The organism is Psychrobacter sp. TB67 (genome assembly GCF_000511065.1).
GTDB classification, from domain to species: Bacteria; Pseudomonadota; Gammaproteobacteria; order Pseudomonadales; family Moraxellaceae; genus Psychrobacter; species Psychrobacter okhotskensis.
In genome coordinates this window covers 173,014-230,684 of sequence record NZ_AYYA01000055.1, presented here as the reverse complement: position 1 = coordinate 230,684, position 57,671 = coordinate 173,014, and the positions used below count along the sequence as shown (strand labels likewise).

Here is a 57,671-nt window from a genome sequence, read left to right as displayed (position 1 = left end):
CCTTGACGCACTTCAGTCTCATTAGCCCCTGTCTTCGCGGCCACTTGCTGAATCTCGTTTTCATCAAATAATTGGTTAATCTCGTTGGGGTCTAAATTGTCGTTATCTTCATTATTACTCATCCAAGAGCGCACTTGATTGTCGTGACCCATACCTGTGATTTTCGATAGAGCAGCGCTTAAGCCACCATTACGTTGAATCCAGCTCAATACCATGGGCATGAGGGCAGCAACCAGCATGCCTTTACCACCGCCAAAGCCGCTTCTATTACTCTTACCACCCAATACGCTGCCCAGGATATCACCCAAGCCGCCAGCACCAGAGCTCATACCACCGCGCTGATTGCCACCGGTGAGACTGCCCATAATATCGTCCAGACCAAATCCATTATCCGCCTGACGATTATACTGCTGTGGATTATAACCACCAGATTGACCACCGCCCAATACGCTACCTAAAATATCACCCAGACCACCCGTACGACGTGATGTCGACCCTTGGTTCACAGGATTACGCTGTGCATCATCTGGCGCCATGGCACTACGCGCTACTTGACTCACTAAATTCCCTAATAAGCTCATAACCTCATCCTTTTTTGTCGTTTTGTTTATTATCTTCAGCTGCTATGTTATTTGACTATAACCAGCAGATAACGTAAACGCTGAATATATTTTAATATAGCAAATCTATCTTAACATCGAGATAGGTGTTTTGTTATTGACCATATTGGCTTATGAAGGCTCATCTAAACCTAATATAACTCTATATAAACCACACCACGCTGTATCAATTAGTCGTTACAGCGCTCACATTTGCTAAAACATTTAATTCGCGCCATTGCTCAAGGCTCACTTGATCGCGAAATACGGTCAATGACATGGAACGCTGATAAGGCTCTTTAATCATAAAATCAAAGCTCATTGCCCAATGATAATGATGGACAGCAAGCAGTTGTGCTTGCCATAGCCCATCGCCTTGGCTCGTCCGTATCCTAAGTTGCCAATGTTGATCGATACGCTTATCAATTGGCGGCTGTGTGAGATGCAACAAAATTGGCCGTGACAGTGCCAGATAGCTGACGACGGCTGCCGTTACTATCAATATGAGTACATACTGCCATAACGCCAACGCAGCCAGCCATGCCAAACCAAGCATGACTAACGCCAAACCAAGATATAGTAAAGTACGCAAATAGCTGGCGGGCTTGATAGCAGTATCAATCCTTAGGGAGGTAATCATCGTCATATATGCAAATCCGCCATATGGGGAAAGCCGTTATAACTATCAGACTTTATCAGCTATCAATATAGACTTAACGACGCAAAAGAAACCTAAAAATATGAATGATTTTAAAATTGTTAAATTATCAAATTATTAATGTCAATGCTATGACACGTCTTTAGCATGACGCCATGTCTTAATTTTATTTACTAGTGCCCATATGCGGTCATCTTCTGGACGGTTTTGATTGGTAAAATAATCGAGTAAATCAGGATCTTCGTGAGTCAGCATTTGGGCAAAGGTCTCTTGTTCAGTAGGTTCTGCGGTTAAGTAAATCTCTTTGACATAAAGGTCAATGTAGAAGTCTAACTCTTTTAAGCCACGACGCGCTTGATAAATGATACGGCGCTGTTCATTGGTTGGCTCAGGCTGGGTCGTAGTGGTCATAGAAATGCTCTCATTATTTTAATAGGTGTTCAGATTAATATTAAGTGTTAATCATTGGCGCTAACTATCAAATATGCATATAGTGCAATAGCAGTGATTAGAGCTATTCTAGCATTGATTTTTTAGTGTTAATTTTTTAGTGTTAATTTTTTAGTGTTAATTTTTTAGTGTTAATTTTTTAGTGTTAATTTTTTAGTGTTGATTGTAGGCAGATAACTGCTGCCATAACGCCACAGCTTGCTGCATCATCGCGACATTATGAGTACGGATAATACTAGCGCCTTGTTGCAAGGCAAAGATACCCGCAGCAACTCCGACTGTATCACGTTCTATTGCCTCAGTTGTAGCCACTGCTTCGATACCGCTTTTAGTTAATACTTCTGCTAAAAAACGCTTGCGAGAAATACCAAACATCATAGGGAAACCAAGACTTTGTAATTCTCCTAGCTGCGACAATAACGCGCAATGATGCTCGTAGTTTTTGGCAAAACCAAAGCCTGGGTCGATAATGATTTTCTCACGCTTGACACCAATGCTGACTACCTCATCGATACGGGCTATTAACTCTGCGCTAACGTCAGCGATCACGTCGTCATAGAGCGCCAGATTATTCATCGTCGTTGGCTCACCGCGCATGTGCATCAACATAACTGGTATATCAAGCTCAGCCGCTAGCGCTGCAGCACCCTCGCATTTGAGCGCTCGTACATCATTCCAAATATCAGCACCCGCCTCAACAGCTGCCCGCATAACGGTAGGATTACTGGTATCGATAGACAACCAAACTACATCGCCAAGTTGCTGTCTAATCGCTTTGACGACCGGTACAACACGCTGCAATTCCTCACTAGTCGCGACAATAGCAGCATTTGGCCGCGTAGATTCGCCGCCAATATCAATAATGGTCGCACCCGCCGCTATCATCTCTTTAGCATGAGCAAGCGCGCTATCAATAGCGTTAAATTGTCCACCGTCCGAAAATGAATCAGGTGTAACGTTAAGAATACCCATGATCTGAGGTCGCGATAGATCTAACATTTTTTCGCGACTAGAGACCGTATAAATAGGTAAAGGCTGAAATAATGACATAACCAATCCGTTGCAAATTAAGTTGATAAACACTGGGTCAGCACTTTATTTTTATCTCATGATATCAGTAAATCTGCTGCTGTTCTAAATGCTTCGTAAAATGATGACAATAAAAAAGCCCTCTATTAAAAAGGGCTTCTTATATTGGCTACTAATGCGCGATAAACTACATCGCTGGTAATGGTGGCGGTGTTGAACCCGTCGTTTTCACATTATCTTTAGCCAAATTAACTTCATTGTGCTGATATACTCTAGGCGGACGTGGATCTTCACCGGCTAAGATATCTTGCAGTTGATCACGGTCAATGGTCTCCCATTTCATCAAGGCATCAACCATCGCATGCATTTTTTCTTGATTACCTTCAATCAATTCGCGCGCGATATCGTATTGCTCTTCTAACATGCGGCGAACTTCGTCGTCAACTTTTTGCTGCGTTGCTTCAGAAATCGTACGACCACCGCCACCAAAGTAACCTTGTGAGTTGTCATCATCTTCATAGACCATGATACCTAAGGCATCAGACATGCCGTATTTGGTTACCATCGCCCGTGCCATTTTGGTTGCCCGTTCAAAGTCGTTTGAGGCACCCGTCGACATTTGATTGATAAAGACTTCTTCAGCGATACGACCACCAAATAAAATCGCAATATCACTGAGCATTTTTGATTTATACATGCTGGTTTGATCATGCTCAGGCAGCTGCCAAGTGACACCCAAAGCAAAACCACGCGGCATAATCGTCACTTTATGCACCGGATCGGTACCCGGTAGTAGCTCAGCCACTAGCGCATGACCTGCTTCATGATAAGCAGTGGCACGGCGCTCTTCTTCACGGATGACCATTGATTTGCGCTCAGGACCCATGTAAAGCTTATCTTTCGCATCTTCAAAGTCATTCATGTCAACGCTACGCTTGTTACGACGCGCAGCAAACAGAGCGGCTTCGTTCACAAGGTTGGCCAATTGCGCGCCACTAAAACCGGGCGTACCACGTGCCAAAGAGTTGGCATCAACACTAACGGTATTCGGCAGTTTTCTTAAATGTACTTTTAATATTTGTTCACGGCCTTTGATATCTGGCAAGCCGACTTGTACCTGACGGTCAAAACGACCCGGACGTAATAATGCCTTGTCAAGTACGTCAGCACGGTTAGTAGCAGCAATGACGATAACGCCTTCATTGCCCTCAAAACCATCCATTTCGACCAACAGTTGGTTCAGCGTTTGCTCGCGCTCATCGTTACCGCCGCCCATACCAGAGCCACGATGACGACCAACTGCATCGATCTCATCGATAAAGATAATACAAGGCGCGCTTTTCTTCGCTTGCTCAAACATATCACGCACACGCGAGGCACCGACACCAACGAACATCTCAACAAAATCAGAACCTGAAATTGAGAAGAACGGTACTTTGGCTTCACCAGCAATTGCTCTTGCTAGCAACGTCTTACCAGTACCTGGAGGACCTACCATCAAGATACCACGGGGGATCGTCGCCCCAAGCTTGGTAAATTTATCTGGATCACGCAAGAACTCGACCACTTCGACCACTTCTTCTTTGGCTTCTTCACAACCTGCCACATCTTCGAAGTTGACCTTGATTTGGTCTTCAGTCAGCATCTTGGCTTTTGACTTGCCAAAGCTCATTGGGCCGCCACCTTTACCGCCTGCACCGCCCTGCATATTACGCATAAAGAATAAGAACAGACCAATAATCAATAGGATTGGGAAACTGGCTATCAGTAACTGCATCAACACACTTTGACGTTTCGGTGCTGTGCCCTGAACCTCAACTTGGTTCTCGCGCAGTAATGGCATTAGTTGCTCATCAGCCACAGCTGGTCGAATGGTCTCAAATGATGAGCCATTTTTCTTTTCGCCGGTGATCTGTTCGCCATCAATTTCAACACTGGCTACCTGACTTTCTGACACAGCGGTCACAAACTCAGAGTAGTTAAGGCTATCCGGCTCAGACGATTGGTCAAAGCCGCTAAACACCAGCACCAAAACGCCGATTACCACCAGCCACAATAAGGTATTTTTTACCATGTCGCTCACTAGTTATTCCCATCCCTTACTTATTGGTGTGTCAACTTGACACGTGACGTCTATAAACGCATTGCTCATTAGTTCAATAACTGCCAAATACGAAACTTATCCTCATCAATGACATATAAATCTATCGTAAATGAGCCAGTAAAGCGCTTATTCTCAGACGACTTTGCTTAAAACATATGCTAGAAACAAAGTTAATATACCATGATATGTGGTGTTATCCTGCATAATTCAAGCAGGTTTTCCTTTTATTCAGTTAACGATTGTAGCGTGTTAAATCTTACATGAAGCTAGCTATATTGTGATGACTTATTCCAAATACAACGAAAGCAACTCATTGAAAGTAAAACTATTTAATGGCAATCCAAAACATCTCTTTCGAGCGTGGTCGTGAAGCGCCAGGCTTGATACTACGAATCTTACTAAAATCAAGCTGCATCTGCTTGCGTAATTCTTGTGTACCCTCGCCTTGAAACACTTTCATAATAAGCGCGCCACCTTCTGGTAAGGTTGCAAGTGCAAAGTCCACTGCCAGCTCGCACAAGTACATCATACGCGGCTGATCAATGGCGCTATTGCCAGCAGTATTGGGTGCCATGTCAGACAATACTACGTCAACCTGCCTGTCACCGACTTCTGCCATAATGGCATCAAAAACCTCAGCTTCACGGAAATCACCTTGGATAAAGGTAACATCAGGCAAAGTATCCATCGCTAAAATATCAGAGGCAATCAAGATACCTTGTTCCCCTACCAATTGGCCAGCAACTTGTGACCAACTGCCCGGCGCACTACCCAAATCAACGACCGTCATGCCTTTTTTGATAAGGTTGGTCTTTTCATTTATTTCTAATAACTTATAAGCAGCACGAGCACGATAGCCATCTTTTTGCGCTTTTTGGACATAATGGTCGTCAATATGCTCTTTCATCCAAGCACTGCTGCTTTTCGACAGTTTTTTGTTCTCAATACGCGTGGCCAAGATACCTGCTCCTATTACTCTTACTTTGCAAAGCTGCAATAAGCATCCAATCAACAGCCATTACGCTTATAAAACAGACTTAATATCAAGCCAATCAGGTTTAATACTCTGTTGATTGAGCGATTCATACATTTTTAGTCGTAAACTGCCTTAATTCTATTGGTTTAAACACTGCTTTATCAGACAGTAGCGTTTATAATGTGTTTATACATTCAGTTTAACATTTTCATCACGTAAAATCGTGCAAAATCCTGCTGATCTCATGCAAAATGGGCACAGATTATCTATAATGATCATTAACTGTTTTTGATAGTACACTCTTTTATTTTTACCAACACCTAGGAATTCTATGGAACTCGATAACGCTACAATTAAACGTCTAAAGGGCATCGGTCATGAGCTCAAGCCTATTGTCATGATTGGCAATAAAGGCATTACACCGACCATCACTGAAGAGATTGATCGTGCCTTATCGGATCATGAGCTGATTAAGGTAAAATTACCTGCAGGCACAAAAGAAGAACGCGATGTCATCGGTGCTGAATTGGCAGCAGCAGCCAATGCCTCTTTGGTTCATTCTATTGGGCGTATGGCACTATTACTACGCAAAAACCCAAATGCCAACCCTAAGCTATCAAACCTTGCCCGTCATGCGCAGTAGTATGTCATGCTCAGCTTGGTTTAAATAACTGGCTACCGTTTCACCAAAATAGCAGCTGAGCTATGATGATACAGCCTAAAAGCCGCGATGCAATCTGCTCGCGGCTTTTTTTATTGATATTCTTGAAAGCTAAATTAAAAGCTGACTTGAAATCAGCCTCGTAATACCTTTATTTGAACGTGCTTTATCATATGGTAGTATCAAAGACCTTTTATCTCGTACCAACTTTTTGAGTCATAGAAAATTATGAGCCAGACCTTTAACCTTTGTATCGCCACTGAAACCCTAGCCAATGATGCGCAGCAGCTTAGCGTAAGTACGGACACCCTACATGATATTCGAGTGGTCGTGCACGCGACCATCGTACAGCAGCCAACGTTGCAACTACAGTTAGCCTATCAAATTACCCTACCCACTCAGTCTTTAGCCGATCAATTACATTGGCCGACTTGGGAGGAAACACGCGTTGGCTTTACTGATTATTTGTGGGAGGAGAGCTGCCTTGAGTGTTTTATTGCTGGTAGCGCTTTGGATCAGGATAGTGCTGATAGTAGCAGTACAGCGGCTTATATTGAGGTCAATGCCAGCCCAGATGGTCGTTATGCGCTTTATCAGTTCGAAAGCTATCGAAATCCTGCGACGCTACCGCCACCCCCTTTATTACTAGCAAATGGGCGTACATGCGCAAAGATTGACTGGATTGATCACCCAGATTTACAGATGCCGTCAGTCGGCGTTAACCGCGCTCATAATTCATCAGCAGCGCACACATTATATAATTACAAGCGAACCTTTAGTGTACCGATAAAAGAACGGTCTAGCCAAAATTTTGCTATTAGCAATATGGTCGTTGAGCACATACATCCCTGCGTCATTTTATGGTTTGGTGAGACTGCTTTATATTTCGCACCCAGTCATGCTTCTCCGCCTGACTTTCACAATCGTCGCTACTGGACTAGGTTTGATTCTAAAGCAGCCTTACTTAACCAGCTAGCGTCATCGATAGCAACTGAACGACAATGCTTATCTAGGGCGTGTCCTCATTTTAAAAATGGTGATAAAAACGAGGTAAATTGCAGTCAAGCAAGGAAAAGAGTGCAGATAATATCGAGATATTACCAAGCTGTTTGACGATATTTTGGTAAGACTTAACCATTTTTAGCTCATTTAGAGCCCTATCAGTTAAATTGAGGACAAGCCCTAATCCCATTTTTGAACAAAAAAAACCCAGTAATGTCATTAAGAGCATTACTGGATCTGGAGAAAACGATTTACTTAAAACTCGATGTACTTGACGCTTGTAGTCGATAAGATAATTCGGGTATCAGGAAGGCGCATAAAAATATTACAAATAGTAGCCTAAACAAGCCTGATACCGTCTCTCATTTATACAGGATTGACTATATTAGTCAGCCATCGCAAGGTAGATACCACGGTCTGATGCATCATCAACGTATTGCGAATCACGCCATGTCGTATAGTTATAGACGCCGCTGTATGGGCTGATGCTGCTTTGACGGAAATCAGAAACCCAGTCAGAACCATCAAATATTTGAATATGACCATGCGGATGCTTTGAGCTGCGATCATATACTACAACATCGCCAACTTGGGGTGGCATGTTGTTGCTGATTTTGCTAAAGCCTGCACTGCTGAGTGTGCCACGGCTAGCATACTGATACGCTGAAGGATTCGGGGTGAATTCATAACCGGCTGATTGTAAAGCCTTACGCACATAACGAGCACAGTAACCAGAGCTTCTTGATAGTGCCACGCTTGAAGCACGTGCCGCTGCGATAGCAGGAGCAGAATAGCGATCTGGAATTTTACTCGCTTGCTGCTGGCGCTGCTCATAAGACAAGCGACTGGTTAGCGAGGCAAGCTGATATTCTTTTTGCTTGGCATGGGCGCTTAAATTGTCAATGGCTTGACTGATCTCGTCATTGCTAGAGACATAAGCACCGCTATTGGTGCTATAGATGTTGCGACTAGAACCGTAGTTCGCAGAAGCAGAGATATTGGTGATGGTATGACTCAAGGTATTATTTGGTTGAAAGGTGGTTTCGGCAGCACCACTCGTTTGTGCTATGCCCATTCCTAGTACTGACAAAATTAATAAAGCTTGTTTCATAAATTTACTACCTATTTGTTAATACAAGACTGCTCGTCATCCGTAACGAAGCATCAATTAGTTTAGAGGACATAATCATCAAATAAACATGATAAAATCCTTAATACAACAGCTCACTCTTCTTTCTACAGTCACTAACGCTGGTTTCTTTGGCAGCGCGGTCATCTGCTTTATAAATCGTTTGCTATCCATCCCATATATACTGTGTTTAATATGAATATCGATTTTGTCACCTACTAGATGAGTCATTACGATGTCAAAAAAACAGCCTAATCGGCTTGCCCAGCTTATTGATCATCAAGCTTTTGCTGGTAGCGCACTACCTCAAACCCTTGCTGACAATATGCGTCTATATATTCAGGCGACCGCTGAGATAAAAGAGCTGCTAGTAGATTGTCTACCAGAGGAAATTCTTAATACCTGTTGGGTCGTTGGCTTAACTGCTGAGCAATTAACACTCAGTGTGGGCTCAATTACTGCTGCTAATCATATTCGCTATTTACAGAACGCTTATTTGCAAGTATTAACAGAGCAGTCAATTACATTTAAACAACTCAAGCAAATTCGCGTCATTGTAGCGAGAATATCTGCGGATAGTCCTTCTTCTAAAAAACTATCTGCGTTATCAGCAACCTCATCAAAGTCTCGCAAAGCCAATGAAAATCAGGCTCTTAGCCAAAACACAAAGCGGACTATATCACAGGCTGCAGAGCATGTCACCACTGATGAAAAGCTCAAAAAAGCACTTTTACGTCTGGCCAATCATTAAAAATCTTGAGTTCTACCTGTAAAGTTATGTAACTATTTTCGGAAAACAGCGCCCTTACGCTAGGTTTTTGTAATGACGTAAACAAAAAAAATCATCTATTAGTCGCATTCACGTTGTGAAGGTAACTAACAGATGATTTTTTTTGATTATCTACAACGTCGGTATTATCTACGCTAACGTTATATTATTTAAAAATACTAACTTATATATTCATTTATAAGAATATAAATTAACTATCCTTATAATCATTTTATGTAATATTGCGTAAATGTTTCGATACTTCGTGTATATTCCTGTATTCATCCTTCAACCGCTAGGCCTTTTAGGGGTAAATATTCGATAGGACAGGTTACATTGTCATCAAAAGTTACAATTTCAAAGCTGTCAGGATTGGATAATATTTCACGTATCAACAAATTGTTTAAGGCATGACCAGATTTATAGGCATTAAAACGACCCAGAATTGGATAACCAATCAGATATAAATCGCCTAACGCATCCAAAATCTTATGGCGCACGAACTCGTCATTGAAACGTAAACCTTCTTCGTTAAGGATATTGGCTTCATCGATGACAATCGCATTTTCCATACTACCGCCCAACGCCAAGTTGTTTTGACGCAGAGCTTCTATATCGCGTAAAAACCCAAAAGTACGGGCTGAGCTCAGCTCTTCTATGAAGTTTTGCGTAGAGAACTGCAGCTGGGCATGTTGAAAATTCTTGTCGATAGCAGGATGATCAAAATCAATTTCAAAGTTTAATTCAAAGCCTTCATAAGGACGTAACTCTGCCCATTTATCCTCTACTTTTACTCTGATTGGTCTCAAAATCTTAAGGAATTTCTTTAAGCCTTCTTGCTCACAGAAACCCGCTTGCATTAGTAATGCGACAAACGGTGCAGCGCTCCCATCCATAATCGGTATCTCTGAGGCGGAAACACGAATCAATAGGTTATCAATGCCAAGTCCGGCAATCGCACTTAATAAATGCTCTACCGTACCTACCCGTGCCCCTCCAAATACTAGATTGGATGACATCATGGTGTCCTGCACTAAGAAAGCACTGGCTGGAATCGGTTGACTACCTTCGATATCTGAGCGCTCGAAAACAATACCAGTATCGACTGGCTGTGGATGAAACTCTAAATCAACAGGCTGACCACTATGGAGACCGGTACCTGTAACGGCTATCGCTGCTTTTATAGTTCGTTGGTTCATGGCTGTTTTCCCACATATTTTGTTACAATTGACCTAGTGTACCATTACCCGTACCCAATTCGCCATAGTTAAAAAGCGTTAATTTGCTTATGTCTCTGATTGATAACTCTTATCGTAACTTTGTTATTCAAGCAAATTATATTTAATAAACCTATAAATAACTATAGGAAACAGTCTGTTAAGAATAAATTTTGCTTCACTGCACCTTGTTCGAGACATATTATCAATAAGGGCTTTAGTATTAGTAGCTAATGTTCATAAAACCCCTACCACATGCACATCTCGATTTCGTAAAAAACATATAGCCAGTCAAAAGTAATATCGAACCATCACGCACTGCTGATATCGTCGCGTTTTTAGGATATTTTGACTATACCTTATAAACAAGCACAAAAAAGCCAGCGACATAGCACTGGCTTTTTATAATCACTAGAAGTAAACAACAACTATTTGTTTTGTTGACGCTTTAGATAGTCTTGGATACTGTTGGTCTTGGTTTTAGGCTGCTCTTGTGTCGGATTTGCGCGAGCCAGACTATCTTGATGCAGTTGGGCTTGCGATTGCTTTTGACTGTTTAACGCGCTGGTATGCAAGTTAGGATCAACAGGCTGCGTGCTATTCACCGAAGGTACAGGCTGCTCAACAACTTCAGGCTCTTCACCCGCGTGTTCATCTAAGGTCAAGCCCGTTGCGATGACAGTGACATGCAAATCATCACCCATTTTTTCATCGATAACAGAGCCGTAGAAAATATGAGCATCATCGATATCAGTAATTTCTTCGACGATTGCACTGATTTTGCTCATTTCATCCAATGACAAAGACTCAGATGAAATCACGTTAACCAGTAGACCTTTGGCATTCTCTAAACGTAAATCATCAAGTAACGGTGATCTGATGGCTTTTTCAGTCGCTTGACGCGCACGATCGTCACCGCTGGCACGGCCAATACCCATCATCGCATGACCTTTGGCAGTCATTGCGGTGCGAATATCGTTAAAGTCAATATTGATCATACCTTCGCTGGCGATGGTTTCAGCGATACCTTGCACGGCGTGTAATAACACATCGTCCGCTTTTTTGAACGCATCTTGCATAGAGATATTGCCATAAACGCTCATCAACTTATCATTAGGAATGGTAATGATAGAGTCAACGAAGTTGGTCAACTGCTCAATACCTGCTTTGGCCGCCTTGATACGTTTACCGCCTTCGAATTTGAAAGGTGTGGTCACAACAGCGACCGTCAATACTTCCATCTCTTTAGCAATACGAGCCACGACTGGTGCTGCGCCCGTACCCGTACCACCGCCCATTCCAGCGGTAATAAAGACCATGTCAGAATGTTCGAGTAACGCGCGGATCGCTTCTTCTTCGCTCTCTGCTGCTTCACGTCCGACTTCTGGATTGGCACCAGCGCCTAGACCACGGTTCGTTTTTGCGCCCAGTTGTAACTTATGCGGTGCTGTCAAACGATCAAGTGCTTGTTTATCCGTATTCGCACAGACGAACGTCACACCTCTAATCCCTTGTTGTACCATATGTTCAACAGCATTACCGCCACCACCACCCACACCGAATACTGTGAAGCTTGCTTGGCCGTTATTTTGAAGCTGGTTATCATCTGGCATGGTGTATTTTGACATAAAAAAGATTCTCCAGTTGCAGATAGCGTGATGGTCGATACATGCTAACGCACTCATATGACGCGCTATCGACTTACTATATATAAATGTATTTAAATAAAACAGGGCTATGGCTTAAATCGTTAAGCTGGGACAAAAATATGTCGTCATTGCTCAGGGTATTACTTTCAATGTTACTTTTAATACTACTTTATGCATTTAATTTCGGTATATCTTTCAGAAAATCAACGCTTATTGTATAGCCATTCTTTGTATAAACACGTTTTTATATAAACGTCTTCATACAAACGTGTTTGATAGCTAAACTATAGTATCTTTTTGAGCACACTAGCAAAACGTTGCCCTGCGCTTTGAAAGACGCCAGTCACTCTATTTTTTTGAAGCGCTTCCGGCTCGCTTTTTTCACTGTGGCGAAACTGCTCGCTTTGACTATATAGTAATGTACCAAATGCTGTTTGATAAGCGCGATCATTGACCTGAATATTCAGCTGCTTAAAGGACTCGTCATTATCAAAATGATTATAAGCACTGATCGCCGGATGAGTATTGGTCATCACCACTGGCATTTTTAGCAACTTCTTAGCAAAGGGTATCATACCTTTGATAGCACTACCGCCGCCTGTCAGCACGATACCTTTGTCGATATAGCTAATCAAATCCGCTTCATGCAGTTGACGCGCCACTTCAGTAAAAATCTGCACATAACGCGCTTCAATAATACGGGCTAAATTATAAATACCGATATTAATCTCGTCGCTGGTCCCTTGCGGTTTAAAAATAAAGAACGAGCTAGGATCGACACTATTGACATCAACCGTACCATGCGATTTTTTAAGTTTTTCAGCTTCTATCATTGATATGCCAACATCTGCTGAAATATCCATCGTCACTTCATGGCTGCCTGTGGCGATACAATGTGTAAAGATCAGCTTGTTTTCTTTGTAGACACAAATACTGGTCGTACTCGCGCCAATATCGACCAAGCACACACCCTGCTGACGCTCGTCGCTCATCAGGCTATATTCTGCACTGGTCACTGCATCGAAGACAATATGATCGATACCAACATCACAGCTCTGTAATAATTTTTGGATATTTTGACGGCTGGCGACTGGCATCATCATCATGTGATACATCACGCTGATATTATGCGCCACCGTTTCGATCGCATCGTCGACCATAAAGTCTTGTTCATCGACATAGATACCTTGCTGACAACAATGCATCAAATAATAGTCTGAAGATAAGTCGCGTGATTTGGCATTGGATAAAGCCTGTACCATGTCTTTGGCACGGACGACTTCGTCCTCTACTCTCACTTCGCCAGCACTGTTTTTGCTAAGTAGCTCAGGCGTCGCTAGGGTCAACCACACACTATGCACCCGGCAATTAGCAGTATCTTCTGCTTCTTGAATGGCTTGTTTGATAGCGCCTTGCAAGCGTTCACGATGTTTTATTTGACCTTGATAAAAGTCACTATTTTTAACTTGCCCCACACCCATGATACGAATGTCTTTTGCAGAGACAACGCTGCCAATAACGACATAAACTGCCGTGGCACTTAGATGGACAACAACCAGATTTTCAGTATTTTTCATGGTACCAGACAAATTATCGCTAAACAGGAGACCAAATGACGTCCCCATTAAATCATTAAAAAAGCGCTATTACTACGCTGTTATATCCTACTGTACGTTCAATTTTGATGCTTATACAATACTTCTGCTTACTTATTATTGACTGTGTTTTCTGACTGTCAATTATTTTGCTGCTTCGGCTTCGGGTTGTGCCATATTCCAAGCAATGGTAAAACCGTTTTTGTAACGTAAATCGACCGACTGTATCTCTTTTCGGCGGTTACTTAACTGATTACCTAATAATTGACTTAGATTCAGCAGTTTTTGTGCGGTGTTTTCATTGTCAACAATGACGCGCTGACCATTATCAAAACGAATGAGCCACGTCATTCTTGGTGACAGAATAATATCAGCGACTTGCATATCAAGTGGCGCATACCAATCATTGATTTGCTGCATTTGTTGCATGATAACCGGTGCTTGCGTTATCTCACCTTGTAACGTAGCAAATTGCGCTTGTGTCAAATCTCTACTGTCAGCGGGAACAAAAACAGCCCCTTTTGCATCAACCAAACGCTCGGTACCAAAATTAGCAACTGCTTGCTTGGGGAGTGCTGTGACGACGATACCACGTTGCCAATCCCGAGACACACTCACTTGGTCAACCCAAGCAAGGCCAGTAGTGATGTCCCTTAGTGCTTGTAAATCAGACGTAAAAAAACTGCTGACTTTCTGTTGGTTCATCACTTGCTGTAGTGCTCGATACTGAGCGACTGTCAAACCTTGATTGCTGACATGAATAGCTGCTGGAGGTGCATCGCGTAGGGCTTTGCCACCCATAATCAATATAAGCACTAATAAACCCAACACCAATACCATAAAAAAATATCTGACCGAAGTCGGTACTTGGAAGTTAGATTTTGGGCGACGGGTTTTATCACTCATCAAGTCAGTTACGTCGTTGACAGTTTGAGCCATAATGACCTTTGTCCCTATTTTGCATAAAACTATTTGCATAAAGCCAATAGTGCGTTCTATTAAAAGTTAATCTGCATCACGGACGCAGAGAATGACGGATTGAATATGTTAGCAAAATATTTGGCGAAAATGAGTGATATAACCCTGTTATCTGATTTCAAACGTAACATTTTTCTCATTTTATGAAGAACTTATAACATATACTCATAAAACAACATAAATATCACTAAAACGATTCAATAATTACAATATTAACGTATTTTGCGGTCAAACAATAGCCTAACCCTTACTACTAACAACGAATTTACACAAGTTTACACGAAGCTGTGGTATAGCAGGGCTAGCGATACATTCATTTCTGCTTATATTCATAAATATTCAATAATGTCAGTATCTATTTGACGCTTATTTCTACCCATTAATAATCACTTTTCAAACTTCTATAGTATCAATAGCGATTATCACAAACTGCGTTATGAATATTAAGCCAGACAAGAACATTTAAGCTGAATCTACCAATTGTTTATAATGTTTGCGTAAGGATGTGCCAGCACAGCGTATCGAAATCCATACCACGCGCCTTAGCTGCCATCGGTACCAAACTATGACTGGTCATGCCCGGGACGGTATTAATCTCAAGCAACCAAAAGTTACCTGCTTCGTCCTGCATAGCATCGATACGCCCCCACCCTTTGGCATCAACAGCACGGAATGCAGCAAGGCTCAAATCTTGTAAATGCTTTTCATCAGCGTCACTTAAGCCGCACGGAATATAGTAGCTGGTATCGTTACGATTGTATTTGGCTTCAAAATCATAGAAGTTGGTAATATCAGCAGGCTCAAGACGAATAACCGGATAGGCTTCGTCATCAATAATAACAATCGTAAACTCGCGACCAGTAATCCAGCGCTCAGCCATCACCGCATCACCGCACTGTACGGCTGTTGCATAAGCAGCAGGCAACTCGTCAAGGTTATTAACCTTGGTCATGCCAATACTCGAACCTTCATGAACGGGCTTGATAATGAGTGGTAGACCTAGCATATTGACCACTTGCTGCCAGTCGGTATCGGCCGTCAATAGTGAAAATGGTGCCGTCGCTAAGCCGCAGCCTTGCCACAATTGCTTGGTACGAACCTTGTCCATGCCCAGCGCTGATGCCAAAATGCCTGAACCTGTCTGCGGAATATCAAACCATTGCAACACGCCTTGTAGCAAGCCATCTTCACCGCCGCGACCATGCAACACATTAAACACGCGATCATAATCACGCAGCTCAGTAATGTCCTGATGCTTAGGATCAAAATGAGTGGCATCAACGCCTTGGTTTTGTAGCGCTTGCAAGACAGCGGCGCCACTGTCTAACGACACGCTGCGCTCATTGCTACTGCCACCATAAATAACGGCTACTTTACCAAACTGGCCAGCATCTTTTACTTCGCTGTTGTTATTGCTTAGTTCTGCCCTATCATTAGCGACTTTATCACTTGCAAGCTTGTCTTGCTCCGCTTGAGCCGCCGCCGCTAGTGCTGTCTCTGGGTTGGTAATCGTTGCTTTACCTTGAACATTATCGCTGGCTTTATGAAGGTCGTTTGCATTTTTTTGGTGATTATTGCTTGTCATAAGGATAGTTCCTAGAATTCTTTTTAGCTTATTAGATATAAAGGTTATTGGCGGCCAAATCGACTGCTATCTGGCTCACATTACCCGCACCTTGGGTAATTAGCATATCATTGGCTTTTAGTAAACGCTGCATGACCGGTGCTAAATTGTCCTTGTCAATAATCGTCGGTTCAACTTCACCGCGCAGCCGAATGCTACGTGCCAATGACTTGGTATCAGCACCAGTAATCGGGCTTTCACCTGCTGAATATACGTCTAATAATAATAGCTCATCTACGCTGGAGAGTACTTCGACAAAATCATCAAAACAATCGCGGGTACGGCTATAACGGTGCGGCTGAAACATCATTACCAAACGACGCTCAGGGAAGCTTTGACGCGCCGCTTTAATCGTCGCGTCGACTTCTTTTGGATGATGACCATAATCGTCAATCAACAACACGTCACCATCATCGATACTGACAGAGGCATGCTGCTCAAAACGACGACCCACGCCTTCGAATTTTTGCAAGGCGCGTTTGATGGCCTCGTCATCGACACCTTCATCTGTCGCCATGGTAATAGCGGCAAGCGCATTGTAGACGTTATGAGTACCAGGAATATTAAGGGTCAAACGTAAAGGCTCGCGGTCACGGCGCAATACGGTAAAGTGAGTTTTTGTGCCCTCTGTCACCAAGTCAACGGCCTGTACATCGTTAAAAGGCTCAAGCCCAAAGGTCAATACGGGACGACCAATATCATCAATCATCGCATATAATTCTGGGTCATCACCGCACACGACGGCCAAACCATAAAACGGCATATTTTGTAAAAACTGAATATAAGCAGCTTTTAATTTGTCAAAACTATTTTCATACGTTTCCATATGGTCTTGATCGATGTTGGTCACAATTGCAGCCATCGGATGCAAAGACAAAAACGAGGCATCAGACTCATCGGCTTCTGCTACTAAGAAACGGCTGCTACCCAGTGCGGCATTTTTGCCAGAAGCGTTCAGCTTACCACCAATCACGTAGGTAGGATCGAGCTGCCCTTCTGCCATCATCGTAGTGAGCAAACTGGTCGTTGTGGTCTTGCCATGCGCGCCGGCCACGGCAATGCCATGACGATAACGCATTAATTCACCCAACATATCGGCGCGGCGTACCACTGGCAGACGCGCTTCAAGCGCTGCTTTTACTTCAGGATTGCTGCGATCAATCGCTGACGATACAACGATGACATCCGCATTGGCAATATTTTTGGAATCGTGACCTATCGATATCTCAATACCAATCTGCTGTAGACGGCGAGTCACCAGGCTATCAGCAATATCAGAACCGCTGACTTGATAGCCCTGATTCTTCATCACTTCTGCGATACCGCACATCCCCGAGCCGCCAATACCGACAAAATGCAAGTGCTGAATACGGCGCATCTCTGGTATTTCGATCAAACGCTTAGGTAAGGCTTTCGCAGAAATAGACATAGGGTTTTCTCTTTATGTAAGGCTAATGAAATTTGCTAAAGTAAAAAATCGCTGACAAAATTAATGCTAAGACCGACGCTTATAATGCTTGCCAGATAATATCAGCGACTTGCTGGCTGGCGCGGCGATTGGCGAGCGCATGGCCTTTTTTGGCCATCGTCAAGCAGGTTTGTCGATCCAGTACAGCAAGCTCATCACTTAAACGCTTCGCTGTCAGCTCAGACTGCGGTAATAAAATCGCTGCCTCGTGTGATGTCAAGGTACGCGCATTCGCTGTTTGATGGTCATCAACGGCATGCGGTAGCGGCACAAAAATCGCAGCGATACCGACGTTTTGGATTTCGGTAACGGTCAATGCGCCTGCGCGGCAAACAATCATATCCGCCCAATTATAAGCCGCTGCCATGTCATCGATAAAGGGCTGTACGGTAAAGTGATGCGCACTTAAATTCTCACTATCATAAGCCGTTTGCGTGGCTGCGTCGTTATTACGACCACACTGATGACGCACTTCAAAAGGACGGTCTATTAATGCCAGCGCTTTTGGTACGATTTCGTTTAAAACTTGCGCACCAAGTGAGCCGCCTACGACCAACAACTTAAGTGGTGAGCTATCAGTGACATCATAACGCTCAGTCGGTTCGGCAACCCCCGTAATGGCGTTACGCACTGGATTGCCAACCGTTTCAAGCTTAGCATCAAGCTGACTATTCGCAAAGGTATTCTCAAATGCTTGTAATACTTTAGTGGCCATCTTAGCCAAATAACGATTACTCATACCAGCAATGGCATTTTGCTCGTGAATAATCAGCGGTGTTTTGGTCAGACGCGCCGCAATCCCGCCGGGTGCAGTCACATAACCGCCAAAGCCAACGACAATATCAATCTGATTGTTGCGAATGACTTTGATGGCGGCCATGGTAGCTGAGAGTAAGGTAACCGGCAATTTTAGTAAGCGCCCTAGCCCTTTACCGCGCAGACCCTGCATATCGATAGCATGAAACTGATACCCAGTCGGCGCAACCAAGCCATTCTCCATACCGTTTGGCGTCCCTAACCAATGGATAATAGCACCGCGCTCGGTTAGTGCTTCGGCCACGGCAAGCGCTGGAAATACGTGCCCACCTGTGCCAGCAGCCATCATCAATATATGCGGTGTTTTCATGAACGTCTGCCTATCTTTTCTTTATTTATATGAAGGGTTTGTCAGCCTGCAGTCATATCGATCGTTAGAGAATACTGACACTGTAAAAGCCCGCATAGTATAGAGGAAATCAATGTCTTATATACAGTAATTTCTGGTTTACCAATAACAAAAATCCAAGCCGTGAGCAATCGCGACTTGGCTTTGTTGATGACTTAGATTGAAGGGTAAAATGCCAATGCTTAACGGCGTTTTAAAATACGAGTTTTACCCAGTAATGAGATGCCTTTATAGCCACGTAGCTTCAGCGTATCGCCTTGTAATTCTGCTTTTCCAGAAAAGGTTCTGCCAGTCTCTGGCTCAATACCGCTACCATTGACATATTTATTAGGATCGTTAGCATCTGGCTCTAAATCCCACAGCACCGTCGCTCCCGTCAAAGGCTTGTTTTTAAATTTACCTTTACATTCATCACAGACTTTTTTATTTTTGGCACGAGGGTCCAAAATCTCAACAATTTTGGCCGAAAGCTTACCGTTGCTTTCAGAAAACCTTAACACCGCATCAGGCTTGCCACTATCGTTGTAAGTGGTCCACTTGGTATTGTTGAGTTGGTCTGCTGCACTGGCACTAAAACCCAATGCTAGGCCTGCGGTAAGTAAGAGTGATTTTGCAAATGTATTCATAGTACGTCCTTGTGTTATGAAAGAGTTGATACAGTGCTTGGTATCATCTTATAGCTCGATAATACTGTCCTATCATATAAAATTATGATAAATAATCAAGATATCTTAGCATAATTATTAGGTTTTTTATGAACATAAGTTTCTTTTCAATCACTCTTTTCTTACTACTAAAGCTTGATAGCTTTACAGTTTAATAATTATAAAGGTTAATGACTATTTAGCTCAAATAACTGTTTATTTGAAATAGCTATTGAACTTAGACAGCCAAGACAGCCAATTTATTTTCAATCGCTACGATAAAGTCTGTACCAATATCGGTGCCACATTGGTCATCAATCTCACGTACGCAAGTTGGACTAGTGACGTTAATCTCCGTAATACGGCCACCGATTAAGTCTAAGCCGACGAACATTAGGCCTTTTTCTTTGACGATTGGCGCGACCACTTCTGCGACTTGACGCTCAACGTCAGTCAGCGGCATAGCCACACCGCTACCGCCGGCAGCCAGATTACCACGGGTCTCGCCTTTGGTAGGAATACGCGCTAAGCTATAATCGATTACCACGCCATCGACGATTAGCACGCGCTTATCGCCTTGTTTGATCTCTGGTAAATAACGCTGTGCCATAATTGGCAAGGTCTCAAGCTCAGTTAATATCTCCAGCGTCACTCCAATGTTTGGGCTATCAGCAGTCAAACGAAAAATACCAGTACCGCCCATACCATCTAACGGCTTGACGATAACGTCTTGCTGTTCAGCGATAAACTTGCGAATATGCGCTTGTTTACTGGTCACAATCGTTGGGCTCATATAGTCGCTAAACCAAGTTGCAAACAATTTCTCATTACAGTCGCGAATTGCTTGTGGGTCATTGACCACCAACACACCTGCCGATTTGGCATGATCGAGCATATAAGTCGCATAGATAAAGCGCATGTCAAACGGGGGATCTTTACGCATCAAAATCACGTCATAGTCGCTGACTGACACTGTCGCCTTGTCGCCTAGCGTATAAAAATCTTCAGGATTGCGTGCAACGGTTACTGGCTGCGCATCTATCATCAGCTGCCCACGATCCAACCATAGATCATGTATTTGGCAATAGCCCAGTGTGTGTCCTCGATCTTGTGCTGCCCACATCATCGCAAGGCTGGTGTCTTTTTTATAATTAACCCGCTCGATAGGATCCATAATGACGAGTATTTTTAGAGATTTTTTTTGCTTTTCTTGGCTCATGATAAGGCTCACTTACGTTATATTATTATTAGAATAGATTCAAACTTCAGTACCCAACTATACACCGTACTGCGCGCGGTAATGCTGCATTTTTGCCAGTTGCGTCGCATCTTTATACTGACCGCTTTGTACGTCATGGTCATCCGCTAAATAGCTGATTAAATCGTCGATATCGACGAGTGCACGTACTGGTACTTTTAGGGTCGCAGCAAGCTCTTGAATAGCAGAATGATCGCTTTGGCCTTTTTCTTTACGATCAAGGGCCACTATAATACCGGCCACACTAGCACCTGCTTGCTCTAAAATATCGACCACTTCGCGCATCGCTGTGCCCGCCGTAATCACATCGTCAAGTACCCAAACGGCTTTGCCACTGACATCAGCACCTACCAAATTACCCCCTTCACCGTGGGTTTTGGCTTCTTTGCGGTTATAACCCCACTTGGCATTGATGCCGTGGTGCAACCATAGCGCCTGCGCCGTTGCAGCAACGAACGGAATACCTTTATAAGCGGCGCCAAAGATTACCAGCTCCTGCTCATCTGTACCATCATGATTGGCAGTTATTTGCTCAGCCAGCTGTTCAGCCAAGGCGTCGGCATAACCACGCGCCAATAACGATAACATCTCACCGCTCGCCAGCAAACCGGCATTAAAGAAATACGGGCTGATACGACCAGACTTGAGCACAAACTCACCAAACTTTAAAACTTGATTATCTAAAGCGAGTTGAATAAATTGGTGGGATGAGAAAGAAGGGTTTTGAGCATGAGACATTATGGCGTTCCTATCGTCGAAAAGAAGGTCAAAAAACTGGCATTATTGTACGCATTATTGGTCAGCTTGACCAACCATTGATATCGTAATCCTGCATATTGGGGTAACGAGTCAGTAGCCCACTACGTGATGAACAATTAAAATAACACTGGCCATCATGGCTCACTTGTATGTCCCAGCCTAAATGATAAGCGGCAACAATGATATGCCCAGCAAATATGCGCATCTGACGATAAGCATGGCGCTGGGCGGGCTCACAAACAATTTGGCTAAGCAGATAGCTGCGTACATGCTGACAGATTTGCGCAGCGCTATAGCTATGATTGATGCTTTTGCGCGTACTACATTGCTTTAGGGCATGAACGGCGACACTACACGCCATAATATCCGTCGCCAAACTGCCCTCGCCTGTCTCAAACTGCTGCGGCTGCAAAACCACTTGCCAATCATCGGCATAGAGGCTGCTGAGTAATTCATCAGGATTATAGTGTTTGGTCAATGCACGCAGCGACGCTGAAGTACTTTTGGTGCTCTTATTAATCTTGTTCGGATCGCTCTGTAGCGGACTATCCGCAAGCGTAAAACCGTAACGATGCAGTTTTGGATAAGCACGAAGTACTTGCTGAATATCTGACATGTCCAACAAAGTCATATCGGTTAATGGCGATAATAATGGCTGCTCGCTATGATTGTGATAAAAGCTGTCGGGAAACTCAACAAGTTGGGCGGCATTGAGTAAGGACAAATGCTCAGTCAGCGCCTCTGAGGCAATAAGCGCCCACTTCGATAGTGTCGCCTCATTAGGCTGATAAAAGCGCGCAGAATTCCCATAAAGCCGTCGTAATTGACCATTTAAGCGTCGAGCAGGTTCTGGAATATCACTTAACGGACGTGCAGGATCAAGGGGCGATTGACTGGGATCAAAATTGGGATGGACGATTGCAGGCTGCTGTGAATCAGCTAGCATGGATGATTGCTCAGCCTTTTTTTGCACATGGTTTTCTGCCAGCTTACCGCCTTCTGCTGCCAGATTAGCATGAGACAAACGGTCATCAGAAGTAGAAGGCTGGGTCATGAAATCTCCATAAACTATAAAACATAAAAATAATTCTAATTAAATCAAACTATCATCTTACTCTTGATAACTCAAAATATCACGATAACCTGCTTGCCAGTCAGGATAATTCAGCCAAGCTAACGGAATGTTGCTATGCAAGCGCTTCCCCGTAACTGCTGTTTTTGAATGATCAATAGTAGGCGGTGTCTCACCTATTTGCTCGCTTAACCAAACGCCTAGCTCATGAGTGGTGACGGGCGCATAGTCAGTGGCGATATAAAGTGGCTTTGGTGCCTCAATGGTCAGGACGTTGGTGATAATATTGACCAAATCACGATCCATAATACGATTACTCCAGTGCTGTGCGGCTACTGGCTCTTTTTGTTTCTCTTTGGCCTTGCATAAGCGCATGAGACGCGCGCGACCATAAATACCGCTCGGACGAATGATAACGGCTTTATCGCCAAAGCCTTGTTGCAGCACTTGTTCTGCTTGCAAGATTACCTTTGATGCTTCGCGCTCAGGGCTGACAGGCACAGTATCTGCATCAATCCATTCGCCACTATCCTGACCATAAACACCCGTTGAGGAAATAAAAACAACGCGCGCAAGGTTGGTTAGCTTATCCGCAAACTCTGCTAAGTGTTGATTAATCGCCAAATAACTGTCGTGATAACCGCTGGTTGAATACTCATCAGGAGTGACGATAATTGCAATATGAGTAAATTCTTGCAGTTGGGCAGCGCTAAGCGTCAACGCATCAGCTTGCATAAACTTTGCATTACTATTCAAATCATAATGCTCGCGTTCATTGCGGGCAAGGCCTGTGACCGATGAGCCTTCCTCAGCAAGTTTATTGGTAACGGGCAAACCAATATCACCTTGTCCAATAATCAGTAAATTTTGCGTACTCATAATGCGTCCTTTCTTTAACAAAAGCCTTTTGGCACAAGTTTTTCATTACCAGTCTTTCACGCACCATCTAAAAATACTACTTATGAAGACAGCGGCTAGAAATAGTGGTTAGAAATAGCGTCTGTATGACAGCTGCACGTCGTCATTAGCATCGATGCGATCTTGCCATTCATAATTAGCATTAATACGTAATGCTTGTTTTTTATCGATATCGTATTGCAGACCTAACGTTGAGACCGGCTGCCAGTAGTGACCGCGAGCGTTAGAGTCATCACTGCTGCCATGATACCAATATGGCAATTGCAATTCAGCCTGCGCGCGTAACTGATTGTTAATCTGATAACGGCAACCAGCATTCACGCCTGCACCTACTCGAAAGCCTTTATTGATACCGCGCCCTGCTTGCCCCGTGCCTGATAGCAATGCGTAACATAGCTGCGGCGGCATCTCGCCAGTACCAGCGCTTGGCGTACCAAACGCCCACGACCAGCCCGTCTCATAGCCCACGCTCCCGACCAAATGATCGCTGCCAGCTTGCTGTGAGCCATCGTTTACTCGGGTTGCCTCGACACTGACACCCCAAGTTTTGCCTTGCTTAGCGCTATTTACCGGGTTAAATGAGCGGCCACGCAGCAGTGTAATGTTCTGCAAGACCACGCTGTCCAGCTGTTTATTGTTACTGTTGTCATCATTATCATAAAAGCGTAGCGTCGCTGCCAGCCCTTCTAAATTAAAAAACTGTGAAAACCCAGTGGTACGATCAAGGGTGTCATGAAAACCTGCACGCACACCCACATCGATATAGTTATTGTCACCGCGTTGTCCGACACCAATCTGCGCCATTTGCAATGGATGTCTATCTATTGGGTTATTGTTCGAAGCGACGATAGGCAGGTTGCGTATGGTTTGACCATCTGCTGACATACTGGATGCTGGATTGCGCTCTGCAGATTTGATCTCTTGGGCTGCCTCTTTAGGCAATGGCTGATAACCTAGCTTAGCGGCGACCTTGGCTTGATTGAGCGCGGCTTGACGCACAGTATCATCAGCTGGCGTATAACTAGGGTTTGCCAGTAAGTCTTCTTCATTAAGCAGCTGAATGACGTCAGAAGGTACGACGGCATAAGGCAGTCGGCTTAATAAATGCTGCTGTGGGCGCACGACGTCGATAAGACGTAAAACCTCAGAGGCGCAATTATCGGTGGTGAAGTAATACGGTAACTCTAACCCTTTGGTCTCCCAAACATGCAACATGATTTGCTGCACCTCGCTTGGGGTCAAATTCAACTGATACGTCCACGCATCACGCTCATCGTCTTTGAGATACTTCGCCAGCTTTTCTGGATAAGGATCGATTTCGATGGCGTTATCATAGCCACCTGTCATAGATTTGAAAGCATAAATCAAAAAGCTGTCGTCTGGATCACCATCGACCGTATAATTCAGCGCGTAGGCATGATGAATCTGACTGGGATCAGTCACACTGACCTTTGAGTCAATACGCAATAAAGTATGGGCAAAGGCTGATATAGGATTGTCCAAATACTCTTCGGCAAACATAATAGACAGCTGCTCGGGCGCTAGTGTTTGCATCCACTCATTCAACTTTGGACACTCAGCTTGCCAGTTTGTCTTATCAATATTTAGCGTATCAGTCAGCCATTGAACGCGCGCTGGGAAACGACAGAGCACCGAGTTATTAGCGGTATTGTTTTTAATCGCTGTGTTTTTTTTAACGGTCGTGTTAGGCGTCGGCGCTAATTCTTCAGCAAGGGCGACCAGCAACGCATCAAGCTCTGCACCTGAGTCTTGTTGACCTTTTTCACTCAAAAAGAAGCTAGCATCCTCAACGAGACTTGTGTCTTTTTTCTTACCAATTAAGTTTTTTTGATCATCAAAGAAGTACAATAAACGTCGCCATGTCGTATGCTGGGCTAGGTTTTCTGTTTTTGCCTTCTCGCGCCACGATGTTAGCAGCTGCTCGGCAGTAATGTTGGTAATACTACTGACGTTATTATCGACACCGCTAGTAGTTTTATTGGTGTGTGGCTGATCAGTGACATCTTTATTTGAGGTGCTATTTGGCTTGATGTTATTATCTAGCTCAACCTCAGCTTTGTTATCTAACGCTAAGGCGCCTGTGGTCACAAGCTCTGCTGGCGTTGGTAAAAATGCCTGCGCTTGTACTGTCAGTAACAGACCTGCAATCGTTAATGGTAGACGCGCGCGCCTGCTCATCTTTGTTGGCGTATAATCTGTCGCCAACAAGTTGAAATGCACCACAAGGTTTGAATATATAGACATGAGTAATATCTCGCACTGTAGAAGCCATACGCTCATCGCGTTATTGGATCTATCGAATCGTCAAAAGAAGGTTGTGATTGGCTATTTTTTAGAGAGTTTTGCTATTAATTAATAAAAAATTGGTAATGACAAGCATTTGCTACGCACTTATTAACAAATTATAAAAAGAGAACACTATGTCCACGACATCGCCAATGATTATAAAGGATGGGCGCTTATCCTCAGCCACTTGGCTTATGTCGCCGAACTATAATAAACGACCCGACAACCTGACTATTGACACCATTATCATTCACAATATTAGCCTGCCACCGAACGAGTTTGGGGCGTATGGCACTGACGGCATGCATTATGTAAAAGCATTATTCACCAATCAATTGAACTGGGAAGCGCATCCTTATTTTCAAACCATTCAGGGCGCAGAGGTCTCAGCACATCTATTTATAGAACGTGATGGTGCTATCACACAGTTTGTAAACTTTGCCGAGCGCGCATGGCATGCAGGCAGATCCAGCTATCTTGGCCGTCCTGAATGTAATGATTATAGCATTGGCATCGAGCTGGAAGGGTCAGATTTTGTGTCCTTTACCTCTGTGCAATATGACACACTTGCAGCCGTTATCGCTGCACTATATGACGCCTACCCCAAAACCCGCCGACACTTAACTGGTCATAGCGATATCGCACCGGGTCGAAAGACAGATCCTGGCGATTATTTTGACTGGGCGAAGTTGCGCGGGCTGGTAGCGCGAAAGCTGAACGACTAACCTATGACAATTAGCAAGATAGCGATTACTCATAATAACAGCAGCATTCAATTCCACATTCAATTCATTTATCTATGCTATAGATATGCCATGAAAATGCTATAATCCGTCAGTTTTTTGACAACAGTAAATCAGCAAACAACCATCCCTAAACAAACTAGCAGAATAGGTTCTCATGGCAAAAAGTCGGTTATTTCGTTCAACCATGGTGGTCAGTAGCATGACCATGCTGTCGCGTATTTTGGGTTTGGTACGCGATATTGTGTTATTAGGTGTCTTTGGCGCAGGTGGCCTGATGGATGCTTTTTTAGTCGCCTTTAAGATACCAAACTTTTTGCGGCGTCTGTTTGCTGAAGGCGCGTTTAGCCAAGCTTTCGTGCCAGTACTGTCCGAATACAAAGAAAAATATAGCTTACAACAGGTACAGATATTAGTCAGTCGTACCTCAGGGGCGCTGTTGTTGATTCTATCCATGCTCACCGTGGTCGTCATTTTGATGGCGCCGTGGGTAGTGACTTTATTTGCTCCTGGATTTGCTGATCAACCTGGTAAATTTGCCATCACCGCCGAGCTGCTGCGTCTTACCTTTCCCTATTTATTATTTATTTCTATGACCGCTTTTGCTAGCGGTATTCTGCAAAGCTACGGGCGTTTTGCTGCGCCCGCTTTTGCACCGGTGTTACTAAACTTGTGTATGATTGGCGGCGCATTAATTTTTGCCCCTATGTTCGATACACCGATTATGGCGCTTGGTTATGCCGTTGCAATCGCTGGTTTACTACAGCTCTTATTACAACTACCGCAGCTTTGGCAACAAAAGCTGCTGGTCGCACCCAAGGTCGACTTTCAGCACGAAGGCGTAAGACGTATTTTGAAGCTTATGCTACCTGCCATTTTTGGCGTCTCTGTCACTCAGATCAATCTGCTCCTCAATACCATTTTTGCCTCATTAATGATTGGCGGATCGGTTTCTTGGCTCTACGCGGCAGAACGTATGAGCGAGTTGCCGTTAGGACTGATTGGCGTAGCGATTGGTACAGTCATTTTGCCAAGCTTATCAAAGAGTGAGGCGCAAAAAGACGACGTTAGCTTTAAAAAGACCATCGATTGGGCAGCACGACTGATTATTTTAGTCGGTGTGCCAGCCTCAGCCGCCCTATTTATACTGGCTGATGTGCTGATGCAAGCGCTGTTTTTGCGTGGTGAATTTACCTTGCGTGATGCGCAAATGAGTTCGCTGGCGTTACGCAGTATGGCCGGTGGGATTTTAGGCTTTATGCTCATTAAAATATTTGCGCCCGCATTTTTTGCCCGTCAAGACACTAGAACGCCAGTAAAAATCGGTATCATATCGGTCTTTGCCAATATGGTTTTTAGTGTGATTTTTATCGGGATATTCTACTTTTTAGAGATACCTCTGCATGGTGGTCTTGCCCTTGCGACCACAGGAGCGGCCTTCGTAAACGCGGGCTTATTATATTATTTCTTACATAAGCGCGATATTTTCCGTTTTGGCAACCATTGGAAAAAGCTGTTTGCCCAGTTTGCAATCTCTACCGCCTCTATGGTTGCCATCCTTTATATCATGTTGCCCTACTTCCCAGCCGACGAGGCTCAGTGGCGACGTATCGCGGCTCTGCTCATTATGTGTGCAGTAGGTGCTTTGGTTTATGGGGTGGTATTACTAGCAACAGGCTTCCGTCCACGTCAGCTAAAGCATGGCTAATTTATCTGTGAATGTTGAATAAATGACTTACTAAACCAAAACAAGCTTAATATGAGAATTGACAGTGAATGCCGCTGATAGTTGCCATAATTGTTTATTGATAAATAAATAAAATCTGAGGGTTACTATGACAATCAAGCATTCGATGCTGCAACGCTTACCAATGCTAATAACCGCTAGTGTATTGAGCACTGGATTGCTCATCAGTGGTTGTAGCAACAACGATAATGTAGAAACAGATGGCGCAAACACAGCAAGCGATACAGCCGCCATCGCTGACAACCCTGAAATCGATGCAGCCAATCAAACGGCAGGCGTTGATACGAAGAGCACGGTTGCAGGCGAGCAAATGACTGATAGCGCTGAAGACGAAACAGCTATTGATAGTGACAATATTAACCCTGTGATAAGCGCAGATAAAGAAAACGCCAAGCAGCCAAGCTTAGTCACTAACCCGACTCAATCTGGTACGCCAGAAGACACGGTTAAGCAAGCATTAGATAGCTTATATCAAGGTGACGTGAAAAAATCAGCCGGATACTATAAAGTAGACATGGCAAACTTTGAAGCAGAGCTTGCTAAGACGCAATCTGCTTTTCAGCAAACCGTCGATGGTGTTACTATCCTTGATACGACATATAATGCTGATAAAACTCGTGCAACCATCACTGGTGAGCTGATGCTAAAGGGTCAGAGTGAGCCCGCACCCTTGACTTATGAATTGCAAAAAATAGCGGGGCAATGGAAAATTTTGGGTTAAGACGCCACCCTGTATTCTTCCATGAGCAATTTAGAAAAAACCACTTTTTTAAAGTGGCTTTTTTGGCAATACTTTATCTCAATCTCACAACAATTCATCTGCTGTCACTGCTTTACCTAGCATCACGACATCAGCGATAAACCCTTCCATATCGCAAACTTTTGGCATGTAGCCCCACTGCTCAAAGCCAAACTTACGGAACAGTCCTAAGCTTGGCTGATTATGGGCGAACACAAGGGCGACGATATTGTTAATACCGAGGCTTGGCGCTTGTGTCATCATCCAGCGTATCAGCGAGCTACCCAAGCCCTGCCCATGATAGTCCTGATGTAGATAAATACTAATCTCACTGCTGATATGATAGGCCATACGTGCGTACAGATCACTATAGCTGCCCCACGCCACTATCAGTGCTGACGCTGTTTGCTCTGCGCTTTCGCCAGCCGTCGCCACTGCTCTCACGACATAAATAGGTCGAGTAGCACTATTTAAATGCTCATCAAACCAAGCCTCGCGCTCTTCACAAGTCACGTGTGTCAGATTGGCCGTTGCTTGTTTGCCCGCGATGCTTTGATTATAAATAGCCAAAATTTCTGATAAATCGTTCTGACTTGCACGCTCGACAACGAACGAATCGTTTAGATTATATTTTGATAAAATAGGCGGTATAGTAGTCAGGGCAACGTCAGTCATAATATCTCCATCGTTAATGGCGTGGTTGGTAATAGCTGCTGGTAAGTGACAATCATTAAGTGCTGTCCATCTGCAATAATGTTGGTAAATGAACTATCTATTTAATTGATACAGCAGTGATAAATAATGACACTTATCGCCTCTTACTTCGATTATGGACGGACTATAGGATGTTAGTAGGGCTATTTTACTTTATAATGGCTGCTTTTAGACACATCGATTTTTAGTATAGGTGTGTTTTTTCGTTTTTTATCTGGTCTTATCATAGCTGAAAACTTATGAATACCTACTTTCTTGAGCAACTGATTGCGTCGCCGAGCGCTTTGCCTACCAACACTAGCCCGATAGACCTGGCACCTTGCGTGTTGACTATCGGTAATTTCGATGGCGTCCATCTGGGTCATCAAGCGATGCTGTCCCAAGTTCGGGAGATTGCCCAAGCACAAAACCTTGGCTCTGCCGTCATGATATTTGAGCCACAACCTCGTGAGTTTTTTGCTCCTGACACTGCCCCTGCGCGCCTGACCAATTTGGCAGAAAAACAAGCATTGCTCGCCGAATATGGTGTTGAAACTTTGATTGTAGCAGGCTTTGATGCTGATTTTCGCTCGCTATCGGCCAAAGCTTTTGTGGATATTTTGGCACTGCGCTTAAACGTTAAAGCCTTAGTGTTGGGTGATGACTTTAAATTTGGTCATGACCGTACTGGCGACAGTCAGTTTTTGCGAGATTATGGCTTAGATGTGACCAACCTACATACGGTTACTGATGTTAGTGAAAAAGCGGCGCGCATTAGCTCCACTCGCGTTCGCGACTTATTGTTGGCTGGCGACCTTGACGCTGCTAATGCGCTACTTGGTCGCGATTACGCTATAACAGGATTGGTAGTCGGCGGTGATAAAATCGGTCGCACTATGGACTTCCCTACGGCAAATATTGACTTAAAACGCTTAAAACCAGCCTTACATGGTATCTTTGCCGTCGATGTGGTGAGTCTAGACGATGATGGCAACGTCATCGCTAATGGTTTAACTGCACAAGCAACTGATGGAAAAACAGGCGTGGCAGGCTTGCGTCCGCATAGCTTATTTGGCACTGCGAGTATTGGTATCAGACCTTCTATTGATAAAGAGCATAACTGGCGTTTGGAAGTGCACTTTCCAGAATTGCAAGCGGATTTGTATGACCTGACTATGCAAGTACGGTTTTTACATTATTTGCATGGTGAACGTCATTATGATGGTTTAGAGGCGCTAAAAGTCGGTATCCATAACGATGTAAAAGCGTTACTCGAATGGCGAGACGAGCAGCCTAATTAGCGTCTTAACTGAAATCATTATAATTAAGATATAGAACAGAGAAAACCCACAATTTTACATTTATAAAATTGTGGGTTTTTTAATCGACTTATTATTTGTTTTTAAACTTATCTAATTTTATGCGTCTGGATGCATCCGTACATTTAGCTCATCAATGGTTTCAACCCATGCGGCATCTTGCGTCCACTCTTCTTGTAAAAACATCCGTTGATTGTCATTCCAAATATCAGACTTTATCAACTCTTCATCTTTAGCCAATTGATGCTTTTCAATAAAGCTATCAATCGCTTCATCAGAGCTATCCAGTCCTAACTGAGCAAACAACTCATTCATGCTATATTCAGGTTCACCTAACATACTTTTTCTCCTTAAATGCTACCAGTTTAATAGTGCTTATTATTCAACCTACGCTATTCATTGTAGCAAGCTTTATTTTAAAAGCTGTTATTCAACGTTAAGCCAACGTTATCAATTATGTTAACGACTCGTAGTATTAAGACAGGCAGGACACCTCCTAATAAAAAACGCGCCCTAATATTAGGGTCTGTTGAACATTTAAATATTAGGACATAAAAAAGCCCTCTAATGACAGAAGGCTTCTTTCTATACTACTTTTAATATCACTGTATCAATAGATTATCTGCTTATGGTAGCAAATGTGATACGGCATCACGCTCTTCGCTAAGCTCTTGCTCAGTGGCTGCCATCTTCTCTTTTGAGAAGTCAGATGACACGTCAACGCCGTCTACGATAGACCAGTCGCCGTTAGTGCAAGTCACTGGGAATGAGTAGATTAAGCCCTCAGCAATACCGTATTCGCCGTTTGAGTAAACGCCCATAGAGACCCAATCATTCTCATCGCTACCTAGCGCCCATGTACGTACATGGGCAATGGCTGCGTTGGCCGCAGAAGCAGCAGATGATGCACCGCGAGCTTTAATGATTGCAGCGCCGCGTTGTTGTACTTCTGGGATATAAGTACCTTCGTACCACTCACGATCGACTAAATCTAGTGCTGGCTTGCCGTTTACAGTTGCAGCCGTTAGATCTGGATACTGAGTTGATGAATGGTTACCCCAAATGATCATTTTTTTCACGTCATTAACGGTGCTGTCCGTTTTGCCAGCCAACTGTGCCATCGCACGGTTATGATCTAGGCGAGTCATAGCCGTAAAATTACGTGGATCTAAATCTGGTGCATTACGCTGAGCGATAAGCGCATTGGTGTTCGCAGGGTTGCCGACGACCAATACTTTTACATCACGGCTAGCAACGTCGTTCAGTGCTTTACCTTGCGCTGAGAAAATCGCAGCATTGGCTTCTAGCAAATCTTTACGTTCCATACCTGGGCCACGCGGACGTGAACCGACTAGCAGAGCATAGTCAACATCTTTGAATGCAACGGTCGCATCATCAGTTTGAACGATACCGGCCAATAATGGAAATGCACAGTCTTCTAATTCCATGACCACACCCTTTAGGGCGTCAAGTGCTGGGGCGATTTCAAGCAATTGCAAAATAACTGGCTGATCTTTACCTAGCATCTCACCAGAGGCAATACGAAATAACATAGCATAGCTGATATTACCAGCGGCACCAGTGACGGCAACACGTAAAGGCTGTTTCATTGACATTGAATACTCCCTAATTATAGATTAGATAATTCACGATTCTAATGAATAGTTCTGATTAATGATTCTAATGGATGGTTCTGATTGATGAATATCGTTTGAGATAGCGATCTGCTCACTGTATATAGCAGTCATAAACCGATAGCTAGTGTAGCACCTCAGCCTATTAATCGTCTAGAGAAAGCAAGAAGGCTATGCACGACTATATTGTTACATTTTATACGGGTAGCAAGACAAAGCTGATAACAAAGCCTTTGGTATAAAGGTTTAAGAATAAAGATAAGGGGATAAAAAAAACAGTGTTAGCAACAATAATTTAAGAGCAATCCTGTTTGTAAATTAACACATATCAATCAATTAGCCGTCGCAAAGGACGTTACTTACCACCTGAAATAATGAACTTTTTGCCGCAATTGTCTACTACCTCATTACAGCTACCAAATTCGCTACCTTCATAGCAAACGTGGACATCGATCAATATTGTCTGGCGTCGACTGCCCGCTTGGCAAATTAAGTCGATGCTAGAAGCTGGCATACCACTATTAAGGCGGGTCATCTGCCCAATAAAACGTGATTTTGAGACAGTATAACTGTTGCCCGTATTCAGCTCGTTAGGCAGTTTTAGAGCGCTGGCATAGTTGGTGATTTGGCGAAAATAATTGCTGGCACTCAATGGACTACAGGCACCATAATGTTGCCATACTTGGCTACGTACCGTGGTGTCGGGCATGATGCGATTGACAACTTTTAGCTGCAATGGGGTCAGACGTGGCTCGGCACCGCGCCCGCAGCGCTCGCCATAACCCATATCCAGACCTGATACGGTTAACGAATAACCCTCTAAACATTGACGCATACGCGCTCGTGTTGGCTGCAAGCTACACAGTGCCGGTGTCATCTCAATCATCAGTACCCGCTGCCCGCTTTTAACAGCGCTGGCCGCATGAGCTGGCATCAGCATCGCGCTTTGTAGCACTAGCAAGGCAGCACCGCTCATCGCCGTATACCCTTTATCCTTACACTTTCTACTTATCGCAGGCTTTTTGCTTACTGCATCGTCGTTCAACAATGCAGATGGCTTAATCGGCGTTGATGTCGACAGCACATCCACCCGCGTCTGATCCGGTAACTGACGATTAGTTTGCGATAATCTAGCGTGCACTGACATAGTCAGATTGAAATATTTTTTGATCATAAGGGATTAAGGCATCTAGCAATGATAAAAGAGTGGGTAAGCTTGGATAAAAGTAATTAAAGTAGCAATATTCATCAAACCAAGCTAAAAATAAACCAACAAAAAATACGGACACTAACTAAAGCAATGGTAGCAAAATGCTTTTTTTAATCTATAGCAGAAACGTAAACATCACTTAAGTGTCGCTTAAACATAAGAAGTAGCATGAAAACTGCTTAGAAGACAAACAACTATGGGGAATGAAAAGTAATATCGAACCATCACGCACTGCTGATATCAATTTTTCTTGCTTGCTGTGCCTGCGCAGACGGAGGCGACAAAAAATTGATATCAGCAATAGCGTCGCGTTTTTAGGATGTTTTGACTATGCCTTGCAGAAGAACAACTGATTGGTGCAAATAAAATTTGTATTTAAAAATAAATCAGTAAAAAAAAGAAACCATTAACAGTTTATCGTTAATGGTTTCTTTTTTGCTAAGTGAGCACTTTAGAATGCAGCAGGAATCGTTCCCATGCGTTGACTAATAGGCTGACTACGACCCAATAAGCTACTATAAATCGTGGCGTTTTCCATGACATGCTTCACATAATTGCGCGTTTCCGGAAAAGCAATTGACTCAACGTATTGGTCGGCATCGAGTGAACCATAAACTGGCTGCCAGCGCTTGGCATTATTAGGACCTGCATTATAGCCGGCTGTTGCCAGTACTGGCTGATAGTTTAATTTGCCCAAGATATCACCCATATACCAAGTCCCATAACGGATATTGGTATCGCCACTGTTAGCGCGACTGGCACTATAAGTCTCACCTAAATTACGGGCGATATATTTTGCTGTATCAGGCATGACTTGCATCAACCCACTGGCACCAACACCTGAGCGCGCTGAGGCTACAAATCGACTCTCTTGACGCATGATGCCATAAGCCCATGCCGGATCAATCCCCGCTGATTGGCTGTAGCGAACGACGGCATCTTGGTGCGGCATCGGATGCGATAAAGCCAAGCTGTCGACTCTGTCAGTATTGTCCACAGCATAAATTGCTCGATCGAGCCAGCCCATGTCATGTGCCAAGCTCGCCGCAGCGATAATCAAATTATCATCACGATTGTCACGTGCTTGCTTGACAGCCCAATTCCATTCACGATTGGCATAGGCACGACTGGCATCAGCATTGTATAAAGCAAACGCCCGAGCGAAGTTAGCGTTTTGCATGACGCGTGCACGATCGGCAGTACTGACATTTGGCAAGTTGCTACCACCCAAACGACTGGCATCAAAACGTTGACCGGCTTTGTCTTTTGCCATTAAGCCGTAATACTCATTACTTTTTGCCAAATTCTGATACATCTTCTTAGCGGTATTGCGCTTGTTAGCATCGCTTGATTGCTCATAAGCACGTGCCAACCAATATTGCCATTGATTGCCTTTTTGCGTTTCACTGTCCATGTGAGCGATGGCCTCGACCACATCATCCCAACGCCCAAAGCGAATGGCCGCCATGGCGTAGTCTTCGGCTTCTTCAAAGTTAAAGTCATCGTCTAAGCTACTACGGAACCAATCAACCGCCTCAGCATTAAAGCCATCATCGGTATTATGGTTCATACGTTGCACCCCAAGGGTACGATACGCATAGCGACGCGTCTCATCATTTAACAATCTCGCTGAACGCTGATTGTCTTGCTTGATATCAAAATCTAGCTGCAACGCGGCTTCACGATAAGATTTATCTGCTAGGCGACCCATCGCATATAAGTACAAGTATTGATTGGTTTGACTGTTTGGCTCACGGGTAAAACGGGTAAAAAATGAAGACGGGCTCAGCTGAATCTCACTGAGTGCAGAATAAGGAATAGGCGTGCCCAGACGTGACGACAACGCCATGATATCGCCCGTTTTACCCTTACGTAGCATGCGCTTCAGGCGTGCCGCTCGATCTTGATTGCTAATCATAGGGTTGTTGTTCATCTCCATCGCCAGCTGATCACACAAGGCGGGTTGCTTTTTGGTCGTCAGCCAAACATCCGGCTTGGCTGCCATGGCGCGCATGGTATCGCCACCATTATTAAACCCAAGCGCAACGGCGCACTTCTCACTGGCATCGGCATTGGTGATCAAATTTGCCACTTGGCGTACTGAGGCATAATCATTAGAGCCTGCTTTGGTTTCCGCAAAATCAGCCACGAGCTTTTCGGCCATGACCGTATCTGGATATTGACGCACAAACTGCGACACTGCTGCCGAGCTTTGGGAATTTAGATCTAAATTCATCCGCCAGTAAGTCGGATACATCGCAAACAAACCGCCACTCATCATTTGCTCATAATTATAGAGCGCACTGACATCACCACGATCGGCGGCGATGGCTGCTGCCGTGAATGAGTCAATACTGCTGTCTTGCTGATAAGTGCCGTAAGATACTGGCTCAGCACACGCCACCTGAGACAAACCTAAGGCGCCCATTGCCGTGGCGACACTCAGCGCTCCAATGCGCAGCGATCTGGTATTCATAGGACTGACTTGCTCGCTAGTCTTGGCTGTGGGTATGGCATTGACGTCATAACTGTCGCTATGGTTACGTTTGGCAGCGCGGCGCTTTGTCATACTTACTCTCTTTATCATCGTAGTGGTATTTAATCGTTGGCTTGTCGGTGCTTATCTTTGTTGAGGAAATGTTTTATCAAGAATAATGTTTTGTCGAGGACATTTTTAGAATAGGCTCATCATACTATAGTTGTTTAACTTTCAACCAGCATCCTTACCATTTGTTAATAATTAGGACAGCAGCACGAAACATAAAAGTGATAGAAGCATAAAAATGATAATAGTATGGCTAACTCGTAGAGATAAACAATAAAATTTTCCATAATAAGACAAATTAGCTACGCCTTACCAATATCCACTACTTACGGTAGTAATATTGATCCGCCTTAGCACTAATTTATGCATGCCTACCTTTGGCATCAACAACAGTACAAGCTAAATACTTTATGAAAGGTTAGCGATTTTCAATCTCTGCTCTATTATTGATAAGCAATTGATACTATTATGAATAATTTATCCTGATTATAATCGAAAGCACACGCTTACTTTTCACATTAGCACAGGGTTGTGATAAAATACGCCACCTGTTAATCGCTTACCCCGCTATATTTTAGTCAATCATGGACTTATCCTTATGAGTGTTACTGTATTCAACCCCCGCATTAATGACGCTGCCGTTGCTAAGACGACTGTCACCGCGCCTGCTGTCACTGCACTCAATGAGACAAGTTCAGCCCAAGCGCCTGTCAATAAAGCGCCGACTAAAAAGGTGTTTGTCACCACGCAGGGCTGTCAGATGAATGTCTATGACTCTGGCAAAATGCTCGACGTGCTAGGTGATTCACACGGTATGGAAGTGACGCACGATATCGATGAAGCCGATGTGCTGCTAATGAACACCTGCTCCATTCGTGAAAAAGCACAAGAAAAAGTGTTTTCGGAATTGGGTCGCTGGCGCAAACTAAAAGAAAAACGTCCTGATTTGGTCATCGGTGTCGGCGGCTGTGTGGCCTCGCAAGAAGGCGATAACATTCAAAAGCGCGCACCTTATGTCGATATGGTTTTTGGCCCACAAACCTTGCATCGTTTGCCTGAACTCTATGATCAATCAAACGAGCAACGTGAAATTGCGCCTAAGAATCGTATCGGTACGGTAGATGTATCCTTCCCTAGTATCGAGAAGTTTGACTTTTTACCTGAGCCGCGCGTTGAAGGCTATAAGGCCTTTGTATCCATTATGGAAGGCTGCTCAAAGTATTGTTCATTCTGCGTTGTTCCTTATACGCGCGGTGAAGAGTTATCGCGTCCACTGGATGATGTATTAGCAGAGATTGACAGCTTAGCTGAGCAAGGCGTGCGTGAAATCAATCTATTGGGTCAAAACGTCAACGGCTATCGCGGCCAAAAAGACGATGGCAGTATTTGCCGTTTCGCTGAGCTATTGCACTATGTCTCACATGTCGATGGTGTCGAGCGCATTCGCTATACCACCAGTCATCCGCTAGAGTTCACTGATGACATCATTGACGCTTATGCCAAATTACCAGAGCTGGTATCGCACTTGCATCTACCGGTTCAAAGTGGCTCAAACGCTATCTTGGCGGCGATGAAACGTAACCATACTATTGACGTTTATATCAATCAAATCAATAAGCTTAAAGCCATTCGTCCTGATATCCATTTGTCGAGTGACTTTATTATTGGTTTCCCCGGTGAGACTGAGCAAGACTTCCAAGATACGTTGAACTTAGCAAAAGAGTTAAATTTCGATCACTCTTACAGCTTTATCTATTCGAAACGTCCGGGTACGCCAGCAGCAGAATTACCCGATGATGTGAGCTTCAAGACTAAAAAAGAGCGCTTGGCTGAATTCCAAAAAGTCATCATCGACTCAACGCTCGCCAAAACCCATGAAATGGTTGGCACTACTACTCGCGTATTGGTTGAGCAAGTCGCCAATCGTCATCCTGATTGCTTAATCGGTACGGCGGATAATACACGTACGGTCATGTTCCCTTATGACGTTGATACAATGGATGAAATGTTGGGTAAAATCGTGAGCGTACGTATTACTGACTTTGTGAGTCCGCATATGGTGAAAGGTGAGCTAGTCGAGGTATTGGCTTAAATTTTTAGAAAAATTGAATGAATGAAAAAGCCGTTCGCTATTTAATAGTGAACGGCTTTTTTATTTGGCTTTGTAGGTGAGTTTATTTTTTCAATCTCATGTAAAGAGTACCAATAAAACGTAACCCCCTGATTCAACGAGATAGATGTTACAAATCATAAATACTAGTGCTTAAATTCAAGGCACAGCTAATACAGCGCAATTACATAAGTCGCTACTCTGAAATTGAGTCATATCACCAGCCTTAAGCTCTAGTATCGGAAATACTCTGACCGTCAAAGGTTTGTTTAATCGATAAGCCATAGTGCCCGTATCTCGCATCAAGGCACATAGTTTATCGATAGGTGTATGCCCCGGAATAGGAACTGTATCAAGACCAATGCCGCAGACAGCGCTATTGGTTAATAACATAGGTATGTCAAACTCATTATCGATAGTGGCTTGCGCCAATCCTTTATCCTCAGTGACTGCCAACATCAATCCTGAAAACCCAATAATATCGATACCTGTAATAGATTTAAAAACTTTCGTTAATAAAGCCGATATTTCAACCGTACCCGAAGCGCCAAAATAGGGAACGCCAAGCAGTTTGTAAACCTTAACCATTGAATGACAATCTTTAGAAGGTGCGGGTGAAGTGTCCATACCTAGATAATTCCACCCTGAGGCTGCGTTAAGTCGTTTCACGCAGCTATCGACATTATCGATATGATACTGTAATGCTACGCTCAAAGCATCAAAGGCAATGCGCTGACGTTGCTGATAACTAGCAGAATCAAAGCTGGATTGCTTACGTACCTGCTGCAAAGTTTTTACCAATAAATCAGGCGTTTCAAGACCAATAACGAAGCCTTTATTCACCTCACCGCTATGATAGCTCGCTGGAAAGTAAGGAATAAATTCATCACAGTTAAAATTTACCGTAAAGTTGAAATTACCTTCCCCTCTAGGTGTGAGTTTAGCAATATTTTGTACCGCGCTCGCACATTGCTCAATCAATGCATTATCTAAGATACCGATATCATTAGCGGTGACATTCACACAAGCATTGCACAAATCGCCATATTGAGCGATAAGCTCGGGCAAAATGCTAATTTCTTGTGCTGTCTTAGCCTCTCCTATTGCAAAGCGAACCCGTAGACCATTTTTACCTTTATTGAGCGTCGCTAAAATATCAGTGATGGTAGCCAATCCAGTGGCAGCAGTTAACACCTTTGAAGTATCTAGATACTCACCAAACGGGTTGGTTACTATACGTATTGATTGTACGGTATAGCCTTCATTGCCTAAACCTGCGACTATTTTTTCACAGTGCTTAATAGCATCTTCCAACACAGCATGCCATGTTGTCATATCCAAATCTAAATTGATAAATGTAGTCACTGTGCGTACTTTGCAAAGATTTTTATTCTTTAACTCTTCTTGCATCTCAAATTCTAGCGGCGTCTCTAAGTTGAATGGTTGGTTAGCATCAGGATTATCATTCATGGTTTTTTCCATTTATTAATCTAAGTCAAAGAACAACTTATAATAACTGGACATTTATCGATATACCACTCAATGCTAATTTTATTTTACGATTATACATAGAGTATTAGCCTTAGAATGAGTTATTTTTTCAAGCTCATGTGGTCAATACCGATGAAACGTAACCCATAGACTTGGGATAGATACTTTCTTTGGATGAATCCCTATAGGTTGGTTCTATAAACATTGCGAAGCGTAAAAACTGTATTGCAGTTTTAGCTTTTCAGAGACACTCTCTATATAAAACATCTCTAATTATCAATTTTTAATAAGGAGCTGTAGTATATAAGCACAAGACTTGCTAAATTGCTGACAAAGACCTTTAACCCATAAAACTATTCAACACTTCAGCCAATAACGCCGCGGCAATTAAAATAAATATCACCCCGCAGCCGCGATTTAGCCATGCCAAACGCTCGCCAACATCCAGCCAGCCCGCCAGCTTCTTACCACCAATGGTATAAATAAGTTGCCAAATCGTCTCGCTCAAAAATAGCCCACAAGTCAGCATAATATACTGCGGCCACAGCGGCGCGCTAAAATTAATAAATTTGGGGAAAAAAGCGGCAAAGAATAGAATAGCTTTGGGATTGGACAATGATACCCAAATACCGGTACGAAATAAGGTGCTATTACTTGGCGATACTTTGACCGCTGCACTAGAAAGGGAGCGTGGCTGCGGCGTATTTTTATCATTAACAGACTCAATCGTATCAGGATAGTCAGCCGCCACTTCTTCGCTCATTTCACGAGCATCATTCATCAAGCTGCCCTCGCCTGCATCACGCCAAGAGCTGATACCCAAGTAGATTAGATATGCTGCGCCTGCTGCTTTAATCACTGTCAGCAACCAAGGTGATTGGCGACTGATCACATCCAATCCAAGCAACGTAGAAAGTAGCAGAATGAACAAACCGAGGCTTAACCCTGCCAGCGTCCATAGCGTCCGCTTCACGCCGTAGTTCATACCATATTGAAACGCTAAGAGCATGTTGGGACCAGGGGTCGCCGAGATAAAAAACGTACTTGCAAAAAATACCGCAAACAGATGCCAAGACATCGACCAACCCCTACTCTTTTATTTAGAATAAATTAAATACGCGAAAAAATTAAAAAAATAAACACCGCCATAAAGACGGTGTATTTTATGCTAGCTCGCGACTTACTGATAATAGAAAAAAGCTGTTTCTGATTTAATCCATCAGTTGACTGTGCAGCTGTCTAATAACTTCTGTAAAAACCCATCACAACGCGCAATTTCACTCAGTTCAACGTATTCATCAGCTTTGTGCGCCTGCTCAATACTACCAGGACCACAGATGATCGTTGGGATACCACTATTGGTAAACTGACCACCCTCAGTCGCATAAGCCACTTTATGACGTTGGTCGTCTCCTGTCAGTGCTGCTATTAACGCTTGTAGCTCAGCGCTGTCGCTATCGGTCATTGCTGGTACGCTTTCTTCTTGCATCAGCTCAATACCCGTCTCCGGCGCGCGTGCTTGCATTTGTGCGCTGAGCTCTGTAACCTTCGCCTGAATCGGCGCAAGGATATCGTCTTGGGTCATGTGCGGCAGATTGCGATAGTCAAAGGTAAACTCGCATAGATTGGGGACAATATTGGTCGCCGTGCCACCTTTTATTGTGCCTACAGACAGTGTCGAATAAGGCACATCAAACAGTGCATCATTATCACTACGATGACTGATCTCTTCCGCTAAGGTATCAACATAACCGATCAAACGACTGGCATAGCTGATAGCGTTGACGCCCTGTGCAGTCAATGACGAATGCGCAGACTTGCCATGCACACGGCAACGATAAACCGCGATGCCTTTATGTGCCACCACCATCGTCATCTTGGTCGGCTCGCCAACGATACAATAATCAGGGGTGATACCCCGTGCTTTTAAATCTGCCAATATTAATGGTGCACCCAAACAGCCTACTTCTTCATCAAATGATAAAGCCAAATGTAATGGACGACGTAGCTGACCATTTTTAGATAGTTTTACCGCTTGTGGCAATAAAGTTAATGCACAGGCGATGAAGCCTTTCATATCACAAGCGCCGCGTCCGTATAGCTTGTCGCCACGTATCGTCGCGGTGAACGGCTCGGACGTCCATTCTTGCCCATCGACTGGCACGACATCAGTATGACCAGATAGCACGAGACCGTGATTGACTTCGTCAGCGTTTGCCCCTGCTGGCACAGTAACGAACAGATTGGCTTTATTTTTGGCTTCATTAAAGGTCAAGTCTACTGTTAAGCCCAATTGCTCATAGTAAGCTTGCACATCTTCAATTAATGCTAAGTTTGAATACCGACTGACGGTATCAAAGCCAATTAAGCGCGTTAGCCAATCAATACTTTGGGTGGGATAAGCAGTAGTTGCCAAGGTTTGTCTGTTATTATCAGTGCTATTATTATCGATGCTGTTCTTTATAGTCATAAAACATCCTTATTACGGTATAAAATAAAAGAGCTACCCTCTTTGCAATGAGCGACGCTGTAACGCTTTGACTTCTTCATCCAAGCCTGCAATCGGACCTTCTACTGGTACGTTTGGCGTAATTTCTTGAATACTCAATGAGTTGATGGGCGATGTTGAGGTCACGCCCATCTCCTCCATCCATTTTCCTAACTGCTTTGAGGAGCTAACGTAGACGATACGACCAAGACCTGCCCATGCATGAGCCGCCGAGCACATGGCACAATGCTCACCTGAGGTATAAACCACGGCTTTGGCACGCGCATCCGCTGTCATGTTTTGCGCGGCCCATTGTGCAACAGCAATTTCAGGATGATAAGTCGCGTCGACCGAATTAGCACGGTTACGATCTTCGCGTAATACCTGACCATCACTATCGACCAATACGCTACCAAAAGGTTTATCACCCGCTTCTAGCGCTTCGGCTGCAAGCGCCACACAGCGACGCAAATGCTGCATATCATGGTCAGTTATCATCTCAGACTCCTCTTTATTCTTTTACCGCAACACATCATTTGTATTGCCAATCACATCACTTATGATGGATGATTTTGATTCATAATATCAACGACTGGCGGCATTGGTTTTGGCTTAGTATTAGAAGCCTTACCTTCAGCTTGTAGCTCTTTGGTGGTTTTGGCATCGATAGCCAGTCCCGAAATCAGCGCAATATCTTTGACAGGCTTACGCTGGCGGGTGGCAAAGCTCACTGGTACCATACGCGCAAACTCATAGATATGCAGATAAGACTCTTCACCACCTTCAAAGTCTTCGTCATCTTCTAAACGAATCCCGCCGATTTTAGCCAAATCCGATAGCATCTCGTTTTCTTCGCCACTCAGACGGCAGTCAGTAATACCAAAACCCGTCATAAAGCCATTCGCCCACTGTTTCAGTGCCATCACGCGCTCGTACAAGTCATGTTCATCATCTGGTACCAGCGGCGTATACGAATAAGCGTCGTCTTTGTCTTTTAACTGAAACACGGTGTCCTCTGCTTCTTCAGTCAACAAGGTTAGTGCTTCATCAGGCAATGGCGCAAAACTCAGCTCCTCAAACACCTTGGCCCATACCTTTTCATCAGGTGCATCGCAAGCGGTCATCAGTCCCGTCATTAAGCCGTGTACCTCACTGATAGACACGTCAGTCCAATCGTCAAACGCGGCCAGCCATGTATTCCAGCCAGAGATATTATCATTCATAATAGATGTCCTAGTAATTGATTAGTAGTGTTAAATAGAAACAGATGCCGCGCACTATCATTAATAAAGCGGCGGCTGATAGAAGTTACGAAACAAAGCGGCATACAATTACTTTGTTGATATAGATATTATGCGGTCACCTATGGCATTATTAAACGCAGAGAACAAAATTCATTCACGCTTACTTGTTAAGGATAAAAACTGACTATGTATGATCAACTTAGAATATTAGAAAAAATGATACTCGACATCAAAAAACAGTATCAGCTTGTCAGTGCTGAACTTAGCAGCCTCAAACAACACCCTGTTACCGATCCCAAAGAACTTACCGCACTGCAGAGCAAGCTGGATAGCAGTTATACAGAACGTGACGGTGCCAAAAAACAGCTGAACGATCTCGATAAGCGCTATCAAAATCTGGCAGAGGCCCATCATATGATCGGTGAAGAGCAAGATAAACTGCAAAAGCAAATCAGCCAATTACAACAAGAAAACAGCGAGCTGCTACAGCATAATAATGAATTAAAGCAGCAGTACAGCGATATCAAACAGCAAAACAGCGACTTACAAAAGAAGAATCAGTTGGCCGCTGAACGGACGCAAGTGGTGTTAAAACGCTTAACCCGTATCGATCAAGCAGAAGGTTGATACATAGCGGCACGAGATAGTCAGTGGTGAGTTTGGCTTAAGTCTTTTTGCTTAAATAACTTTATTATCGATAAAAGCCACGTTGACTAAGTGCCTTTATTATCAACTGTCTTAGCTATCAAGTGCTTTAGTTATTAAGTGCTTTAGTTATCAAGTACCTTCATTATTAAAAATACAGCGTTAATTAAGCCACTAGACTCACACTTATAATCTCTTATATTACTCACTTTAATGACACATATTGTAGGATTTATCATGACTGATGACCAGACCAACCCTTTAAACAAGCAAGCGCCAAACAATCCATCACAAAATAACCAACTACCAACCAATGGGCTTAAATCCCAAAGAATCGCGCCAAATACTTCAGCTCCACAGAGCGGCGCTGCTAAACCTGCGCCTAAAACAAACAGCACTCCTGAGCCACAAATCAAAAAAGTAGATATTGCGATTGCTGGGGTGACCTATCCCATCTATTGCCCAGTACACGAGCAAGAAGAGCTACACTCAGCCGTCTCTTATATCAATAATTATGCGCTCGACCTAAAACGCGATGCGCCAAGCCTAAGCCAAGAGAGCTTGCTAGTACTGTGCTGCTTAAATTTATACGAGAAAATTCATACTTATCAAAGAAGCGATGAAGATCGTATTCAAGGAGATAAACAGTCTGAAGCATTGCTCAATAAAATCATGAAAGATGCACACTCTATCTTGTAAGTTTGTACTGATATTAAATTAGCATTCTAAAAAGACAAGCGCTTAGCTGATGACAGCTAAGCGCTTATTTTTTGACGATAACCAGTAAACACTGCGTTAATCTGCAGAGCTATAAACCTTGCCAGCATGAAAGTCCGCTTGATGCTCGTAGTTGCAAAAGAACAGTTCTTTATTAACTTGCGGATTGCTGTCACTTGAATTACTGTCACTTAAATGACTGTCACTTAAATGACTGGCACTGTCGCTACTTGCCACCAAGTTCGGCTTAGTTTCTAAGACGCCGCGATATTCAGCCAAGCTGTTACCACAAAAATCGCAGTGACGCGGTGTGGTCACATCACCATCTTTTGGCATCATGCTTCTAGGCGCACGCGGGTACATAAACTTATAAAAGCCCCACATCACAATCCAGATAATAATTATCATCATAATAGCAGCGAACACAGCATTGCTCCTTAGAGTATGGATTAAGACTTTATAAACTTAACGCTGCAGGCTGAGCGCATAGATACGGAAGATACTGAACGAATAGATACTCAGATTGTCTTCAAACTATAGCTGCAGCTCACTAATATCAGCGACGGTTAGGAACAATGCACGAACTTGCTTAAGCAATGCCAAGCGATTGTTCTTTAGCGCCGCATCTTCACTATTGACCATGACATCAGCAAAGAACTGCGTCAACGGCTCATCTAGACTAACGAGCGTTTGCAATACTTGCGTATAGTCAGCCTGCTCCAGCATTGGCGTGACTACCGTTTGTGCTTGCAGCACACTCGTGTACAAAGCTTGCTCGGCAGGCTCGGACAATAACGCTTCATCAACATTGTCGGCGACACTTACTTCTGATTTGGCTAAAATATTGGCGACACGTTTGTTTGAATCAGCCAACATCGACGCTTGTGGTAATGCGCTAAACGCTTGTACCGCCCGAATACGCTGATCAAAATCAAGCGGCATATGCGGATTAATCGCTTGCACTGCCTGAATGGTATCGACACTAACGCCTTGCTCGGTATACATCGCCCGATAACGCGAATTTAGAAACGCCATGACTTGGGTAAAGGTATCGCCCATCTTGGCAATCTTTCTGCCATCGCTCGTGCTATAACCTTTAATCGCCTGCTCAACGAGCGCTACCAAATTAATCGGTAACTGCTTTTCAATCAAAATACGCAAGATACCAATCGCTGAGCGACGTAAGCTAAACGGATCTTTTGAGCCCGTCGGTGCTTGGTCAATGGCAAAAATACCGACGAGCGTATCTAAACGGTCGGCTAGTGCTAAGCAAATACCAATGGGCGTCTGTGGTAATACATCACCACTGAACTTGGGCAGATATTGCTCTTCTAAACTTGCGGCGACCGCTTCATGCTCATCATTCAAACGCGCATAATAGGTACCGGCGATACCTTGCAATTCGGGATATTCCCCAACCAATGAGCTTGCCAAATCGGCTTTGGACAAAATACCTGCACGTACCGTTTCATCGATACTAATATCGCGACCCTGTTGTTGCATCAAGGCGGCGATAAATGCAGCAAGCTTGGCAATGCGCTCAGATTTTTCCCAAATCGTACCCAATTTGTCTTGGAATACACGATTTTTCAGGCTCTCTGTCAGCGCAAATAGTGGCTGCTTTTGATCTTGTAAGAAGAAAAATTCTGCATCGGCCAAGCGTGGACGCACGACTTTCTCATTACCTTCAATAATTTGATTGGGGTCTTTTGACTCAATATTAGTAATAAAAATAAAGTACGGTTGTAGTTTGCCTGTTTTATCCGTTAAGCAAAAATACTTTTGATCCGCTTGCATGGTCGAGATAAGCGCTTCTTGCGGTACTTGTAAAAAGCGTGCTTCAAAGCTTGCTCGTAAGGCAATCGGAAAATCAACCAAGGCAGTCACTTCATCTAACAAGTCTTGCGGCACAATAGCATCAGAATTGACTTCATCAGCCAAGGCTTTGACTTGGTTTTTGATGAGCATTTGACGCTTATCAAAATCAGCAACTACTTTTAAACCACTTAGTAATTCTTCATAGTCATTGGCATGACCAATATCGTGATAATCAGGACTGTGGAAGCGATGACCACGGGTTTGCGTGCCGGTCTGATGCCCTTGGATGGTCGCATCAATGACAGTGCTATCCTGCATCAATACCGCCCATTGTACGGGACGCACGAATTCATCGCGGCTCGCGCCTGAACGCATACGCTTAGCAATGGGTAGATTATCCAGCGCCGTCTGAAAAATGGATGGCAGCAATTCAGTCGTTGCTTGACCCTGAATGGTTTGCTCATAACCGACATAATCACCTTTATCGGTGTTGATTGTTATCAGCTCACTGGCCTCAATACCCAAGCCTTTAGCAAAACCCATCGCCGCACGCGTTGGATTGCCATCAGCATCAAATGCGGCTTTAATCGCTGGACCACGTTTTTGCTCGCTACGATCCGGTTGCTTGTCGCTGATACCCTCAATTTGAAGCGCCAAACGACGCGGCGCGGCAAAGGCTTTAATATTATCGAAGCCAATTTCAGCTTCATTTAACTGCTCGGTGACACTGGCTTGTAGCGCATCACGTAAAGGTTTTAGGCTTTTTGGAGGTAGCTCTTCACACCCCAGTTCAAATAGAATAGTACTCATGGGATGCTCCTATTTATTAGTAGTTTGGTTGTTGTCAGTAGCTTGATTGTTTTCTGCACTTTCAGTTGCAGCGTCTTCTTTGGGCAAATACTTATCGAGCGCCGCTTGACGATGCGCCTCATCGGCTAATGGGAAGCCCAGCTTGGCACGCGCTTCCACATAACCAATGGCAACTTTACGCGCCAATGTACGTACACGCAGAATAAAGCGCTGACGTTCGGTCACCGAAATTGCACCGCGTGCATCCAGTAAATTAAAAGCATGTGATGCTTTTAATACCATTTCATAGGCAGGTAATGGCAACCCTTCAGCAACCAATTTATCTGCTTGCTGCTCATAAAAGTCAAACATCTGACCCATCATTGGCACATCAGCGTGCTCAAAGTTATAGGTAGACTGTTCCACTTCATTTTGATGAAAAACATCGCCATAAGTCACACGACCAAATTCACCATCTGCCCAAACCAAATCGTAAACGCTATCAACGCCTTGCACATACATCGCCAAGCGTTCAAGACCATAAGTGATTTCGCCAGTCACTGGGAAACACTCAATGCCGCCCACTTGCTGGAAGTAGGTAAACTGGGTCACTTCCATACCGTTAAGCCAAATCTCCCAACCAAGTCCCCACGCACCTAGCGTAGGCGACTCCCAGTTGTCTTCGACGAAACGCACATCATGTACCAACGGATCGATACCAATGGCTCTTAGTGAGTCCAAATATAGCTCTTGAATATTAGGTGGATTCGGCTTGAGCACTACTTGAAATTGATAATAATGCTGCAAGCGATTTGGATTGTCACCATAGCGCCCATCCGTAGGACGGCGAGATGGCTGTACATAGGCAGCATTCCAACGCTCAGGACCTAAGGAGCGCAAAAACGTCGCAGTGTGAAAAGTACCCGCACCGACTTCCATATCATAAGGCTGTAATATTACACAGCCCTTGTCGGCCCAATAATTCTGTAGGGTTAGGATTAAATCTTGAAAAGTCATCGGTTGAGAGTTTTTCGCTTCAGTTGTCATATTTTGAGTTGTCATAGTTTGGGGCATCGTCATAAAGCCACTGTGGAGTTTGTATTATGAAATAAAATATTGATAGTACTCGTATAGCCTATTCGGCAACGACTCTATTCGCCTGCTCACCTTACTAAAAAATGACTATTTTATCCATATTTACATTAACTAAATTTATCAGGCAACTGAAGAAACAACCTAGAAATATTGCATCTAGTCAAAATATACTAAAAACGTGACAGTATTGCTGATATATCGATATTACTTTTCACTCACTATATTTGCTCATCGAGCAATAAAAACATCACTAACGAGGTGATGAAGCCAACCTTAAATGGCAAAAAAATACCCAAATGCGTGAACATTTGGGCAGGAGGAAAAGTATGTCTTTGGTATCCTGATTGGTCAGGCTTTTTGTTTTTAATGGGCTCTAGCTTTGATATTAACCTTTTTGTTCTTAACGCTATTACTGATTACATTTACATTGATGATTTTACGATTGCTTTGTTAAAGACCTATTACTGGTACGACTCGCTAGAGGCTTTTGGTATAATTATCCATAGGATAATGTATATCAAAATACCGGGTACAGCTGCACTCAATGAAGAAACAATGACGAATAACAACCTGACCCAAGTAGGTGACCAGCCGACATATTCTGCAATGCCGCCCATCACACCGGCTATCATGCGATTATTCTGTGAGCGATGTAATTTTGCTAACTTAGCCAAATCAAATACCTCTCTGATATAGTTTATCTTTTACTTATTTTTAGTTTCATATGAGAACTTATTGTTAAAAAAACTTATTTTCTTAAAAACACTTATTCTCAAAAATGCTTAGCGTTCTCAACTTATGAATAATTATAGCAATGTTTAAAATATTATCTGTTGAGTATGTAGACGTACTTTGTGAGTTTATGCTACTTAAACTTGCCCTAATCTGTCATTAGGCCTCGTAAACCCCTGATTTTAAATAGATATTTCAAAATGTTTCAGAGTGAGGTTTATTTCTATAACCTTACGGCTTTACTACAGCGACTCTAACCTTTTGATATTCCAATCAATTATGACATATTGTAAACATAACCATAAAAGCAGAAAAACATTAAATCATGCAGGATAAATTTGGTAGATTTATGGTATTTTTCTAAGCATAAAACGGCTGTTTACAATAACCTACCTGTAACTATGTTCAAACCTTTATACCATGCTGATAAATTAACAAAGCCGCATCAGACCCATATTAGATAAGCAGTAAAATATAACAAAATCAAAATAAGACATATATAAGGACAGCTATGTACGAGACGGGTTTAATGATTGGGCATTTTGAGCCTCTACACTTGGGGCAGATGCGCAGTATATTGGAAGCAGCAGGACAAGCGAAGACCTTGCATATCGTCATCATGGCGCATCCATCACCGCATCCAGACTTTACCATTACCTTACAGGACAAAGCGCGTTGGCTACAGATGGCCTGCGCTGACTTAGCATTTATTCATATTCATACCACTGATCAAATTGAGCTACCACTGCACGAGCATGTCGCTGATGTTCATATTGATGTCGCTGTTAGTAATGCCAAGTTGCAACGTTTGGCAGAGGCATTAGCACTACCGGAAAAGACGGTATTATTCGTGGCGGATAACCATCCATTGGCGCAAAGCGGCATCCAAGAGCAACTGCAGATGCCAGTCGTTACTACCTCGCTACAGCCTGAGTTTGACTCTTATGCTATCGCTCGCAATCCCGTGGCGCACTGGTCAGCGCTTCATCCACAAGCACGTGGCGACTATACCAAGACCGTTGCTATCGTTGGTGGCGAAAGCTCAGGTAAGACCACACTGGTGCACAAATTAGCCAATTATTATGGTGCCAGCTTTGCGCTTGAGATGGGAAGGCTGTATGTCGGTACAGATTTGGGCGGCAGCGAGATTGGGCTACAGTATAGCGATTATGGCCCTATTGCCCTCAACCATGCGCAGGCAATACGAGAAGCAGCGGCTGAGGCCACGGCCCCTGTCACCATCGTCGATACCGACTTTGTGACCACTCAAGCATTTTGTGAAGAGTACGAAGGTCGCCGCCATCCTTTTGTCGCTGCCTGTATCGATGAGTTTCGTTTAGATCATACGATTATGCTAGATAATAATACGCCGTGGGTGGACGATGGCATGCGCTCATTAGGCACGCCTGAGGCGCGTGGACGCTTTGAGCAGCGCCTCGTCGATATTTTTGCCCGTCATGATATTAAGCCGTACATGGTTGATCAGCCTGATTACGATGCGCGCTACCAGCAAGCATTGCTATATATCGATCAGCATATTTATGGTAAAAAACCATAGAGTAATAAAATATACCCAAAATTCATGAATTTATAATAACATTGCGGCTGTTAGGGCGTGCCCTAGCGTCTTTTATCAGCACCTTGTTGATAGCCATATTTATTTTAGGAAAAAACAGTTATGCGCATTCAGCTATTAGACAATATTACTGGGAAATGGGCGCTACAATGGATCATAACGTGGTTTATTTGCGGTGTTATTGCCTTATCAGCAGGGTTTTGGCTCACTACCGAACATCGCACCCTTGATTGGTTTTATTTGGCGGTTTCATTTATCGGTTTGATCTGTGTGGTATCGCTGTCGTTCCGAAAAAACGTCATGGGCAATGGTTTTGGTATGGGCGCAACCGCTGGCGAAGTCGTAGTACAAGCGACTTCGGGGGCAGTCGGCCTAATGTTAGCACCATTATTTAACTTCTTTACCCATGTATACGGTATCTTTTATTGGTCAAAGCACACTGACCCTGATGGCGACATGATCCCAAAATCTGCTAGCAAAGCGGTTTGGTTAATTACCGCCGCATTTATTGTTATCGGTTTGGTACTCTTCCCCACCGTCAATGATTTACTGGCTAGTTACGGATATGCAGTCGTAGAAGATGATAACAGTCTATTCTTAGGCTTTATCTCCTTCTTTTGGATTAATGTCATTGCTTTTGTATTGTCTATTACTGCACAAGCCGCAATGATTCTGCGTTATTCTTTTAGCTGGTGGCTATGGATTATCGTTAATTTTGTTTGGCTGATTGTGAACCTCATGTCAGGCAACTATATCTTTGCCATTCAAACCATCATCTACCAAGTCAACTCTTTCGTTGGTCTTTATGAATGGTATCGCAGCGAGCAACACTATTAGCATAAAATGGATTATCTTACACTCGATAATATAAGCAGTTTAACTGTGCGGTTTACCAGATAAAATGGCAGATTGTGCAAATTAGTGCTACAACTGGTAGTCGTCGTTAGATTCATTCATTGAACGACTACCAGTCATCCATTTACTAACACGGAGGTTAGTATGTCTCGCACTCATCAAAAAAAGATGTCTAAACGTACCCTTGAGCAATGGCTGAGCGAGTATTCTGTCAGTCATCAAAATCTAGTGAACAAAAAAATCCATTGGCTCTGTGTCCCGACTATTTTCGTCAGTCTGTTAGGAATGGGCATGTCATTTTCAGTCTGGTTTACTTTGGTGCTTAGCGCCTTGGTGCTGCTGTTTTATATGCAACTCTCGACGCCTTTATTTTTGGCAATGGGTATATTTATTCTTATTTGCTTATCAGTGATGACGCTATTACCTTTAGGCTTTAAAGTTTGGGCAGCTGTCTTTATCGTTGCTTGGATTGGCCAGTTTATCGGCCATAAAATCGAAGGCAAAAAACCTTCGTTTTTTGAAGATTTACAGTTTTTATTAATTGGTCCAGCGTGGGTCGCTAACAGTCTCATGCGACGTAAATAGTGGCTTACTAAGCGGATTACTATCAGTACAAGCCCGCATGACTAGACACTCGTTATAGTTAAAACATCCTAAAAACTCGATGGTATTACTGATATATCAATCTTACTTTTCACTGACTATAGTCGTTATCAATCATTTATAAGCAGCTACTAACTAGAACAGCTCATTGATAGTTTTTATAAAAAAAAGCGCCACTCAACAGATAGCTGAGTGGCGCTTTTTTATTCGTATTTATCTACATTGTAGATAAATACAATGGCTTAACCAAATACTTTCATGCGCTCTTCAACAGGCATAAATTCTTTGTCGCCTGCTGGCTGCTCGATGCCGCCAAAGACCATTTGTGCAGTCAGATCCCAATGGTCATTAATGTTCCAAGTGCTCGCTACTTTATTATCGATGACTGGATTATAATGCTGCAAGTTAGCACCAACATCGATGCTAGCAAGTGCTGTCCATATCACATACTGATGCATGGCATTGGTATGCTCGGCCCATACAGGGAATTTATCAGCATAAAGTGGTGCAGCTTCTTGTAAATTTCTCACTGACGTTTGATCTTCAAAAAACAAAATCGTACCGGCACCAGCTTTAAAACCACCAATTTTTTGCTTGGTTGGGGCAAAGTCTTGTTCAGCGCTTACGATATCACGTAAAGCTGCTTCAGTTAAATCCCAAAGTTTTTGATGATCATCACCAAACAACACAACGATACGTGTTGATTGCGAGTTGAAAGAAGAAGGAGTATGCAAAATCGCATGCTCAACCAGTTTAACCACTTCTTCTTTTTCGACTGGTAGCTGATCGTTTAACGCATAGATAGAACGACGCTTTTCAGCAAGTTCGTGTAATTTCTGTAAATCTGACATAGACATTCTCCATGATGTTTATATAAATTGATTGAGACCAATAACATAAAGGTTAGATGGGTGTGATTACTAACTAACATTGTCGCATTCATATTAACGAGCGTTAGTAAATAATCATCCCCCAATCCAATCTGCTTTATTATAAGAAAAAACGGATTAAATCCATACTTCTTTTTTGTAAAAAAACTTAATAGTGAATAGTATTATAGAAGTTTTATTACATAATTCAACCTTTAAAACCTTCTGGTAGTTCTGGTGCCGGTAGACGCTTCATATCAGAGTCGACATTACCGAAACGTTCGTGACCATTGTTCCACTCGATGATGGATTGTTCGATCTCTGCTTTATTGTCGGCAACGAAGTTCCACCACAGGAGTACTTGGTTGTTCAATGGTTCACCACCGATGAACATCACCCGAGTGCCTTTTTTCGCAACCAGTCTGATGCTTTTGTTATTTGCAACGTCAGTATCGTGGAAGCGGAATAGCTCATCTTGCCCGCAAATCTCGCCCTCAGACTCAATCTCGCCTTCTAAGACTAAGATACCGTACTCAAAGCCTGGCTCTAAGTTGAGCGTCACGTCACCATCTTGCGTGAAGTTGACATCGATACCGATCAGTTTTGAATACTGTATGGTAGGCGCTTCATAGTGCTTGCCAGTTACACTGGTATAACTGCCCGTGGTGAGAATCATATCAACGTTATCTTCGCTCCACATTGGCAGCTCTGGATAATGATGGAAATTGCGCTCGATTTGCTGATCTGTCGGTAGCGCAATCCACAGCTGTACCATGCTGATACCACGGGCGGCATCTGCTGAGCCACCAGTGTCAGGAAACACGCTCTGCTCGGTGTGGCTGATACCTTGATTAAGACCTGTACCTGCGGTCATGACATTGACTTGGTTTTTGGAGATGACTTGCTCGTTACCCAAGCTGTCTTTATGTAAAACCTCGCCCTCAATCATCCAACTAAAGGTCTGCAAATTGGTATGCGGATGTCTACCGACTTGCATGCCTGACTCGTCCTCACCAAATTCGGCAGGACCAGCATGATCCAAAAAGCACCAAGCGCCGATAGGTTTTTTGCCTTTGTTCGGCAATAAGCGCGCAATCGGTATACCACCGACATCAGCAATGCGTGGTTCAAACTTTTTAATTGTCATGAGTCACCTCTTATTATGTGATAGGGGATGCATTTGTCTCTCAGTTCTGACTATTAGATGTTCGCTGCTAGCATCTGGCTTTTAGACTTTATTAACAGATAGCTACCGACTCCGATAACTATCTTGTTAGTTTTTTTTAGCTAGACTCAGGGCGACCTGAAACCACCTAAGTTGCCTAAAATTACATAGGTACTTCCATCAATAGGACTTTAGCGTCATCGATGACGTCCATTGTGAAGTTCTTAGTATCCCAGATACCGAGACCATCACGAGTATTCAAAGTGTTGTCATTTACGACGACTTTACCGCTAATGACAAAGATATAAACGCCATTGTTTGGGTCTTTTAGCTCATAAGTCTGCGTCACGTTTTTATCAAAGTCACCCATGCTGAACCAAGCATTCTGATGAATCCAGACACCCGCATCGTCAGCATTTGGTGATAGCACTTGATTAAACTCATTAGGCTGCATGATTTCATCCATGCGTACTTGCTGATAACGAGGCTCACCATTCATTTTGTTTGGGATAACCCAAATTTGTAAGAATTTTACGTCTTCTTTGTCATCGCCATTCATCTCACTATGAGTGATACCAGTACCGGCCGACATCACTTGGATTTCACCTGTTTCAATGATGCCATTGTTGCCGATGTTGTCACCATGACCAAGCTTGCCAGACAATGGAATACTGATAATTTCCATATCGCGGTGTGAGTGTTTGCCAAAGCCTTGACCACCGATAACGAAGTCATCGTTAATCACACGCAAGGCACCAAAGCCCATACGTTCTGGATTGTGATAGTTAGCGAAGCTAAAGGTGTGACGGCTTTTTAACCAACCGTGGTTAGCGTCGCCACGAGAATCTGCTGCATGATAGATAGTTTTCATAAGTTATCCTTGGTTATCAATAGGTTTATAAATTTATTATTAGTGAATGTATTTAAACAGTGGAGCTATTATAATTGTTGTCTAAGGATAGATAAACCAAGATAATCGCAAATGACTATTCTAATTCAGAGAACAATAAAGCGGTTTAGATAAGGTAATATAATCATAACAGAGACAGTATTTTTAACTGTTACTATGATTGAGATCGACTCAGAAACGTTAGGGTCTGTTGAATAGTGATAATCAAAAACATTAATAAAGCACTAAAAAAGTAAGCGTTACTATACAAAGGAGTTTAAGTATGTCAACCAAGCAACCATTGGATTATGAAGTGGTCGATAACACTGAACAACAACGTTTTGAAATTGACGTGGATGGTCATATCGCCTTTGAAGACTATGAGTTTTTTACTACCAGTCAAGGCGAAAAAGGCATTGATTATAAACATACTGAAGTGCCAGAAGCGCTTGGCGGACGTGGTATTGCAGGCTATTTAGTCAAGACTATCCTAGACGATGCCGCGGCTAAGCACCTACGAGTCAAACCAACTTGCCCTTATGTAAAAGCTTATATTGATAAACATCCAGAGTACCAAGACAACTCTGTGTTCCATAACGCAACGCCTTAAGTGTTTACTATGCTGAAATCCATATATAGTTAAAATATCTTAAAAGCGCGACGGTATTGCTGATATATCGATATTGCTTTTCACTGACTATAACTTAAAAACAAAAAACGCCCTATCTGCTAGATAAGGCGTTTTTTGTTTTTACAGTTTCAATACTGCTAGCACGGTATAGGCTTCAAAATAGTTAGTCCAACAGCGATCGACTGTGAATAGCGTAAAAACACTTAACCAATATGACTTAAAAAGTCTTTATCACGTGCCATAACCGATAAATATAATACGGGTAGCACGAACAAGCCAACGGCCCAAAAGCTCAACTTGAGATATAACAGCGCGCCCACTAGCGCCCCCAGCAAAAAGCTCAATACCAACGCTGAGCTATTAACCAATTTTTTAGCATTGTCAGGCGTTCGATTACGCAAATAATCCGTCAGATTGATACCAAGCTGTGTGGTGTTGCCGGTCATCAATACCGTCGGACTCATATGTTTGATCACCGTTTTACTGGCTGTATTGCGAATGGCCAAAGCAATCAAGCCTAAACCGCCAGTTATGGCAACCGTGATATCACCAGCATCTGTAAAAGGCTGGAAATATAGACCGGCTACCATAAATGCAGTTAAGAAAAGCGCCTCTGCCAAAAACAAATGGCTCAACATCAACTGTGGTTTATGACTTTTATCGATAAATATCTTGGTTACCATCACCGTCAAAATAAACAACGGTAAAGCTGCAAGCTTGATCCAAAGTCCATCTTCACCGTTGACCAATCCACTACCAGCCATCACCAAGTTACCTGTGACATGGGCCGTAAAAAAGCCGAACAAGGTGATAAAACCAATCGTATCAATAGCACCGCCAACCAGCGTTAATAAAACAGGCGCTTGATAACGCTGCCAAAAACTTAACGGCGCTGGTTGATTATTGCCGTGCGCGCTATGCTTAGAGGCGCTGATGTCAGGTACTGAATTAGACACCGCTGTTTTCTGCAAATTTGGCTAGCTCACTAGAAAATTTTTGCAAAAACTTCTGCGTGCGCTCACTGCTGACACCACCTTCATCAAGGCTGTCAGTAGCATGACTCAAGTAAACTTCAGGGCTAATCATCATTTTTGCGGATAGCATCTGCATACTCTTGCGCACATCAAGGCCACTACTTCTACCACCATAAGTACCTGGAGAAGCCGTGACCACAGCGACTTTTTTGTCAGTCCAGACGCTACTACCATACGGACGTGAACCGATATCTATCACATTTTTCAGCGCTGCTGGCATCGTACGGTTGTGCTCGGGTGTCACCATCAACACGGCATC

Annotated in this window: 53 protein-coding genes (2 of these 53 only partly in view); 14 read left to right on the top strand and 39 right to left on the bottom strand. The window is 43.5% G+C overall.

Features of this window, described 5'->3' with window-relative positions:
• From W293_RS0110675 to W293_RS0110650, 6 genes are all read right to left on the bottom strand, one after another.
• Positions 1 to 581, bottom strand: the 5' portion of a protein-coding gene (locus W293_RS0110675; protein WP_025652428.1) for a YidB family protein. The gene continues 133 nt to the left of window position 1, outside the view; the window shows 581 of its 714 coding nt (coding positions 1–581); it begins with the start codon at positions 579 to 581; the stop codon falls past the left edge of the window.
• 205 nt (positions 582 to 786) lie between these two features.
• Positions 787 to 1,245 (bottom strand): hypothetical protein, encoded by a 459-nt coding sequence (locus W293_RS0110670; RefSeq protein WP_025652427.1) that lies wholly within the window; start codon positions 1,243 to 1,245, stop codon positions 787 to 789.
• 141 nt (positions 1,246 to 1,386) lie between these two features.
• A complete protein-coding gene (locus W293_RS0110665; RefSeq protein ID WP_025652426.1) occupies positions 1,387 to 1,668 on the bottom strand; it encodes a succinate dehydrogenase assembly factor 2 in 282 nt (93 codons plus the stop codon).
• Between the two features lie 192 nt (positions 1,669 to 1,860).
• Positions 1,861 to 2,757, bottom strand: a complete 897-nt coding sequence (gene folP / locus W293_RS0110660) for a dihydropteroate synthase (RefSeq protein ID WP_025652424.1) — start codon at positions 2,755 to 2,757, stop codon at positions 1,861 to 1,863.
• A 166-nt stretch (positions 2,758 to 2,923) separates the two neighbouring features.
• A complete protein-coding gene (ftsH, locus tag W293_RS0110655) occupies positions 2,924 to 4,819 on the bottom strand; it encodes an ATP-dependent zinc metalloprotease FtsH (RefSeq protein ID WP_025652422.1) in 1,896 nt (631 codons plus the stop codon).
• A gap of 346 nt (positions 4,820 to 5,165) precedes the next feature.
• Entirely contained in the window at positions 5,166 to 5,798 is a 633-nt protein-coding gene (locus W293_RS0110650; protein WP_025652421.1) for an RlmE family RNA methyltransferase, read from the bottom strand.
• A 349-nt stretch (positions 5,799 to 6,147) separates the two neighbouring features.
• Between W293_RS0110650 and W293_RS0110645 the strand changes: the two genes are divergently transcribed.
• Positions 6,148 to 6,459, top strand: coding sequence for a YhbY family RNA-binding protein (locus tag W293_RS0110645; RefSeq protein WP_025652420.1), 312 nt, complete (start codon positions 6,148 to 6,150; stop codon positions 6,457 to 6,459).
• 246 nt (positions 6,460 to 6,705) lie between these two features.
• On the top strand, positions 6,706 to 7,590 hold the full coding sequence (locus W293_RS0110640; RefSeq protein ID WP_025652419.1) for a hypothetical protein: 885 nt from the start codon (positions 6,706 to 6,708) through the stop codon (positions 7,588 to 7,590).
• A 274-nt stretch (positions 7,591 to 7,864) separates the two neighbouring features.
• Here the strand turns inward: W293_RS0110640 and W293_RS0110635 are convergent, their stop codons facing one another.
• Positions 7,865 to 8,590, bottom strand: a complete 726-nt coding sequence (locus tag W293_RS0110635) for a CHAP domain-containing protein (protein WP_025652418.1) — start codon at positions 8,588 to 8,590, stop codon at positions 7,865 to 7,867.
• A 253-nt stretch (positions 8,591 to 8,843) separates the two neighbouring features.
• Between W293_RS0110635 and W293_RS0110630 the strand changes: the two genes are divergently transcribed.
• Positions 8,844 to 9,359 carry a hypothetical protein gene (locus tag W293_RS0110630; RefSeq protein ID WP_025652416.1) on the top strand — a complete coding sequence of 172 codons (516 nt, stop codon included), beginning with the start codon at positions 8,844 to 8,846 and terminating at the stop codon, positions 9,357 to 9,359.
• Positions 9,360 to 9,658: 299 nt separating this feature from the next.
• On the opposite strand, the gene lpxC is transcribed toward W293_RS0110630, so the two are convergent.
• From lpxC to W293_RS0110565, 13 genes are all read right to left on the bottom strand, one after another.
• Positions 9,659 to 10,576 (bottom strand): UDP-3-O-acyl-N-acetylglucosamine deacetylase, encoded by a 918-nt coding sequence (lpxC, locus tag W293_RS0110625; protein ID WP_025652415.1) that lies wholly within the window; start codon positions 10,574 to 10,576, stop codon positions 9,659 to 9,661.
• Positions 10,577 to 11,022: 446 nt separating this feature from the next.
• Positions 11,023 to 12,222, bottom strand: coding sequence for a cell division protein FtsZ (gene ftsZ, locus W293_RS0110620; RefSeq protein WP_025652414.1), 1,200 nt, complete (start codon positions 12,220 to 12,222; stop codon positions 11,023 to 11,025).
• A 305-nt stretch (positions 12,223 to 12,527) separates the two neighbouring features.
• Positions 12,528 to 13,820, bottom strand: coding sequence for a cell division protein FtsA (ftsA, locus tag W293_RS0110615; RefSeq protein WP_198015442.1), 1,293 nt, complete (start codon positions 13,818 to 13,820; stop codon positions 12,528 to 12,530).
• 162 nt (positions 13,821 to 13,982) lie between these two features.
• Positions 13,983 to 14,777: a cell division protein FtsQ/DivIB gene (locus W293_RS0110610; protein WP_025652412.1), complete on the bottom strand. Its 795-nt coding sequence runs from the start codon at positions 14,775 to 14,777 to the stop codon at positions 13,983 to 13,985.
• A gap of 523 nt (positions 14,778 to 15,300) precedes the next feature.
• Positions 15,301 to 16,401: a D-alanine--D-alanine ligase gene (locus W293_RS0110605; RefSeq protein WP_025652411.1), complete on the bottom strand. Its 1,101-nt coding sequence runs from the start codon at positions 16,399 to 16,401 to the stop codon at positions 15,301 to 15,303.
• Positions 16,402 to 16,432: 31 nt separating this feature from the next.
• Positions 16,433 to 17,869 carry a UDP-N-acetylmuramate--L-alanine ligase gene (murC, locus tag W293_RS0110600; RefSeq protein ID WP_025652410.1) on the bottom strand — a complete coding sequence of 479 codons (1,437 nt, stop codon included), beginning with the start codon at positions 17,867 to 17,869 and terminating at the stop codon, positions 16,433 to 16,435.
• 79 nt (positions 17,870 to 17,948) lie between these two features.
• Positions 17,949 to 19,034, bottom strand: coding sequence for an undecaprenyldiphospho-muramoylpentapeptide beta-N-acetylglucosaminyltransferase (gene murG / locus W293_RS0110595; protein WP_025652409.1), 1,086 nt, complete (start codon positions 19,032 to 19,034; stop codon positions 17,949 to 17,951).
• A gap of 221 nt (positions 19,035 to 19,255) precedes the next feature.
• Positions 19,256 to 19,699 (bottom strand): DUF2147 domain-containing protein, encoded by a 444-nt coding sequence (locus W293_RS0110590; protein WP_025652408.1) that lies wholly within the window; start codon positions 19,697 to 19,699, stop codon positions 19,256 to 19,258.
• A 256-nt stretch (positions 19,700 to 19,955) separates the two neighbouring features.
• Positions 19,956 to 20,936 (bottom strand): glutathione synthase, encoded by a 981-nt coding sequence (gene gshB, locus W293_RS0110585; RefSeq protein WP_025652407.1) that lies wholly within the window; start codon positions 20,934 to 20,936, stop codon positions 19,956 to 19,958.
• A gap of 57 nt (positions 20,937 to 20,993) precedes the next feature.
• Positions 20,994 to 21,713: an orotate phosphoribosyltransferase gene (gene pyrE / locus W293_RS0110580; RefSeq protein WP_025652406.1), complete on the bottom strand. Its 720-nt coding sequence runs from the start codon at positions 21,711 to 21,713 to the stop codon at positions 20,994 to 20,996.
• Between the two features lie 61 nt (positions 21,714 to 21,774).
• Entirely contained in the window at positions 21,775 to 22,788 is a 1,014-nt protein-coding gene (locus tag W293_RS0110575; RefSeq protein ID WP_025652405.1) for a hypothetical protein, read from the bottom strand.
• 57 nt (positions 22,789 to 22,845) lie between these two features.
• Entirely contained in the window at positions 22,846 to 23,685 is an 840-nt protein-coding gene (locus W293_RS0110570; RefSeq protein ID WP_025652404.1) for an SDR family oxidoreductase, read from the bottom strand.
• A gap of 108 nt (positions 23,686 to 23,793) precedes the next feature.
• Complete coding sequence (locus W293_RS0110565) at positions 23,794 to 25,989, bottom strand: DUF4105 domain-containing protein (RefSeq protein WP_025672656.1); 2,196 nt, start codon at positions 25,987 to 25,989, stop codon at positions 23,794 to 23,796.
• A 176-nt stretch (positions 25,990 to 26,165) separates the two neighbouring features.
• Between W293_RS0110565 and ampD the strand changes: the two genes are divergently transcribed.
• The 3 genes from ampD to W293_RS0110550 all read left to right on the top strand — a co-directional run bounded on the left by ampD (position 26,166) and on the right by W293_RS0110550 (position 29,242).
• Complete coding sequence (ampD, locus tag W293_RS0110560; RefSeq protein WP_025652402.1) at positions 26,166 to 26,756, top strand: 1,6-anhydro-N-acetylmuramyl-L-alanine amidase AmpD; 591 nt, start codon at positions 26,166 to 26,168, stop codon at positions 26,754 to 26,756.
• Between the two features lie 175 nt (positions 26,757 to 26,931).
• Positions 26,932 to 28,482 (top strand): murein biosynthesis integral membrane protein MurJ, encoded by a 1,551-nt coding sequence (murJ, locus tag W293_RS0110555; RefSeq protein ID WP_025652401.1) that lies wholly within the window; start codon positions 26,932 to 26,934, stop codon positions 28,480 to 28,482.
• 127 nt (positions 28,483 to 28,609) lie between these two features.
• Positions 28,610 to 29,242, top strand: coding sequence for a hypothetical protein (locus tag W293_RS0110550; protein ID WP_025652400.1), 633 nt, complete (start codon positions 28,610 to 28,612; stop codon positions 29,240 to 29,242).
• Between the two features lie 84 nt (positions 29,243 to 29,326).
• On the opposite strand, the gene W293_RS0110545 is transcribed toward W293_RS0110550, so the two are convergent.
• On the bottom strand, positions 29,327 to 29,935 hold the full coding sequence (locus W293_RS0110545; RefSeq protein WP_025652399.1) for a GNAT family N-acetyltransferase: 609 nt from the start codon (positions 29,933 to 29,935) through the stop codon (positions 29,327 to 29,329).
• A 278-nt stretch (positions 29,936 to 30,213) separates the two neighbouring features.
• Here W293_RS0110545 and ribF point away from each other — a divergent pair, with 278 nt between their 5' ends.
• Positions 30,214 to 31,254: a riboflavin biosynthesis protein RibF gene (gene ribF, locus W293_RS0110540; RefSeq protein ID WP_025652398.1), complete on the top strand. Its 1,041-nt coding sequence runs from the start codon at positions 30,214 to 30,216 to the stop codon at positions 31,252 to 31,254.
• Between the two features lie 117 nt (positions 31,255 to 31,371).
• Here the strand turns inward: ribF and W293_RS0110535 are convergent, their stop codons facing one another.
• From W293_RS0110535 to W293_RS0110520, 4 genes are all read right to left on the bottom strand, one after another.
• A complete protein-coding gene (locus W293_RS0110535; RefSeq protein WP_025652397.1) occupies positions 31,372 to 31,611 on the bottom strand; it encodes a DUF2789 family protein in 240 nt (79 codons plus the stop codon).
• A 287-nt stretch (positions 31,612 to 31,898) separates the two neighbouring features.
• The gene (locus tag W293_RS0110530) at positions 31,899 to 32,882 is read right to left on the bottom strand and encodes a malate dehydrogenase (protein WP_025652396.1); all 984 of its coding nucleotides are present in this window, start codon (positions 32,880 to 32,882) and stop codon (positions 31,899 to 31,901) included.
• Positions 32,883 to 33,261: 379 nt separating this feature from the next.
• A complete protein-coding gene (locus tag W293_RS0110525) occupies positions 33,262 to 34,053 on the bottom strand; it encodes a hypothetical protein (protein ID WP_025652395.1) in 792 nt (263 codons plus the stop codon).
• 514 nt (positions 34,054 to 34,567) lie between these two features.
• A complete protein-coding gene (locus tag W293_RS0110520) occupies positions 34,568 to 36,592 on the bottom strand; it encodes a lytic transglycosylase domain-containing protein (RefSeq protein ID WP_264673013.1) in 2,025 nt (674 codons plus the stop codon).
• A 667-nt stretch (positions 36,593 to 37,259) separates the two neighbouring features.
• Here W293_RS0110520 and miaB point away from each other — a divergent pair.
• A complete protein-coding gene (gene miaB, locus W293_RS0110515) occupies positions 37,260 to 38,753 on the top strand; it encodes a tRNA (N6-isopentenyl adenosine(37)-C2)-methylthiotransferase MiaB (RefSeq protein WP_025652393.1) in 1,494 nt (497 codons plus the stop codon).
• Positions 38,754 to 38,930: 177 nt separating this feature from the next.
• Here miaB and W293_RS0110510 read toward each other — a convergent pair whose 3' ends face one another.
• The 5 genes from W293_RS0110510 to W293_RS0110490 all read right to left on the bottom strand — a co-directional run bounded on the left by W293_RS0110510 (position 38,931) and on the right by W293_RS0110490 (position 43,973).
• Positions 38,931 to 40,241, bottom strand: a complete 1,311-nt coding sequence (locus W293_RS0110510; protein WP_084212312.1) for a DUF711 family protein — start codon at positions 40,239 to 40,241, stop codon at positions 38,931 to 38,933.
• A gap of 361 nt (positions 40,242 to 40,602) precedes the next feature.
• Complete coding sequence (locus W293_RS0110505; protein ID WP_025652391.1) at positions 40,603 to 41,340, bottom strand: LysE family translocator; 738 nt, start codon at positions 41,338 to 41,340, stop codon at positions 40,603 to 40,605.
• Between the two features lie 141 nt (positions 41,341 to 41,481).
• A complete protein-coding gene (argE, locus tag W293_RS0110500; RefSeq protein WP_025652390.1) occupies positions 41,482 to 42,732 on the bottom strand; it encodes an acetylornithine deacetylase in 1,251 nt (416 codons plus the stop codon).
• A gap of 33 nt (positions 42,733 to 42,765) precedes the next feature.
• Positions 42,766 to 43,248, bottom strand: coding sequence for a nucleoside deaminase (locus W293_RS0110495; protein WP_025652389.1), 483 nt, complete (start codon positions 43,246 to 43,248; stop codon positions 42,766 to 42,768).
• Positions 43,249 to 43,307: 59 nt separating this feature from the next.
• Complete coding sequence (locus W293_RS0110490; protein WP_025652388.1) at positions 43,308 to 43,973, bottom strand: UPF0149 family protein; 666 nt, start codon at positions 43,971 to 43,973, stop codon at positions 43,308 to 43,310.
• A 207-nt stretch (positions 43,974 to 44,180) separates the two neighbouring features.
• Between W293_RS0110490 and W293_RS0110485 the strand changes: the two genes are divergently transcribed.
• Entirely contained in the window at positions 44,181 to 44,621 is a 441-nt protein-coding gene (locus tag W293_RS0110485) for a hypothetical protein (protein ID WP_025652387.1), read from the top strand.
• 255 nt (positions 44,622 to 44,876) lie between these two features.
• Entirely contained in the window at positions 44,877 to 45,338 is a 462-nt protein-coding gene (locus tag W293_RS0110480; protein ID WP_025652386.1) for a cell division protein ZapA, read from the top strand.
• Between the two features lie 96 nt (positions 45,339 to 45,434).
• Here W293_RS0110480 and W293_RS0110475 read toward each other — a convergent pair whose 3' ends face one another.
• The 4 genes from W293_RS0110475 to W293_RS17030 form a co-directional block, all read right to left on the bottom strand.
• On the bottom strand, positions 45,435 to 45,740 hold the full coding sequence (locus W293_RS0110475; RefSeq protein ID WP_051395100.1) for a hypothetical protein: 306 nt from the start codon (positions 45,738 to 45,740) through the stop codon (positions 45,435 to 45,437).
• Positions 45,741 to 45,890: 150 nt separating this feature from the next.
• Positions 45,891 to 47,984 carry a glycine--tRNA ligase subunit beta gene (gene glyS / locus W293_RS0110470; protein WP_025652384.1) on the bottom strand — a complete coding sequence of 698 codons (2,094 nt, stop codon included), beginning with the start codon at positions 47,982 to 47,984 and terminating at the stop codon, positions 45,891 to 45,893.
• Between the two features lie 9 nt (positions 47,985 to 47,993).
• The gene (gene glyQ, locus W293_RS0110465) at positions 47,994 to 48,980 is read right to left on the bottom strand and encodes a glycine--tRNA ligase subunit alpha (RefSeq protein WP_025652383.1); all 987 of its coding nucleotides are present in this window, start codon (positions 48,978 to 48,980) and stop codon (positions 47,994 to 47,996) included.
• Between the two features lie 539 nt (positions 48,981 to 49,519).
• Positions 49,520 to 49,732 (bottom strand): PspC domain-containing protein, encoded by a 213-nt coding sequence (locus tag W293_RS17030; RefSeq protein WP_084212311.1) that lies wholly within the window; start codon positions 49,730 to 49,732, stop codon positions 49,520 to 49,522.
• A gap of 569 nt (positions 49,733 to 50,301) precedes the next feature.
• Between W293_RS17030 and nadR the strand changes: the two genes are divergently transcribed.
• From nadR to W293_RS0110445, 3 genes are all read left to right on the top strand, one after another.
• Entirely contained in the window at positions 50,302 to 51,348 is a 1,047-nt protein-coding gene (gene nadR, locus W293_RS0110455; protein WP_025652381.1) for a multifunctional transcriptional regulator/nicotinamide-nucleotide adenylyltransferase/ribosylnicotinamide kinase NadR, read from the top strand.
• Positions 51,349 to 51,468: 120 nt separating this feature from the next.
• On the top strand, positions 51,469 to 52,203 hold the full coding sequence (gene pnuC / locus W293_RS0110450; RefSeq protein WP_025652380.1) for a nicotinamide riboside transporter PnuC: 735 nt from the start codon (positions 51,469 to 51,471) through the stop codon (positions 52,201 to 52,203).
• Positions 52,204 to 52,365: 162 nt separating this feature from the next.
• Entirely contained in the window at positions 52,366 to 52,806 is a 441-nt protein-coding gene (locus tag W293_RS0110445; protein ID WP_025652379.1) for a DUF962 domain-containing protein, read from the top strand.
• Positions 52,807 to 53,066: 260 nt separating this feature from the next.
• On the opposite strand, the gene W293_RS0110440 is transcribed toward W293_RS0110445, so the two are convergent.
• From W293_RS0110440 to W293_RS0110430, 3 genes are all read right to left on the bottom strand, one after another.
• Positions 53,067 to 53,675 (bottom strand): nitroreductase family protein, encoded by a 609-nt coding sequence (locus tag W293_RS0110440; RefSeq protein ID WP_025652378.1) that lies wholly within the window; start codon positions 53,673 to 53,675, stop codon positions 53,067 to 53,069.
• A gap of 226 nt (positions 53,676 to 53,901) precedes the next feature.
• Positions 53,902 to 54,840 carry a pirin family protein gene (locus W293_RS0110435; protein WP_025652377.1) on the bottom strand — a complete coding sequence of 313 codons (939 nt, stop codon included), beginning with the start codon at positions 54,838 to 54,840 and terminating at the stop codon, positions 53,902 to 53,904.
• A 181-nt stretch (positions 54,841 to 55,021) separates the two neighbouring features.
• Entirely contained in the window at positions 55,022 to 55,729 is a 708-nt protein-coding gene (locus W293_RS0110430; RefSeq protein ID WP_025652376.1) for a pirin family protein, read from the bottom strand.
• 301 nt (positions 55,730 to 56,030) lie between these two features.
• Here W293_RS0110430 and W293_RS0110425 point away from each other — a divergent pair, with 301 nt between their 5' ends.
• The gene (locus W293_RS0110425; protein WP_025652375.1) at positions 56,031 to 56,357 is read left to right on the top strand and encodes a GNAT family N-acetyltransferase; all 327 of its coding nucleotides are present in this window, start codon (positions 56,031 to 56,033) and stop codon (positions 56,355 to 56,357) included.
• A gap of 224 nt (positions 56,358 to 56,581) precedes the next feature.
• On the opposite strand, the gene W293_RS0110420 is transcribed toward W293_RS0110425, so the two are convergent.
• On the bottom strand, positions 56,582 to 57,313 hold the full coding sequence (locus W293_RS0110420; protein ID WP_025652374.1) for a YoaK family protein: 732 nt from the start codon (positions 57,311 to 57,313) through the stop codon (positions 56,582 to 56,584).
• A gap of 13 nt (positions 57,314 to 57,326) precedes the next feature.
• Positions 57,327 to 57,671, bottom strand: partial view of an NADPH-dependent FMN reductase gene (locus W293_RS0110415; protein ID WP_025652373.1) — the 3' portion only. Its footprint extends 210 nt past the window's final position; only the last 345 of its 555 coding nucleotides appear in the window; its start codon lies off the right edge, out of view; the stop codon is at positions 57,327 to 57,329.

Excerpts from the sequence above, each read along its gene's own strand:
- W293_RS0110430 (WP_025652376.1), bottom strand. The coding sequence starts at position 55,729 with ATGAAAACTATCTATCATGCAGCAGATTCTCGTGGCGACGCTAACCAC.
- W293_RS0110565 (WP_025672656.1), bottom strand. The coding sequence starts at position 25,989 with ATGTCTATATATTCAAACCTTGTGGTGCATTTCAACTTGTTGGCGACA.
- W293_RS0110495 (WP_025652389.1), bottom strand. The coding sequence starts at position 43,248 with ATGATAACTGACCATGATATGCAGCATTTGCGTCGCTGTGTGGCGCTT.
- W293_RS0110425 (WP_025652375.1), top strand. The coding sequence starts at position 56,031 with ATGTCAACCAAGCAACCATTGGATTATGAAGTGGTCGATAACACTGAA.
- W293_RS0110530 (WP_025652396.1), bottom strand. The coding sequence starts at position 32,882 with ATGAAACAGCCTTTACGTGTTGCCGTCACTGGTGCCGCTGGTAATATC.
- W293_RS0110485 (WP_025652387.1), top strand. The coding sequence starts at position 44,181 with ATGTATGATCAACTTAGAATATTAGAAAAAATGATACTCGACATCAAA.
- ftsZ (WP_025652414.1), bottom strand. The coding sequence starts at position 12,222 with ATGTCAAAATACACCATGCCAGATGATAACCAGCTTCAAAATAACGGC.
- W293_RS0110510 (WP_084212312.1), bottom strand. The coding sequence starts at position 40,241 with ATGAATGATAATCCTGATGCTAACCAACCATTCAACTTAGAGACGCCG.
- miaB (WP_025652393.1), top strand. The coding sequence starts at position 37,260 with ATGAGTGTTACTGTATTCAACCCCCGCATTAATGACGCTGCCGTTGCT.
- W293_RS0110535 (WP_025652397.1), bottom strand. The coding sequence starts at position 31,611 with ATGTTAGGTGAACCTGAATATAGCATGAATGAGTTGTTTGCTCAGTTA.
- W293_RS0110640 (WP_025652419.1), top strand. The coding sequence starts at position 6,706 with ATGAGCCAGACCTTTAACCTTTGTATCGCCACTGAAACCCTAGCCAAT.
- murC (WP_025652410.1), bottom strand. The coding sequence starts at position 17,869 with ATGTCTATTTCTGCGAAAGCCTTACCTAAGCGTTTGATCGAAATACCA.
- W293_RS0110445 (WP_025652379.1), top strand. The coding sequence starts at position 52,366 with ATGTCTCGCACTCATCAAAAAAAGATGTCTAAACGTACCCTTGAGCAA.
- pnuC (WP_025652380.1), top strand. The coding sequence starts at position 51,469 with ATGCGCATTCAGCTATTAGACAATATTACTGGGAAATGGGCGCTACAA.
- ampD (WP_025652402.1), top strand. The coding sequence starts at position 26,166 with ATGTCCACGACATCGCCAATGATTATAAAGGATGGGCGCTTATCCTCA.
- W293_RS0110670 (WP_025652427.1), bottom strand. The coding sequence starts at position 1,245 with ATGACGATGATTACCTCCCTAAGGATTGATACTGCTATCAAGCCCGCC.
- murG (WP_025652409.1), bottom strand. The coding sequence starts at position 19,034 with ATGAAAACACCGCATATATTGATGATGGCTGCTGGCACAGGTGGGCAC.
- folP (WP_025652424.1), bottom strand. The coding sequence starts at position 2,757 with ATGTCATTATTTCAGCCTTTACCTATTTATACGGTCTCTAGTCGCGAA.
- W293_RS0110590 (WP_025652408.1), bottom strand. The coding sequence starts at position 19,699 with ATGAATACATTTGCAAAATCACTCTTACTTACCGCAGGCCTAGCATTG.
- W293_RS0110645 (WP_025652420.1), top strand. The coding sequence starts at position 6,148 with ATGGAACTCGATAACGCTACAATTAAACGTCTAAAGGGCATCGGTCAT.
- W293_RS0110575 (WP_025652405.1), bottom strand. The coding sequence starts at position 22,788 with ATGACCCAGCCTTCTACTTCTGATGACCGTTTGTCTCATGCTAATCTG.
- murJ (WP_025652401.1), top strand. The coding sequence starts at position 26,932 with ATGGCAAAAAGTCGGTTATTTCGTTCAACCATGGTGGTCAGTAGCATG.
- argE (WP_025652390.1), bottom strand. The coding sequence starts at position 42,732 with ATGACTATAAAGAACAGCATCGATAATAATAGCACTGATAATAACAGA.
- ftsA (WP_198015442.1), bottom strand. The coding sequence starts at position 13,820 with ATGAAAAATACTGAAAATCTGGTTGTTGTCCATCTAAGTGCCACGGCA.
- W293_RS0110630 (WP_025652416.1), top strand. The coding sequence starts at position 8,844 with ATGTCAAAAAAACAGCCTAATCGGCTTGCCCAGCTTATTGATCATCAA.
- W293_RS0110605 (WP_025652411.1), bottom strand. The coding sequence starts at position 16,401 with ATGACAAGCAATAATCACCAAAAAAATGCAAACGACCTTCATAAAGCC.
- gshB (WP_025652407.1), bottom strand. The coding sequence starts at position 20,936 with ATGAGCCAAGAAAAGCAAAAAAAATCTCTAAAAATACTCGTCATTATG.
- W293_RS0110520 (WP_264673013.1), bottom strand. The coding sequence starts at position 36,592 with ATGAATACCAGATCGCTGCGCATTGGAGCGCTGAGTGTCGCCACGGCA.
- lpxC (WP_025652415.1), bottom strand. The coding sequence starts at position 10,576 with ATGAACCAACGAACTATAAAAGCAGCGATAGCCGTTACAGGTACCGGT.
- W293_RS0110505 (WP_025652391.1), bottom strand. The coding sequence starts at position 41,340 with ATGTCTTGGCATCTGTTTGCGGTATTTTTTGCAAGTACGTTTTTTATC.
- glyS (WP_025652384.1), bottom strand. The coding sequence starts at position 47,984 with ATGAGTACTATTCTATTTGAACTGGGGTGTGAAGAGCTACCTCCAAAA.
- W293_RS0110525 (WP_025652395.1), bottom strand. The coding sequence starts at position 34,053 with ATGTCAGTGCACGCTAGATTATCGCAAACTAATCGTCAGTTACCGGAT.
- W293_RS0110545 (WP_025652399.1), bottom strand. The coding sequence starts at position 29,935 with ATGACTGACGTTGCCCTGACTACTATACCGCCTATTTTATCAAAATAT.
- nadR (WP_025652381.1), top strand. The coding sequence starts at position 50,302 with ATGTACGAGACGGGTTTAATGATTGGGCATTTTGAGCCTCTACACTTG.
- W293_RS0110440 (WP_025652378.1), bottom strand. The coding sequence starts at position 53,675 with ATGTCAGATTTACAGAAATTACACGAACTTGCTGAAAAGCGTCGTTCT.
- W293_RS0110665 (WP_025652426.1), bottom strand. The coding sequence starts at position 1,668 with ATGACCACTACGACCCAGCCTGAGCCAACCAATGAACAGCGCCGTATC.
- W293_RS0110475 (WP_051395100.1), bottom strand. The coding sequence starts at position 45,740 with ATGTGGGGCTTTTATAAGTTTATGTACCCGCGTGCGCCTAGAAGCATG.
- W293_RS0110435 (WP_025652377.1), bottom strand. The coding sequence starts at position 54,840 with ATGACAATTAAAAAGTTTGAACCACGCATTGCTGATGTCGGTGGTATA.
- W293_RS0110490 (WP_025652388.1), bottom strand. The coding sequence starts at position 43,973 with ATGAATGATAATATCTCTGGCTGGAATACATGGCTGGCCGCGTTTGAC.
- pyrE (WP_025652406.1), bottom strand. The coding sequence starts at position 21,713 with ATGTCTCATGCTCAAAACCCTTCTTTCTCATCCCACCAATTTATTCAA.
- ribF (WP_025652398.1), top strand. The coding sequence starts at position 30,214 with ATGAATACCTACTTTCTTGAGCAACTGATTGCGTCGCCGAGCGCTTTG.
- W293_RS0110550 (WP_025652400.1), top strand. The coding sequence starts at position 28,610 with ATGACAATCAAGCATTCGATGCTGCAACGCTTACCAATGCTAATAACC.
- W293_RS0110480 (WP_025652386.1), top strand. The coding sequence starts at position 44,877 with ATGACTGATGACCAGACCAACCCTTTAAACAAGCAAGCGCCAAACAAT.
- W293_RS0110610 (WP_025652412.1), bottom strand. The coding sequence starts at position 14,777 with ATGGCTCAAACTGTCAACGACGTAACTGACTTGATGAGTGATAAAACC.
- glyQ (WP_025652383.1), bottom strand. The coding sequence starts at position 48,980 with ATGACTTTTCAAGATTTAATCCTAACCCTACAGAATTATTGGGCCGAC.
- W293_RS0110570 (WP_025652404.1), bottom strand. The coding sequence starts at position 23,685 with ATGAGTACGCAAAATTTACTGATTATTGGACAAGGTGATATTGGTTTG.
- W293_RS0110635 (WP_025652418.1), bottom strand. The coding sequence starts at position 8,590 with ATGAAACAAGCTTTATTAATTTTGTCAGTACTAGGAATGGGCATAGCA.